Annotated in this window: 53 protein-coding genes and 1 tRNA gene (1 of these 54 cut by a window edge); 33 read left to right on the top strand and 21 right to left on the bottom strand. The window is 66.2% G+C overall.

Annotation, left to right across the window (positions count from 1 at the left end; translation table 11 throughout):
• Both Q8Q53_RS00385 and Q8Q53_RS00380 read right to left on the bottom strand, forming a co-directional pair.
• Window positions 1-1,737, bottom strand: the 5' portion of a protein-coding gene (locus Q8Q53_RS00385; protein WP_371136471.1) for a lytic transglycosylase domain-containing protein. The gene continues 78 nt to the left of window position 1, outside the view; only the first 1,737 of its 1,815 coding nucleotides appear in the window; it begins with the start codon at window positions 1,735-1,737; its stop codon lies off the left edge, out of view.
• Window positions 1,716-2,477 (bottom strand): hypothetical protein, encoded by a 762-nt coding sequence (locus Q8Q53_RS00380; protein WP_305699760.1) that lies wholly within the window; start codon window positions 2,475-2,477, stop codon window positions 1,716-1,718. Before Q8Q53_RS00380 ends, Q8Q53_RS00385 begins: the two co-directional genes overlap by 22 nt.
• Before the next feature lie 82 nt (window positions 2,478-2,559).
• On the opposite strand from Q8Q53_RS00380, the gene Q8Q53_RS00375 reads away from it, so the two are divergent.
• From Q8Q53_RS00375 to Q8Q53_RS00340, 8 genes are all read left to right on the top strand, one after another.
• Entirely contained in the window at window positions 2,560-4,209 is a 1,650-nt protein-coding gene (locus tag Q8Q53_RS00375) for an electron transfer flavoprotein-ubiquinone oxidoreductase (protein WP_305699759.1), read from the top strand.
• A gap of 36 nt (window positions 4,210-4,245) precedes the next feature.
• Window positions 4,246-4,770: a hypothetical protein gene (locus Q8Q53_RS00370; protein WP_305699758.1), complete on the top strand. Its 525-nt coding sequence runs from the start codon at window positions 4,246-4,248 to the stop codon at window positions 4,768-4,770.
• Window positions 4,771-4,838: 68 nt separating this feature from the next.
• The gene (locus tag Q8Q53_RS00365) at window positions 4,839-5,651 is read left to right on the top strand and encodes a 4-(cytidine 5'-diphospho)-2-C-methyl-D-erythritol kinase (RefSeq protein WP_305699757.1); all 813 of its coding nucleotides are present in this window, start codon (window positions 4,839-4,841) and stop codon (window positions 5,649-5,651) included.
• Between the two features lie 104 nt (window positions 5,652-5,755).
• Window positions 5,756-6,484 (top strand): N-formylglutamate amidohydrolase, encoded by a 729-nt coding sequence (locus tag Q8Q53_RS00360; RefSeq protein ID WP_305699756.1) that lies wholly within the window; start codon window positions 5,756-5,758, stop codon window positions 6,482-6,484.
• A 158-nt stretch (window positions 6,485-6,642) separates the two neighbouring features.
• A complete protein-coding gene (gene ilvD, locus Q8Q53_RS00355; protein WP_305699755.1) occupies window positions 6,643-8,490 on the top strand; it encodes a dihydroxy-acid dehydratase in 1,848 nt (615 codons plus the stop codon).
• A complete protein-coding gene (locus Q8Q53_RS00350) occupies window positions 8,490-8,837 on the top strand; it encodes a hypothetical protein (RefSeq protein WP_305699754.1) in 348 nt (115 codons plus the stop codon). Before ilvD ends, Q8Q53_RS00350 begins: the two co-directional genes overlap by 1 nt.
• The gene (locus Q8Q53_RS00345) at window positions 8,821-10,215 is read left to right on the top strand and encodes an NAD(P)H-hydrate dehydratase (protein ID WP_305699753.1); all 1,395 of its coding nucleotides are present in this window, start codon (window positions 8,821-8,823) and stop codon (window positions 10,213-10,215) included. The genes Q8Q53_RS00350 and Q8Q53_RS00345 overlap by 17 nt, the downstream gene beginning before the upstream one ends.
• A gap of 12 nt (window positions 10,216-10,227) precedes the next feature.
• Window positions 10,228-11,505, top strand: coding sequence for a class I SAM-dependent RNA methyltransferase (locus Q8Q53_RS00340; protein ID WP_371136470.1), 1,278 nt, complete (start codon window positions 10,228-10,230; stop codon window positions 11,503-11,505).
• A gap of 3 nt (window positions 11,506-11,508) precedes the next feature.
• On the opposite strand, the gene Q8Q53_RS00335 is transcribed toward Q8Q53_RS00340, so the two are convergent.
• Window positions 11,509-12,414, bottom strand: a complete 906-nt coding sequence (locus Q8Q53_RS00335) for an SDR family NAD(P)-dependent oxidoreductase (RefSeq protein ID WP_305699752.1) — start codon at window positions 12,412-12,414, stop codon at window positions 11,509-11,511.
• A 438-nt stretch (window positions 12,415-12,852) separates the two neighbouring features.
• Here Q8Q53_RS00335 and Q8Q53_RS00330 point away from each other — a divergent pair, with 438 nt between their 5' ends.
• Complete coding sequence (locus Q8Q53_RS00330; protein WP_305699751.1) at window positions 12,853-13,128, top strand: hypothetical protein; 276 nt, start codon at window positions 12,853-12,855, stop codon at window positions 13,126-13,128.
• Between the two features lie 137 nt (window positions 13,129-13,265).
• Here Q8Q53_RS00330 and Q8Q53_RS00325 read toward each other — a convergent pair whose 3' ends face one another.
• The 4 genes from Q8Q53_RS00325 to Q8Q53_RS00310 form a co-directional block, all read right to left on the bottom strand.
• Window positions 13,266-14,480 carry an argininosuccinate synthase gene (locus tag Q8Q53_RS00325; RefSeq protein ID WP_305699750.1) on the bottom strand — a complete coding sequence of 405 codons (1,215 nt, stop codon included), beginning with the start codon at window positions 14,478-14,480 and terminating at the stop codon, window positions 13,266-13,268.
• Between the two features lie 177 nt (window positions 14,481-14,657).
• On the bottom strand, window positions 14,658-15,926 hold the full coding sequence (locus tag Q8Q53_RS00320; protein ID WP_305699749.1) for a cyclopropane-fatty-acyl-phospholipid synthase family protein: 1,269 nt from the start codon (window positions 15,924-15,926) through the stop codon (window positions 14,658-14,660).
• Window positions 15,927-15,978: 52 nt separating this feature from the next.
• Window positions 15,979-16,566, bottom strand: a complete 588-nt coding sequence (locus Q8Q53_RS00315; RefSeq protein WP_305699748.1) for a TMEM165/GDT1 family protein — start codon at window positions 16,564-16,566, stop codon at window positions 15,979-15,981.
• On the bottom strand, window positions 16,563-17,315 hold the full coding sequence (locus Q8Q53_RS00310; RefSeq protein WP_305699747.1) for an SDR family oxidoreductase: 753 nt from the start codon (window positions 17,313-17,315) through the stop codon (window positions 16,563-16,565). The genes Q8Q53_RS00315 and Q8Q53_RS00310 overlap by 4 nt, the downstream gene beginning before the upstream one ends.
• Window positions 17,316-17,481: 166 nt before the next feature.
• On the opposite strand from Q8Q53_RS00310, the gene Q8Q53_RS00305 reads away from it, so the two are divergent.
• Window positions 17,482-18,315, top strand: a complete 834-nt coding sequence (locus tag Q8Q53_RS00305; protein WP_305699746.1) for a PhzF family phenazine biosynthesis protein — start codon at window positions 17,482-17,484, stop codon at window positions 18,313-18,315.
• On the opposite strand, the gene rlmN is transcribed toward Q8Q53_RS00305, so the two are convergent.
• The 8 genes from rlmN to Q8Q53_RS00265 all read right to left on the bottom strand — a co-directional run bounded on the left by rlmN (window position 18,312) and on the right by Q8Q53_RS00265 (window position 23,614).
• Window positions 18,312-19,565: a 23S rRNA (adenine(2503)-C(2))-methyltransferase RlmN gene (gene rlmN / locus Q8Q53_RS00300; protein ID WP_305699745.1), complete on the bottom strand. Its 1,254-nt coding sequence runs from the start codon at window positions 19,563-19,565 to the stop codon at window positions 18,312-18,314. The genes Q8Q53_RS00305 and rlmN overlap by 4 nt on opposite strands.
• 35 nt (window positions 19,566-19,600) lie before the next feature.
• Window positions 19,601-20,095, bottom strand: coding sequence for a hypothetical protein (locus Q8Q53_RS00295; RefSeq protein ID WP_305699744.1), 495 nt, complete (start codon window positions 20,093-20,095; stop codon window positions 19,601-19,603).
• Between the two features lie 8 nt (window positions 20,096-20,103).
• Window positions 20,104-20,307, bottom strand: a complete 204-nt coding sequence (locus Q8Q53_RS00290) for a hypothetical protein (protein ID WP_305699743.1) — start codon at window positions 20,305-20,307, stop codon at window positions 20,104-20,106.
• Window positions 20,307-20,486, bottom strand: coding sequence for a DUF4169 family protein (locus Q8Q53_RS00285; RefSeq protein WP_305699742.1), 180 nt, complete (start codon window positions 20,484-20,486; stop codon window positions 20,307-20,309). Before Q8Q53_RS00285 ends, Q8Q53_RS00290 begins: the two co-directional genes overlap by 1 nt.
• Before the next feature lie 42 nt (window positions 20,487-20,528).
• Window positions 20,529-20,753, bottom strand: coding sequence for a hypothetical protein (locus tag Q8Q53_RS00280; protein WP_305699741.1), 225 nt, complete (start codon window positions 20,751-20,753; stop codon window positions 20,529-20,531).
• A complete protein-coding gene (locus Q8Q53_RS00275; RefSeq protein WP_305699740.1) occupies window positions 20,750-20,956 on the bottom strand; it encodes a hypothetical protein in 207 nt (68 codons plus the stop codon). Before Q8Q53_RS00275 ends, Q8Q53_RS00280 begins: the two co-directional genes overlap by 4 nt.
• 168 nt (window positions 20,957-21,124) lie before the next feature.
• The gene (locus Q8Q53_RS00270; RefSeq protein ID WP_305699739.1) at window positions 21,125-21,610 is read right to left on the bottom strand and encodes a GreA/GreB family elongation factor; all 486 of its coding nucleotides are present in this window, start codon (window positions 21,608-21,610) and stop codon (window positions 21,125-21,127) included.
• 24 nt (window positions 21,611-21,634) lie between these two features.
• Window positions 21,635-23,614 (bottom strand): lytic transglycosylase domain-containing protein, encoded by a 1,980-nt coding sequence (locus Q8Q53_RS00265; protein WP_305699738.1) that lies wholly within the window; start codon window positions 23,612-23,614, stop codon window positions 21,635-21,637.
• A gap of 99 nt (window positions 23,615-23,713) precedes the next feature.
• Here Q8Q53_RS00265 and dapA point away from each other — a divergent pair, with 99 nt between their 5' ends.
• From dapA to Q8Q53_RS00240, 5 genes are all read left to right on the top strand, one after another.
• Window positions 23,714-24,595, top strand: a complete 882-nt coding sequence (gene dapA / locus Q8Q53_RS00260) for a 4-hydroxy-tetrahydrodipicolinate synthase (RefSeq protein ID WP_305699737.1) — start codon at window positions 23,714-23,716, stop codon at window positions 24,593-24,595.
• 85 nt (window positions 24,596-24,680) lie between these two features.
• On the top strand, window positions 24,681-25,163 hold the full coding sequence (smpB, locus tag Q8Q53_RS00255; RefSeq protein ID WP_305699736.1) for an SsrA-binding protein SmpB: 483 nt from the start codon (window positions 24,681-24,683) through the stop codon (window positions 25,161-25,163).
• On the top strand, window positions 25,160-25,726 hold the full coding sequence (locus Q8Q53_RS00250; protein ID WP_305699735.1) for a DUF2062 domain-containing protein: 567 nt from the start codon (window positions 25,160-25,162) through the stop codon (window positions 25,724-25,726). The genes smpB and Q8Q53_RS00250 overlap by 4 nt, the downstream gene beginning before the upstream one ends.
• Window positions 25,723-28,146, top strand: coding sequence for a response regulator (locus Q8Q53_RS00245; protein ID WP_305699734.1), 2,424 nt, complete (start codon window positions 25,723-25,725; stop codon window positions 28,144-28,146). The genes Q8Q53_RS00250 and Q8Q53_RS00245 overlap by 4 nt, the downstream gene beginning before the upstream one ends.
• A gap of 59 nt (window positions 28,147-28,205) precedes the next feature.
• Window positions 28,206-28,982 (top strand): thioesterase family protein, encoded by a 777-nt coding sequence (locus Q8Q53_RS00240; protein WP_305699733.1) that lies wholly within the window; start codon window positions 28,206-28,208, stop codon window positions 28,980-28,982.
• Between the two features lies 1 nt (window position 28,983).
• Here Q8Q53_RS00240 and aroB read toward each other — a convergent pair whose 3' ends face one another.
• Together aroB and Q8Q53_RS00230 are read right to left on the bottom strand one after the other, a co-directional pair.
• Window positions 28,984-30,090, bottom strand: coding sequence for a 3-dehydroquinate synthase (aroB, locus tag Q8Q53_RS00235; RefSeq protein WP_305699732.1), 1,107 nt, complete (start codon window positions 30,088-30,090; stop codon window positions 28,984-28,986).
• A complete protein-coding gene (locus tag Q8Q53_RS00230) occupies window positions 30,081-30,650 on the bottom strand; it encodes a shikimate kinase (protein WP_305699731.1) in 570 nt (189 codons plus the stop codon). Before Q8Q53_RS00230 ends, aroB begins: the two co-directional genes overlap by 10 nt.
• A gap of 229 nt (window positions 30,651-30,879) precedes the next feature.
• Here Q8Q53_RS00230 and Q8Q53_RS00225 point away from each other — a divergent pair, with 229 nt between their 5' ends.
• From Q8Q53_RS00225 to Q8Q53_RS00210, 4 genes are all read left to right on the top strand, one after another.
• Window positions 30,880-32,745 (top strand): hypothetical protein, encoded by a 1,866-nt coding sequence (locus tag Q8Q53_RS00225; RefSeq protein ID WP_305699730.1) that lies wholly within the window; start codon window positions 30,880-30,882, stop codon window positions 32,743-32,745.
• A gap of 4 nt (window positions 32,746-32,749) precedes the next feature.
• Window positions 32,750-33,628 carry a tyrosine recombinase gene (locus tag Q8Q53_RS00220; protein WP_305699761.1) on the top strand — a complete coding sequence of 293 codons (879 nt, stop codon included), beginning with the start codon at window positions 32,750-32,752 and terminating at the stop codon, window positions 33,626-33,628.
• A gap of 16 nt (window positions 33,629-33,644) precedes the next feature.
• Window positions 33,645-34,589: an acetyl-CoA carboxylase carboxyltransferase subunit alpha gene (locus Q8Q53_RS00215; protein ID WP_305699729.1), complete on the top strand. Its 945-nt coding sequence runs from the start codon at window positions 33,645-33,647 to the stop codon at window positions 34,587-34,589.
• A gap of 112 nt (window positions 34,590-34,701) precedes the next feature.
• Complete coding sequence (locus tag Q8Q53_RS00210) at window positions 34,702-36,177, top strand: M48 family metalloprotease (protein ID WP_305699728.1); 1,476 nt, start codon at window positions 34,702-34,704, stop codon at window positions 36,175-36,177.
• A gap of 74 nt (window positions 36,178-36,251) precedes the next feature.
• On the opposite strand, the gene Q8Q53_RS00205 is transcribed toward Q8Q53_RS00210, so the two are convergent.
• Both Q8Q53_RS00205 and Q8Q53_RS00200 read right to left on the bottom strand, forming a co-directional pair.
• Window positions 36,252-36,443, bottom strand: a complete 192-nt coding sequence (locus Q8Q53_RS00205) for a Flp family type IVb pilin (protein WP_305699727.1) — start codon at window positions 36,441-36,443, stop codon at window positions 36,252-36,254.
• 93 nt (window positions 36,444-36,536) lie between these two features.
• Window positions 36,537-36,728, bottom strand: a complete 192-nt coding sequence (locus tag Q8Q53_RS00200; RefSeq protein WP_305699726.1) for a Flp family type IVb pilin — start codon at window positions 36,726-36,728, stop codon at window positions 36,537-36,539.
• A gap of 80 nt (window positions 36,729-36,808) precedes the next feature.
• On the opposite strand from Q8Q53_RS00200, the gene Q8Q53_RS00195 reads away from it, so the two are divergent.
• Both Q8Q53_RS00195 and Q8Q53_RS00190 read left to right on the top strand, forming a co-directional pair.
• On the top strand, window positions 36,809-37,225 hold the full coding sequence (locus Q8Q53_RS00195; protein WP_305699725.1) for a (deoxy)nucleoside triphosphate pyrophosphohydrolase: 417 nt from the start codon (window positions 36,809-36,811) through the stop codon (window positions 37,223-37,225).
• Window positions 37,226-37,270: 45 nt separating this feature from the next.
• A tRNA-Arg gene (locus Q8Q53_RS00190) sits at window positions 37,271-37,347 on the top strand.
• 63 nt (window positions 37,348-37,410) lie between these two features.
• On the opposite strand, the gene Q8Q53_RS00185 is transcribed toward Q8Q53_RS00190, so the two are convergent.
• The gene (locus tag Q8Q53_RS00185) at window positions 37,411-38,169 is read right to left on the bottom strand and encodes a trans-aconitate 2-methyltransferase (RefSeq protein ID WP_305699724.1); all 759 of its coding nucleotides are present in this window, start codon (window positions 38,167-38,169) and stop codon (window positions 37,411-37,413) included.
• A 55-nt stretch (window positions 38,170-38,224) separates the two neighbouring features.
• Here Q8Q53_RS00185 and Q8Q53_RS00180 point away from each other — a divergent pair, with 55 nt between their 5' ends.
• From Q8Q53_RS00180 to Q8Q53_RS00170, 3 genes are read left to right on the top strand one after another with little or no spacing between them, the layout of a single operon-like run.
• Window positions 38,225-39,772 carry a phospholipase D-like domain-containing protein gene (locus Q8Q53_RS00180; protein ID WP_305699723.1) on the top strand — a complete coding sequence of 516 codons (1,548 nt, stop codon included), beginning with the start codon at window positions 38,225-38,227 and terminating at the stop codon, window positions 39,770-39,772.
• A 53-nt stretch (window positions 39,773-39,825) separates the two neighbouring features.
• A complete protein-coding gene (gene folE / locus Q8Q53_RS00175) occupies window positions 39,826-40,398 on the top strand; it encodes a GTP cyclohydrolase I FolE (RefSeq protein WP_371136468.1) in 573 nt (190 codons plus the stop codon).
• Window positions 40,399-40,401: 3 nt separating this feature from the next.
• On the top strand, window positions 40,402-40,875 hold the full coding sequence (locus Q8Q53_RS00170) for a hypothetical protein (RefSeq protein WP_305699721.1): 474 nt from the start codon (window positions 40,402-40,404) through the stop codon (window positions 40,873-40,875).
• 67 nt (window positions 40,876-40,942) lie between these two features.
• Here Q8Q53_RS00170 and Q8Q53_RS00165 read toward each other — a convergent pair whose 3' ends face one another.
• Complete coding sequence (locus Q8Q53_RS00165) at window positions 40,943-41,422, bottom strand: peroxiredoxin (RefSeq protein ID WP_305699720.1); 480 nt, start codon at window positions 41,420-41,422, stop codon at window positions 40,943-40,945.
• Between the two features lie 176 nt (window positions 41,423-41,598).
• On the opposite strand from Q8Q53_RS00165, the gene Q8Q53_RS00160 reads away from it, so the two are divergent.
• The 9 genes from Q8Q53_RS00160 (at window position 41,599) to trxA (ending at window position 55,205) form a co-directional block, all read left to right on the top strand.
• Complete coding sequence (locus Q8Q53_RS00160) at window positions 41,599-42,060, top strand: S-adenosyl-L-homocysteine hydrolase (protein WP_305699719.1); 462 nt, start codon at window positions 41,599-41,601, stop codon at window positions 42,058-42,060.
• 126 nt (window positions 42,061-42,186) lie between these two features.
• A complete protein-coding gene (gene ahcY, locus Q8Q53_RS00155) occupies window positions 42,187-43,602 on the top strand; it encodes an adenosylhomocysteinase (protein ID WP_305699718.1) in 1,416 nt (471 codons plus the stop codon).
• A gap of 100 nt (window positions 43,603-43,702) precedes the next feature.
• Window positions 43,703-46,060 carry a PAS domain-containing sensor histidine kinase gene (locus Q8Q53_RS00150; RefSeq protein WP_305699717.1) on the top strand — a complete coding sequence of 786 codons (2,358 nt, stop codon included), beginning with the start codon at window positions 43,703-43,705 and terminating at the stop codon, window positions 46,058-46,060.
• A gap of 144 nt (window positions 46,061-46,204) precedes the next feature.
• Window positions 46,205-46,654, top strand: a complete 450-nt coding sequence (gene tsaE, locus Q8Q53_RS00145) for a tRNA (adenosine(37)-N6)-threonylcarbamoyltransferase complex ATPase subunit type 1 TsaE (RefSeq protein WP_305699716.1) — start codon at window positions 46,205-46,207, stop codon at window positions 46,652-46,654.
• Window positions 46,645-47,628 carry an aminoglycoside phosphotransferase family protein gene (locus Q8Q53_RS00140; RefSeq protein WP_305699715.1) on the top strand — a complete coding sequence of 328 codons (984 nt, stop codon included), beginning with the start codon at window positions 46,645-46,647 and terminating at the stop codon, window positions 47,626-47,628. Before tsaE ends, Q8Q53_RS00140 begins: the two co-directional genes overlap by 10 nt.
• The gene (locus Q8Q53_RS00135) at window positions 47,625-48,347 is read left to right on the top strand and encodes a nucleotidyltransferase family protein (RefSeq protein WP_305699714.1); all 723 of its coding nucleotides are present in this window, start codon (window positions 47,625-47,627) and stop codon (window positions 48,345-48,347) included. The genes Q8Q53_RS00140 and Q8Q53_RS00135 overlap by 4 nt, the downstream gene beginning before the upstream one ends.
• Window positions 48,340-51,360 (top strand): double-strand break repair protein AddB, encoded by a 3,021-nt coding sequence (gene addB / locus Q8Q53_RS00130; RefSeq protein WP_305699713.1) that lies wholly within the window; start codon window positions 48,340-48,342, stop codon window positions 51,358-51,360. Before Q8Q53_RS00135 ends, addB begins: the two co-directional genes overlap by 8 nt.
• A complete protein-coding gene (gene addA, locus Q8Q53_RS00125; protein WP_305699712.1) occupies window positions 51,357-54,821 on the top strand; it encodes a double-strand break repair helicase AddA in 3,465 nt (1,154 codons plus the stop codon). Before addB ends, addA begins: the two co-directional genes overlap by 4 nt.
• Before the next feature lie 63 nt (window positions 54,822-54,884).
• Window positions 54,885-55,205, top strand: coding sequence for a thioredoxin (trxA, locus tag Q8Q53_RS00120; RefSeq protein ID WP_305699711.1), 321 nt, complete (start codon window positions 54,885-54,887; stop codon window positions 55,203-55,205).
• The last annotated feature ends 230 nt before the right edge of the window (window positions 55,206-55,435 follow it).

Here is a 55,435-nt window from a genome sequence, read left to right as displayed (position 1 = left end):
CAGCCCTTGCGCCAGCGCCATCCGGCTTTCCGATGGGCCGCCGGCCTGGCGTTCATACATCCAGTAATTGCGCATCACGATGTTCACATACCCGCGCGTCTCCCAATAAGGGACGCTTTCGATCCACAGCAGCGGGTCGCCAGAATCGCGGATTTCGCTCTGCCAGCGGCTGACCGGCACCAGCCCGGCGTTATAGGCCGCCATCACCTTGGGCAGCAGCCCCTGGGTGGCGGGGCTGTCCTTCAGGCGTTGCAGGTGTCGCTGGCCGAACGCCAGGTTGACTTCGGGCTTGGCCAGATCGCCGGGCGATCCCGACACCCCCAATGCGGCGGCATGGTCGCGGGCGGCGGCGGGCATGATCTGCATCAGGCCCTTGGCCCCGGCCGGACTGGTCACAGCGGTGCGAAAGACGGATTCCTGCAAGGCGTGGGCATAGACCAGCGCCGGATCGACGTTCCAGCCGGTGGTTGGCGTCCACTTTGGTGTGGGGAAGCGCGCGGCAGGTTCCGCTTTGCCCCCGGCTGGCGCGTTATAGGCCATCCACAACTGGGTGGAGGGCAGCCCCAGATCGCGTGCGAGGCGGGACATCGGCTGGTAATGCTGGGACGAACCGATCCGCGCCTGATGGCGCAGCACTTCATCGGCCAGCCCGTCCTTGCCCACTTCGGCCAGCCCCACGGCGACGCGGATATTGGGCACATCGCGCAGCTTCTGCCAGTCGTTCTGGGTGAAATCGGGGGCAGTGTGGGTTTCGGGCAGCTTCGTGCCCAGCTGTTCGGCGGCAAGCATGCCATAAAGCGTCTCGTCCATCCGAGCGGCGCTTTTCAGCGGCGCGGCGGCGCGTTCGGGCTGGCGGCAGCGCACCAGCGCGCGCGACTGCCAGAAGTGCGCAGCGGCGGTCAGTTCGGCGTTCTCGGAAGCCTGCGCGGTGCGTTCGAAGGCGTCGGCGGCCCCGGCGCAATCATTCAGCCGCCACGCGGCCAGACCTGCCGTCCACAGCCCTTCGGCCACCCACGGCCCCGCGCCCTGCACAGATGACTGCGCCAGCGCATAGGCATTGGCGTCGTCATTCTCGATGTAAAAGCTCCACGCTACCTTGGCGCGCCATTCGGCCCGCGCTTCGGCGGAAAGCTGCGTGTCGATCCCGTCGAGCAGCGCTTTGGCTCCGGCGGGATCGTCGGCCTTGATCCGGGCCTGAATGCCAGTCGACACGGCGGCGGGCATCGTGCCGTCGTTCACTTCACGCGGGCGGATGCGTTTTGCGCGGCTAGGCATCGACACCAGCCGGTTGGCAGCGGGCAGCGCGGGCAGTTCGGCCACGCCGCGCTTGGTGGCCAGGGCGGCGATCTGTGTGGCCTGGGGCAAGTCCGTGCCGCGCGCCAGCCATTCGCCGAGCGGTCCGGCCTCAATCCTGGGCGAGGTCGGCGCGAGGAAGTATTCGGCGCGGGCGACCTGATGCAGCGGGCCATCGGTCTTTTGTGCAAACAGGGATTGCACTTTGGTCCAGTCGGCCTTGTCGATCGCGGCGAACAGTTCCTGATAATAGGCCCGTTCGTCCTGCGTCAGCAGGCTGGGCACGGCGGTGCGGCTGGCGCGGTTGCGAAAGTAATCGACTGCCGCGCTGTTAGCCTGCGCGGCGACCGGCAGCAGGACGGCCGCGCCGGTCATCGCAAGTCCCACAAGCCGTGTTGTCAGCCGCAATGTCACGTCCAGAATTATCCCGTCCAGTTCAGCCATGCGTCCCATAACGCGGCCTTGTCGCGCGGTCTGCCGCCAAGGCGGACCAACCCTTGCGCGACCAATACCGGAACATTCGCCCCCTCATGGTTAAATCGCGGTAAAGGATTAGCGCTTTTCGCCGGGTCGTGGCCCAGCAGCGACGAGATGTGCGGTCCCAGCACAATCAGCCGCTGCGGCGCGGCCAATTTGACGTGGGTTGTCACGATCCGGCCCAAACCAGCCTCGGCCAGCGCGGCCCAATCTGGCATTGGCGTATGGCGCGGCAGGCAGCTGGCGACATAGGCGGCATCCGGCGCAATGCCGAAGCTGGTCAGGATCGCATCCAGCAGCTGCCCTTGCGGTCCATCCAGCAGGCGCTGCGAATCGCCCGGCTCGGGATGATCGACCAGCACCATCAGTTCCGCCCCGGCCGGCCCGCGCGGGGCCACGCGATCAAACACCTGTCCGCCGTCGAGTGAGGGATCGGTCAGCCACCATTGCGTAAATTCGGCCAGTGTGGCCGGCAGGTCGGCCCCGTCGCCGCCGATTTTTGGCGCGGGCGCTGGCGCGGGTGGCTCCGGCACTGTGAACTGCGGCGCAGTGCCTGCCGGTACGGCATCGTCAGGGCGGGTCAGCCAATCGCGCGCGGCGTCGACGAAATCGAGATCCACTCCGGCATCGCGCCACCAGTCCACCGCAGCGGCGAACTGGGCCGGGGACAGGCCATCGGGGGCATCAGAATGTGTTATCGCATCCACATTGTGGTCTTGACCCGGCGCATCGCAGCAATCAAGGCTTTCCCGCAGAAACAGGCCGACAATGCAGGGAATGGAATCCGCCATGAGCGAACGCGAATCGATGCCTTATGACGTTGTCATCGTTGGGGGCGGTCCGGCCGGCCTTGGTGCGGCGATCCGGTTGAAGGAGCTGAACGCCGATCTTTCGGTGTGCATCCTGGAAAAAGGCTCCGAAGTGGGCGCGCACATCCTGTCGGGTGCGGTGGTCGATCCCAAGGCGCTGGATGAACTGCTGCCCGACTGGCGCACCGATGGCTGTCCGATGGCGGAAACCCCGGTAACCGACAACTGGCACTGGGTGCTGACCAAGGGCAAGCATATCCCGATTCCGCACTGGCCGATGCCTCCGTTCATGTCGAACGACGGCAACTATACCGGCAGTCTGGGCAGCCTGTGCCGCTGGCTGGCGGGCAAGGCTGAGGAACTGGGCGTCGAAATCTTCCCCGGCTTCCCGGCATCCGAAGTGCTCTATAACGAGGACGGCTCGGTCAAGGGCGTCGCCACGCAGGACATGGGCGTGGCCAAGGATGGCAGCCACAAGGGCGAATACCAGCCCGGCATGGAACTCCACGCCAAGTACACCCTGTTCGCCGAAGGCGCGCGCGGGCACCTGACCAAGCAGCTCAAGGCACTCTATGACCTTGAAGCGAACTGCGAACCGCAGGTTTACGGCCTCGGCATCAAGGAACTGTGGGATATCGATCCGGACAAGCACGTGCCGGGCCGTGTCATCCACACTCAGGGCTGGCCGCTGACCGAAAGCGAAAGCTGGGGCGGTGGGTTCCTGTATCATCAGGCGAACAACCAGGTCGCGCTCGGCTTCGTCACCGCGCTCGATTACAAGAATCCCTACGTCTTCCCGTTCGAGGAATTCCAGCGCTGGAAGCAGCACCCGGAAATCCGCGCCATTCTGGAAGGTGGTCGCCGCGTGTCGTATGGCGCGCGGGCGATCAACGAAGGCGGCTGGCAATCGGTGCCCAAGCTGGACTTCCCCGGCGGCGCGCTGATCGGGTGCTCGGCCGGGTTCGTCAACGTGCCGCGCATCAAGGGCAGCCACACCGCAATGAAAAGCGGGATGCTGGCGGCTGAATCCATCGCCGCCGCCATCGCCGCGGGCCGTGCGAACGATTCGATGGGCGAATACGACGCCGCCGTGCGCGACAGCTGGATCGCCAAGGAACTGAAGCTGGTCCAGAACGCAGAGCCGCTGGTGGCGAAGTGGGGCGGGGATATCGGCACGATCCTGGCGGGCGCGGACATGTGGCTGCGCACGCTGTTCGGGTTCGGCGTGTGGAAGCCGATGAAGCACCACCGCGACTGCGAAGCGATTGGCCGGGCGGACCTCTATCAGCCGATCAACTATCCCAAGCCCGACGGCGTGGTCAGCTTTGACCGCCTGTCCTCGGTCGCGCTGTCGTTCACCAACCACGAGGAAGACCAGCCGTGCCACCTTCAGCTGAAGGACCCGGCAATCCCGGTCGAGCTCAATCTGGCGCGGTATGCGGGGCCGGAAGCGCGCTATTGCCCGGCGGGGGTCTATGAATTCCTCGGCGTCGAGGAAGGCAATCCGCGCCTCCAGATCAACGCCCAGAACTGCGTCCACTGCAAGACCTGCGACATCAAGGACATGACCCAGAACATCAACTGGGTGACGCCCGAAGGCGGCGGCGGGCCGAACTATCCGAATATGTGATATGGGACCGGCATTGTCCAAACAGCGGGGAGTCTTATGGTGATTGATTTCTTGATACTCACTGCAGGACTTGCCGCTGTTCCGCCTGAACTGGATGTTTTGGCAAATTTTAAAGCTGGCAGGATGATTTGCTCGAACCCTGACGATGCCGCGAAGACATGTACTGCGATTGCAAGCTATGAAATTGTATCTGACGGCACTTTGACTGAGACCACAGAAATGCTGCTGTCGCCGCAGCAACCGATTACTCTGACGCTAACCGTGCGTGGCCGTGTCGAGAATGGCGCGATCTGCGGATCGCTGCAGAACGAAAGTTTCGAGACCGGGCAGATCAAGCGCAATGCTGCTCCGCTGACTGCTGAACAGAATGCTGCGGCCATGGCGAACATCAAAGAGAAACTATCATCGATGGTGGGCCAGACAGCCTGTGATGCATTGCGGATCGAGAACGGCAAGCTTGTGAAGGCAGGTGTCGTCGATGGCGTCGGTATTGCACTCCCCGCAAAACCTGTTCGCTGGATATCCTCTCTGGACGGCTACCGGGTCGCGCCAGCCAGTTAAGCCTGTCTGGATCGCAAGTTTGCTCAGTTGAGCTCGGTGCCTACATCACAAAAGCTGACGCGCTGAAGGTGCATTTGAACGAAACCGCCTACGCCAAGATCAACCTCGCGCTGCACGTTAGACGGCGGCGCGAGGATGGCTATCATGAGCTGGAAACGCTGTTTGCCTTCGTCGATGCGGGGGACGCGCTGAGCGCAGTTCCAGCTGCGCGCGATAGCTTGCGCGTGGTGGGCGAGTTTGGCGGGGCGCTGGACGATCCGTTTGGCAATATCGTCGCCAAGGCGCTCTCGGCCTTGCCCCACGGCGAGGGCTGGGCGGTGACGCTGGAAAAGCGCCTGCCGGTCGCGGCGGGGCTGGGCGGCGGGTCGGCCGATGCGGGCGCGGTGTTCCGCATCGTGGAGCGCAGCCACGGCCTGCCGGCTGACTGGCCCGCGCGCGCCGCCGCGCTGGGGGCCGATGTGCCCGCCTGCGTGCTGTCGCGCGCCTGCATCGGGCTTGGCACCGGGACGCAGCTGGAGCCGGTCGACAACGATCTGGCGGGCATGGCCTGCCTGCTGGTCAATCCGCGCGTCCCGCTGAGCACCGGGCCGGTGTTCAAGGCGTGGGACGGGCAGGATCGTGGACCTTTGCCGGTGGGCGACGTCCGGACCATCACCCTGACTGGCCGCAACGATCTGGAGCCGCCCGCGCTGGCGCTGTGTCCCGTGATCGGCGATGTGCTGGCGGCGTTGCGCGCAACTGAACCGCTGATCGCGCGGATGTCGGGTTCGGGCGCGACCTGCTTTGCGCTGTACGAGGATTTTGCGGCGGCAGAGGCGGCGGCGGTGCAGATCGGGCGGGATCAGCCCGGCTGGTGGCAGTTGCTGGGGCGGCTGCGGTGATCTTCGGCCCCATCAACCAACCTCCGTTCGTGTCGAGCGAAGTCGAGACACGTTGCGCGCAGTGTCTCAACTTCGCTCGACACGAACGGGTGAGGGGGCGGACCATGACTGAAGCGTTCCACCTGATCGGCGCGCCTCGCTTTGGCGGCATTCTGGTGGTGTCGGACCATGCCAGCAACCACGTTCCCGCCGATATCGACCTGGGGATCGATCCCGCGCTGCTGGACCAGCACATCGCCATCGACATCGGCGTGGCGGGGGTGGCGCAGCACATGGCCGAGCGCCCCGGCATTGCGGCGTTTCTGGGGGGCGTCAGCCGGCTGGTGTGCGATTTCAACCGCGAGGAACATGCCCCCACTGTCGTGCCGATCGCCAGCGATGGTCACGCCATGCCCGGCAATGCGCTGGATCACGCAGGCCATGAGGCGCGGCTCGCGCGGTTCTTTCGTCCCTATCATGCGGCACTGGCCGCGCTGCTGGATGACAAGCCGCCGGCGCTGATCCTGTCGCTGCACAGCTTTACGCCGCGGCTGGCCAGCCATCCGGAGCAACTGCGCCCATGGCAAGTGGGCGTGCTCTATAACCACGACGACCGCGCGGCGCGCATCGCGATCCCCTTGCTGGAAGCCGCAGGGCTGATGGTGGGTGATCAGGAACCGTATTCGGGCCGACTGCTCAACGCGACGATGAACCGCCATGCCGAGGGCGAAGGGCGGCCCTATCTGGGCATCGAAATCCGGCAGGATCAGATCGCCGATGCCGCAGGCCAGCAATTTTGGGCGAGCCTGCTGGGCCGAATTTGTAATGAAGTGGCGTTGAAGCTGGGCGACTAGCGGTGTAGGGGCCACGAATTCCAAGCCCGTCCGTCCTGAGCTTGTCGAAGGACCGTCCTGTTCTTCCCTGGCCTGCGCGGGAGCGCAAAAGGGAAAAACGGACCTTCGACAAGCTCAGGGCGGACGGCTAAGGATGGCTGACCAGTTCGGAGTTTCCCATGCCCGCTTACCGTTCACGCACTTCCACCCATGGCCGCAATATGGCGGGCGCACGCGGGCTGTGGCGCGCCACAGGGATGAAGGACGGCGATTTCGGCAAGCCGATCATCGCGGTGGTCAACAGCTTTACCCAGTTCGTGCCAGGCCACGTCCACCTGAAGGACCTGGGCCAGATGGTCGCGCGCGAGATTGAAGCGGCGGGCGGCGTGGCCAAGGAATTCAACACCATCGCCGTCGATGACGGGATCGCGATGGGCCATGACGGAATGCTCTATTCGCTGCCCAGCCGCGATCTGATCGCCGACAGCGTGGAATACATGGTCAACGCGCACTGCGCCGATGCGATGGTCTGTATTTCCAATTGCGACAAGATCACGCCGGGAATGCTGATGGCCGCGATGCGGATCAACATTCCGGTGGTGTTCGTGTCCGGCGGGCCGATGGAAGCGGGCAAGGTCATTCTGGACGGCAAGGAAGTCGCGCTCGACCTGATCGACGCGATGATCGCCGCCGGGGACGACAAGGTCAGCGATGAGGATGTCGCCAAGATCGAACGCGCCGCCTGCCCCACCTGCGGGTCGTGCAGCGGCATGTTTACCGCCAATTCGATGAACTGCCTGACCGAGGCGCTGGGCCTGTCGCTGCCGGGCAATGGCTCGCAGCTGGCCACCCATTCGGACCGCAAGGAACTGTTCCTGCAAGCGGGCCGCGTGGTGGTTGATCTGTGCCGCCGTTACTACGAACAGGACGATGCCAGTGTGTTGCCGCGCGCCATCGCCAACTTCAAGGCGTTTGAAAACGCGATGAGTCTGGATATCGCGATGGGCGGGTCGACCAACACGGTGCTGCACTTGCTCGCCGCTGCGCAGGAAGCGGGCATCGATTTCACCATGGCCGATATCGACCGGCTGAGCCGCAAGGTGCCGTGCCTGTCGAAGGTCGCGCCAGCCAAAAGCGACGTCCACATGGAAGACGTCCACCGCGCGGGCGGGATCCCGGCGATCCTGGGCGAACTGGACCGGGCCGGGCTGCTCCACACCGATCTGCCGACCGTCCATTCGCCGACCATGGCCGATGCGCTGAACCGCTGGGATATCAAGCGCACCAACGATCCCAAGGTGCAGGAATTCTTCAAGGCCGCGCCGGGCGGTGTGCCGACGCAGACCGCGTTCAGCCAGTCGCGCCGCTGGGCCGAATTGGATGCCGACCGCGAAAACGGCGTGATCCGCAGCGCCGAACACGCCTTTTCGAAGGACGGCGGGCTGGCCGTGCTGTTCGGCAACATCGCGCTGGAAGGCTGCATCGTGAAGACGGCGGGCGTGGATGAAAAGATCCTGAAGTTCACCGGCCCGGTGAAAGTCTATGAAAGCCAGGACGCTGCCGTCACCGCGATCCTGACCGGGCAGGTCGTGGCGGGCGACGTCGTCGTGATCCGCTACGAAGGGCCAAAGGGCGGCCCCGGCATGCAGGAAATGCTCTATCCCACCAGCTACCTGAAATCGAAGGGGCTGGGCAAGGATTGCGCGCTGCTGACTGACGGGCGCTTTTCGGGCGGCACTTCGGGTCTGTCGATTGGCCATGCCTCGCCCGAAGCGGCAGAGGGCGGTACGATCGGGCTGGCCCAGAACGGCGACGTGATCGAGATCGACATCCCCAATCGCACGATCAATCTGGCGGTGCCCAATGCGGAACTGGACCGCCGCCGCGCGGTGCAGGATGCCAAGGGCTGGCACCCGGAAAAGGACCGCCCGCGCAAGGTTTCGGTCGCGCTGCAAGCCTATGCCGCGATGACCACCAGCGCCGCGCGCGGGGCTGTGCGTGACCTGTCGCAACTGAAGGGTAAGTGATGCGCGGCGCGCCGCTCGTCCTTGCGGCCCTGCTGGCGGCCTGCGGGCAGGGCGATCAGGCCGCAGCGCCAGCGGGTGAAGCGATCCAGTGTTCGCTGGGCGGGGCGAAGGATTTCACGCCGCACTGCCAGCTGGAACGCAGCGTGATCGAGGGCGCGCAAGTGTTCATCGTGCGCCATCCGGATGGCGCGTTCCGGCGGATGCAGGTCAGCCCCGATGGCCAGAACCTGCTTGCTGCTGACGGCGCGGACGAAACCCAGTCCGCGCTGAAGGGGGATCGCTATGAAGTGATCCTGGGGCTGGATCGCTATGTCATTCCGGCCGGGACCAATGCAGCCACCCGATAACCAGATCCTCACCGCTGCGCAGATGCGCCGGGCGGAAGAGGAGCTGATCGCGGGCGGGACCGGCGTGGATCAGTTGATGCAGACCGCCGGGCGCGGGGCGGCGGACTGGGTCTGGCGGGTGAGCGGCGGGCGGCCCGTGACCGTGCTGTGCGGCCCGGGCAACAACGGCGGCGATGGCTATGTGATCGCGCAGGCGCTGCACGAGCGCGGCGGCCCGGTGCAGGTGATCGCGGCGAGTGAACCCAAAACCGATGCGGCGCGCACCGCCCGCGCGCTCTATCACCGCGAAGTTTGCGGGACTGATGTGTCTGCCATCGGCGAAGTGCTGGTCGATTGCCTGTTCGGCACGGGGCTGACCCGCGCGCTCTCCAGCGAACACACCGCTTTGCTGACCCGCCTTGCAGCCAGCCACGCCTTGCGCGTTGCGGTTGATCTGCCCAGCGGGGTGGACAGCGATACCGGCCAGCCGCTGGGGCCGGGGCTGCCGGATTATGACCTGACGCTGGCGCTGGGCGCGTGGAAGCCTGCGCATTTCCTGATGCCGGCCTGCGCCCAGATGGGCGCGCTGCGGCTGGTGCCAATCGGGGTTGGTGCGGTGCCGGATGCGGCGGCGCTGATCGCGCGGCCCCGGCTGCACGCTCCGGTGGCGGATGCGCACAAATACACGCGCGGGCTGCTGGTGGTGATCGGCGGGGCGATGCCGGGCGCGGCGCGGCTCGCGGCAACCGCCGCGCAAGGGTCCGGTGCGGGGTATGTGAAGCTGCTGGGTGAAGCGCCCGCGCCCGATGACATCGTTGCTGATCCGCAGCCGCTGGCCAATGCCCTGACCGATACCCGGATCAACGCCCTGCTGATCGGCCCCGGCCTTGGCCGCGATGCCGCCGCGCGCGAACGGCTGACGCTGGCGATGGCCGAGAATATCCCGGCCGTGCTCGATGCCGATGCGCTGGTGCTGCTCACAGGGCGCTTGCAGGCACAGCGCACCGCGCCGCTGATCGCCACCCCGCATGAGGGCGAACTGGCCGCGCTGGAACGCGCGTTTGGCTGCGCGGGGGAGGGTGGCAAGGTCGAGCGGGCAAGAGCGCTGGCACAGGTGACCGGGATGGTGATCGTTGCCAAGGGCGCCGACACCGTAATCGCCGCGCCCGACGGCCGTACCGCGCTGGCCGCGCGCGCATCGAGCTGGCTGTCGACTGCGGGAACCGGCGATGTGCTGGCTGGCACCATCGCCAGCCGTCTGGCCAGCGGCGCTGATCCGTTCGCCGCTGCCTGCGACGGCGTGTGGCTCCACGGCGAGGCGGCGCGGCGCTGTCCGCCCGCGTTCACGGCGGGAATGCTTGCCGCTGCGGTTCGCAGCGCCTACGCGGCCTGCTTGTGAGAGTATCTGGCTGTGACTGACCCATCTGAAGACATTATCCTCTCGGAGGAAATCATCCGGATCGCCGCGAAGGGCGACGGCGTAACCGCATCGGGCCGGTTTGCCTGGGGCGCTGCGCCGGGGGATCTGCTGCTGCCCGATGGCACGCTTGAGCCCGGCCCGCACCACGTGGCGCCGGTGTGCAAGCATTTTGGCCGCTGCGGCGGGTGCCAGTTGCAGCAGCTGGACGAAGCATCGCTGGCCGACTTTGTCGAGGCGCGGGTGGCCAATGCCTCAACCTCGCAAGGGCTGGGGGCGGAACGGATCGCGCCGCCGCACCTCTCCCCGCCCCGCAGCCGCCGCCGCGCGTCGTTGCGGGCGGAAAGCTCGCAGGGGCGGGTGGTGATCGGTTACCGCGAGGCGAAATCACACCGGCTGGTCGAACTCACCGAATGCCCGGTGCTGGTGCCCGAATTCGTCGCGATCCTGCCGCACTGGCGCAAGCTGCTGATCAAGCTGGGGCAGGGTTCGGCCCCGACCAAGGGCGCGAAACGCGGTCCCGGCGGCAAGCACGTTCATGCCAAGCTGGCCGCCGACATCGAACTTGCGCTGACCGAGCAGGGGCTGGATATCGCCATCAAGGGCCTGAAAGTCGAAGGGCTGGCCGGGACCGAGGCGATGCTCGATTTCGCGCGGGATCATAAACTGGCGCGGTTGGTGCTGGACGCGGGCTATGGCCCCGAAGCGGTGTGGGAACCGGAACCGGTGACCGTGTCGCTCGGCGGGGTCAGCGTGCCGCTGCCGCCGGGCTCTTTCCTGCAAGCGACGGTCGACGGTGAAGCCGCGCTGGTCGCGGCGGCGTGCGAATGGCTGGAAGGCTGCGGCGCGGTCGCGGACTTGTTCTCCGGCCTCGGCACGTTCGCCTTTGCGCTGGCCGGACAGGGATCGAAAGTGCTGGCGGTTGAGGCGGCGCGCGATGCGCATCAGGCTTGCAAGTCGGCGGCTGGACGGCTGCAACTGCCAGTCCACGCGCTGCACCGCGACCTGTTTCGCAACCCGCTGCTGGCGGATGAGCTGAACCGGTTCAACGCCGTCATCCTCGACCCGCCCCGCGCTGGAGCGCGCGAGCAGATCGAGCGGCTCGCGGGCAGCACGGTTGAGCGGATCGTCTATATCAGCTGCAACCCATCGAGCTGGGCGCGCGATGGGGCGCTGCTGATCGAGAACGGCTACCGGCTCGCGGAATTGCGCCCGGTGGGGCAGTTCCGCTGGTCGACCCACGTCGAACTGGCGAGCCTGTTCGTGAGGTAGATCCTACTTCGGCTGGACGAATACTTTTGCCCCGCCAGCAGCCCATTCCATCAGCGCGGCGATCCGCTGCTGCGCGCCTTCGGGATCGGTCTCCATCGCCGGGATCGATTCGATGATCGCGCGGAAGTGCTGGTCCAGCATGTCCTTCGTTTCGGGGTAGGGGATGATGTAGAGCGCGTTGTCGCGGATGCCCTGCATCACGTGCTGCGCGAGCACCGTGGGTTCCATCCCGTGCTGATAGATCGACTGGAGCGAGGCAATCGCTTCGGCCCCCTCTACATAGCCGCTGGTCCCGAACGCGGCGGGGCGGGTGAGGGTGGCTTCGGCAATGTTCGACTTGATGTTCGCCGGGCAGACCACCGAAACGCCGATGCCGTATTTTTCGAGGCCTTGGGCATAGCCTTCCATCAGGTTGATCACCGCCGCCTTGGCCGCCGAATACGGCCCCGCCAGCGATGAACCCGTGAACCCGCCGAGCGAGGCGACCGTGACCACGTGGCCCGGCTTGCCGCTGGCGATCATGCGCGGCACGAAGGTGACCATCCCGTTGACCACGCCGCCCAGATTGACCCCGATCAGCCAGTCGAAATCGCCATAGGTGGTGTTCTCGATCGGCCCGAAATTGTTCACGCCGGCCGTGTTGAACAGCAGCGTCGGGGCCTGTCCGAACAGGCGCTCCACTTCATCGGCGGCAGCGGCATAAGCGGCGCGGTCGGTGATATCGAGCGCGATGCCGTGAACTTCGATTCCCTCGGCGGTGAGCGCGGCGCGCGCGGTTTCAACCGCTTCGGCGCGGATATCGGCAATCACGATCCGGCAGCCCGCGCGGCCAAACACTTGCGCCTGGCCAAAGCCCGCGCCTGAGGCACCGCCGGTAATGAAGGCCAACTGGCCGGTGAAATCCTGCATCCTTGTTCTCCCGCGTGCGCTGGGCGGCACCTTGGCGCGCAATATCGCGGCGGCGGGGAGGTGTGGCAAGCGGTATGTGTAACAAATGGTAGGGTTGCAGGCCGCGACCGGGATCACCGTGGGCGTGTGCAATCGCCCGGCCCATACGCAAATGGGGCCGACATCGCTGCCAGCCCCACACGCGCCTGCTTTGGTTCCGGTCGAGTTGGGCGACCGCCTGTCCCGAAGGTGTTCGCAGCAGAGTGGCCGTTGTGATCCCTTGCGGCATCCGGCCCGGCTGGTTCCGGCATTGCTGCCATTCCCTGCCGTTTCTGTCGCTCACGCTCCGGTGGTTCAGAAGAACCGGCGCTCCTCGCCCGGCGTCTCGCTGCCGGCGTGGTGGTCCCGTCAGGCAGAGGTTGGTGGCCCGAAAGCCGTTCCCCTCCACCTGGCGGTTCCGTGACTTCTTCCAGCCTTGCCAGTCCGAATTTTCGTTCCGCTGCGCCGAAGCGCCGCTTTCCTTTCATCCATTCCGGCCGCCCTGAAGCGGTCAACCAGCCTTGCGCCTATCGCTGCATCTGCGGTTCGCTGGGCGGCTCCGAAGAGCGTGCCAAGCGCGTTTTCCGATACTGCTGCGGGCATCGCCGCCGGTATCTTGAAGTTTCTGTTTTCCCTTTCAATCCAGTAGTTTCCTGCCGGATTTTCAAGTTCGCTTTCAGCCTCTCGATGACTTGAAGCTGCGCCTCATCGCTGAGTCGCACAAGCGGGCAAGGGCCGAGTTATCCACAGGTCGCCGTTTTGGCGGTGGATAACTCGGTCCTTGCTGTGGACAGAATCAGGATACGCCGTCAAACGACGCGGTTTTCTCGCGCTTAGCGGTCCCGCTGCGCCAAGAGGCGCAACCGGAGTGCGTTAAGCTTGATGAAGCCGGCCGCGTCCTTCTGGTCATAAGCCCCGGCATCGTCCTCGAACGTCACGTGGCGTTCCGAGTACAGCGAATTGGGCGACTTGCGGCCCACGACCGAGGCCTGACCCTTGTACAGTTTCAGCCGGACGGTGCCGGAGACCTTTTCCTGGCTGTGGTCGATTGCGGCCTGGAGCATTTCGCGTTCCGGCGCGAACCAGAAGCCGTTGTAGATCAGCTCGGCATACTTGGGCATCAGCTCATCCTTCAGATGCGCCGCGCCGCGATCGAGCGTGATCTGTTCGATGCCGCGGTGCGCGCGGGCATAGATTTCGCCGCCGGGGGTTTCGTACATCCCGCGGCTCTTCATACCGACGAAGCGGTTTTCGACCAGATCGAGGCGGCCGATGCCGTGCTTGCGGCCCAGCTCGTTCAGTTCCGTGAGCAGTGTGGCCGGGCTCATGGCCGTGCCGTTCAGTGCCACGCCGTCACCGCGTTCGAAATCGATCGTGATATATTCCGGCGCGTCGGGCGCGTCTTCCGGGTTGACCGTGCGCGAATAGACATAGTCCGGGGTTTCTTCCCACGGATCTTCCAGCACTTTGCCCTCGCTACTGGTGTGGAGCAGGTTCGCGTCGGTCGAAAACGGGCTTTCGCCGCGCTTGTCCTTGGGCACCGGGATCTGGTGCTGTTCGGCCCACTCGATCAGCGCGGTGCGGCTGGTCAGATCCCATTCGCGCCAGGGGGCGATGACCTTGATGTTCGGGTCCAGCGCATAGGCCGACAACTCGAACCGCACCTGATCGTTGCCCTTGCCGGTCGCGCCGTGGGCGATGGCATCCGCGCCGGTTTCATGCGCGATCTCGATCAGGCGCTTGGAAATCAGCGGGCGGGCGATGGAGGTGCCGAGCAGGTAATCGCCCTCGTAACGGGCGTTGGCGCGCATCATCGGGAAAACGAAATCGCGCACGAATTCCTCGCGCAGGTCGTCGATATAGATGTTCGCATCGGGCAGGCCCATCAGCTTGGCCTTGGCGCGCGCCGGTTCCAGTTCCTCACCCTGCCCAAGATCGGCGGTGAAGGTGATCACTTCGCAGTTGTAGGTGACTTGCAGCCACTTGAGGATGACCGAGGTGTCGAGGCCGCCGGAATAAGCGAGGACGACTTTCTTGATATCCGACATGGCTGGAGTTCCACTGCGTTGACGTTAGGATTGCAGCGCGCCCCTAAGCCATGGGGGCCGTGACGGCAAGGGGAGGAAGGCGATGGTCAAAGCGGAAATGAAAACCGCGGCGCCAGCTACCTGCGCGTGCCGCTCCACCACGCTGCGCATGGTCCCCCATCGCCGGAACGGGGAGGATCAATCGCGGGCCAGATGCCACTCCGGCGCTTCATCCAGCGCCGCCAGCCGCGCGGCTTCGGCGCCGATGTAATCGCGGGTCATCGGCACGGCATCGCGGCGCTTGACCGACTGGATGTGGAAATTGACCATTCCGCCTGAGCGAAAGCTTTGCTCTGCTCCGGCCAGATAGAACTGCCACATCCGGAACAGCCGCGCGTCATAGAGCGCCGTGATCTCTGCCTCATGCCGACTCGCGCGGGCATACCATTCGGCCAGGGTGTGGGCGTAGTGATAGCGCAAGACCTCGATATCCGCGATTTCCCACTTGGTGCGCTCCAGCGCGGCAACCAGTTCGCTCATCGCCGGGATGTAGCCGCCGGGGAAGATGTACTTGCGGGTCCACTTGTCGGTCGTGCCGGGCGGGCCGGTGCGGCCGATGGTGTGGGTAAGCATGATGCCGTCATCGGCCAGCAGCTCGTTTGTCTTGGCAAAGTATTCGCCAAAGTGCGGCGCGCCGACGTGTTCGATCATCCCGACGCTGGTGATCCGGTCGAACTGGCCGGTGACGTCGCGGTAATCGATCAGCTGGAACTTTACCCGGTCGGCGACGCCCGCTGCCTGTGCCCGTTCGTTGGCGAAGCGGACCTGATCGGGGGCGAGCGAAACGCCCAGCACCTCGATCCCGAAATGGCGGTTGAGATACAGTCCCAACCCGCCCCAGCCGCAGCCGATATCGAGCAGGCGCATCCCTTCGGCCCGGCCCGGTTCCAGCCGCAGTTTGGCCGCGATCAGCGCCTGCTTGTCGATCTGCGCGCGTTCGAGCGAATTGGCCGGATCGCGGAAATAGGCCATCGTGTATTGCCGGTCCTCATCGAGGAACAGCTCATAGAATTCACGCGTCAGGTCATAGTGGTGGGTGACATTGGTGCTGGCCTTGGCCCGCAGGTTGATCTGGTCGCCCTTGGCAGCGGCCCAATCGAGTGCGCGGCGCAGCTTGCCGGGCGGCTTGATATTGCCGCCGGACCGGTTGGCATTGCGCATGACCAGCAGCACCATGTCGCGGATGTCGTGCGGGGGTTCGACCACCAGCCGCCCGTCCATATAGGCCTCGCCCGCGCCGATGCGCGGATCGCGCGCGACGTGGAACGACGCGCCTTTATCGGTGAAGCGGATGCGCACCGGATCGGCAGCGGGATCGCCGTAGCTGTGAATCTTGCCGTCAAAATCGGTGACGACCAGCTGGCCGTCCCGGACCAGCGCGCGAAGCATCTTGTCGAGTAACCACATGGGGGCAAGACTATGCCTCCTGCGGTCGGAAACAAGCCCTATTGCGCCAGTGTCACAGCCAGCCGAGGATTACTGCAAGCTGCCACAGTCCCAGTGCCAGGAACAACAGCGCGGCGGCGATGCGGGTGGCGTTCAGCGACACGCGCTTGACCAGTTCCTCGCCCAGGAACACCGCCGGGGCGTTGGCCAGCATCATCCCCAGCGTGGTCCCGGCCGCGACGATGGCGACGCTCTGATACTGCGCGCCGAGCGCGATTGTGGCGATCTGGGTCTTGTCGCCCATTTCGACCAGGAAGAACGCGACCGCCGTGGTCAGGAACGCGCCGCCGCGCTGGCGGAAGCCTTCCTCGTCATCGTCCAGTTTGTCCGGCACCAGCGTCCACGCGGCCATGGCGATGAACCCCAGCGCAACCGTGATCCGGAACCACTGCGCATCGAGCAGCCCGGCCACTTCCTGTCCGATCAGTGCCGCCAGCCCATGGTTGGCAATGGTCGCAACGAATATGCCCGCCAGAATCTGCCAGGGCGCGCGCAGCCGCGCGGCCAGGACAATGGCGAGCAGCATCGTCTTGTCGCCGATTTCGGCGAGGGCGACGACAACCGTGGAGGCGGCGAAAATGCTGAGCGGTTCGGGAATCATGCCCGCGCGAGGTAGAGCACATCGCGCGGCTGCGCCAGCAGGTGCTGGCCCGAATCGATATAGAGCGTCTCGCCGCTGGCCAGCCAGCCTTGCGCCAGCCACAGCGCGGCGTCGGCCAGTTCCTGCGGATCGGTCAGCCGCCGCAGCAGGTTCATCCGCCCGCTGACTTCGTGCTCTTCCGGTGCCTGATCGAAACTGGCCATCATCGCGCCGGGAGCCAGACCATAGATGCGGTCCTCCGTGCGGTCCTGCGCCATCGCCAGCATTGTCGTCGCCGCCGCCAGCCCGTGCTTGGCCATCGTGTAGCTGAAGAAATCGGGGTTGGGGTTGCGCAGCTTCTGATCGAGGAAATTGATCACCCGGCGGCCACCATTCGTGCGGGCATGGGCCAGGAACGCCTGCGCCATCCGCGCCGGGCTTTCAGCGTTGACGGTCACCGCCTCGACATAGGTCGCGTGGTCGATTTCCCGCGCGGTATCGAGGTTGAACACGGCGGCGCAGTTCACCAGCACGCGCCAGTCATCCAGCCGCGCGGCGAGCTGCTTGATCATCGCGGCGGCGGCGGCGGGATCGGTCAGATCGCAGGTGACCACTTCGGCCGATGGCAGCGTGGCGGCCAGCCTTTCCGCATCGGGGCCGGAATCCTTGACGTGGATCACCACGTGCCAGCCCGCAGCGGCAAACGTGCGGGTCAGCACGGCGCCGATGCGCTTGGCGCCTCCGGTAATGAGAACGGCGGGACGGGTCATCGCGCCAATCTGTGCGGATTATGGTTGGTCCCGTCAATCGGGGCGGGACGAAAGGCCTATGGGTAGATGACGGCTTTTGTGGTCCGCAGCGCATCGAGGTTGCCTTCGCGCGATGAACGGTTAGCGCTGCTGGGCGGATAGTTGGACAAGTGACGGAGCGCGGCGAATGAAGCTTGATCTGGTCGATGTGTTCGGGGCGCGGGCGATGGCGGGCAATCCGCTGGGGGTGGTCCACGGCGCGGATGGCATGAGCGCGGAGGCGATGCTGCAACTGACCCGCTGGATCGGGTTTTCGGAATGCACCTTCCTGTTGCCGCCGACCGATCCCGTTGCCGATTACCGCGTGCGGATTTTCTATCCGGCGGGGGAACTGCCGTTCGCCGGGCATCCGACACTGGGCACCGCGCACGCGTGGCTGCGCGCCGGGGGCCAGCCGAAACGCGCGGGCGTGGTGGTGCAGGAATGCGGGGTCGGGCTGGTCGAAGTGCGGATCGAGGCTGACCGGCTGGCGTTCAAGGCCCCGCCGCTGCTGCGGGATGGACCGCTGGCGGCGGACGAACGCGCGGAAGTCGCACGGCTTACCGGAGTGGCTGAGGCCGCGATTGTCGATGCGGTCCACGCCAACAACGGGCCGGGGTGGAAGCTGCTGCGGCTGCGCTCAGCCGCCGATGTGCTCGCCGCCCAGCCGGTCGCCCGCGCGCCAACGGGGACCGACGTCGGGCTGGTCGGGCCGCACGCTGGCGCTGATCCGGCGTGGGAAGTGCGGGCGTTCTTCGCCAATGCCAATGGCGAACTGAAGGAAGATCCCGTCACTGGCAGCCTCAACGCCGCCACCGCGCAATACCTGTTCGGCAGCGGGCTGGCACAGAACGCTTACGTGGCGGGGCAAGGGCAGCAGATTGGCGCGGACGGGCGCGTGCATTGCCGGATCGAAGCGGACGGTGCGGTCTGGATTGGCGGGCGCGTGGATACGATCGCGGCGGGTGCCGCACTGGATTAGCCCAGCGCGGCCTGCTTTTCATCGGCCAGCCGGTCCAGTTCGGCGCGGCTCATTTTCTGGGCGGCGGTTTTCAGCTGGCCGCAGGCCGCGTCGATATCGCGGCCGCGCGGGGTGCGAACGGGCGCGCTGATCCCGGCTTCGAACACGATGTCGGAAAAGCGCCGGACCCGTTCGGGGGTGGAGCATTCATAGATCGCGCCGGGCCAGGGGTTGAACGGGATCAGGTTGACCTTCGCGGGCAGCCGGTATTGCTTGATCAGCCGCACCAGTTCGCGCGCGTCGGCATCGCTGTCGTTCTTGTCCTTCAACATCACGTATTCAAACGTGATGCGCCGCGCGTTCGACGCACCGGGGTAATCGGCGCAGGCTGCCAGCAGTTCTTCCAGCCCATACTTGCGGTTGATCGGCACGATTTCATCGCGCACGGCCTTGTTGGTGGCGTGGAGCGAAACGGCCAGATTGACGCCGATTTCGGCGCCGCAGCGGGCCATCATCGGCACGACGCCGCTGGTCGACAGGGTGATCCGGCGCTTTGACAGCGCCAGCCCATCGCCGTCCATCACCAGCTTCAGCGCATCGCGGACGTTGTCGAAGTTGTAGAGCGGCTCGCCCATGCCCATCATCACGATGTTGGTCAGCAGGCGGCCATCGGGGGTATATCCGCCGCCATCCTCGTCCTCGACCTCGTCCAGCCCGGCCATCGAACCCTTGGGCCATTCGCCCAGCGCATCGCGCGCCAGCATGACCTGGCCGACGATCTCGCCCGGCGTCAGGTTGCGCACCAGCCGCATCGTGCCGGTGTGGCAGAACCGGCAATTGAGCGTGCAGCCGACCTGACTGGACACGCACAGCGTGCCCCGGTCCGCATCGGGGATGAACACCATTTCGTATTCGTGGCCGTCATCGGTTTTGAGCAGCCACTTGCGGGTGCCGTCGGTCGAATGCTGGGCCAGCACGATTTCCGGCCGTCCGATCACGAAGCGTTCGGCCAGCCAAGGCCGCATCGTCTTGGCGATATCGGTCATCGCATCGAAATCGGTGACACCGCGGTGATAGAGCCAGTGGAACACCTGCTTGGCGCGCAGCTTCGCCGCCTTGGCATCCAGTCCGGCAGCGGCGAACAGTTCGGCGATGCGCAGGCGGGGCAGGCCGAGCAAGTCGACGCGGCCATCGGCGCGCGGGGTGATGTCGCGAGGGGTGGGCACCGGATCAATCTGTCCGGGGATGGGCATTAGTGCAGTATCGGCCATAAGCCGCGCGCTATAGGGCCATCGCCCCGCAAAAGCTAGCGAATGGCCGCGCATCCCACGGCGGCGGCATCCATGGCGGTGGCCGCCCCGGCCAAAGTCCACGTGTTGGAAAAGCCCCGGCCGCTCGCATCGCGCGCGCTGACGGTCATTTCGCGGGCGGAGCGCATCGCCGCGATGATCGCCGCATCGGCGCGCTTGTCCGGCGCCCAGGCATCACCGCCGCCGCCGGTCAGCGCGATCTTCTGGCCGCTGATGCTGAGCGTGATCGCGGAATTGCCCGCCAGTTTGCGCGACAGGCGAAAGTGAACTTGCCCGCGCACGCCCTGCTTCGGCCAGAACGCCACATCGGCATAAGGCTGGTAATCGCGCCGCAAGGTGGACGGGGCGGCTTTGGCAATCGCATAGCAGCGCGGCACGGCGGGATCGCGGAACGCGCCCCAATCGCCGAACATCCCCAGCGCGTCGCGGGCGCTGGCCGGGGCGGCCAACGCGGCCAGTGCAAGCATGGCAGCAGTGAAACGAAGCTTCATCGGCGGCGCTATTGCCCGATCAGGTCCAGATACGCCACCACATCGTTGTCGGTGGCGATGAACAGGCCGTCCTGCATCTCTTCGGGCTGGGCGGCGGCCATCGCCAGTGCCTCTGCCAGCGGGGCATAGCACAGCGTGGTCGCCGCGCCGCCTTCGCTGGCACTGTCGAGGTGGTACAGCCGGACGGTGGCGTTGTCATACGTGGTGCGCATCAATCGTCCTCGCGCCGCGCGCCGTCGATCAATCGTGCGGCGCGCGCAGTATCAAGCTGACGCTTGCTGCGGCTGGCCTTGTCCTGCCCGAACCGGGCGCGGTTTTCGGCTGCCACTGTCTGGGCTTCGCCGCGCGCGCGGGCCTTGCGGGCCATCCGAAGGTTGATGATGTCAGCCATGGTCCGCCAGCCTTGCCAGAAGCAAGGCCAGCGGAAAAGCCCCTACCAGGCGCCGGGAACGCGGTAGAACGGAAAGCGTTTCACGTTGCCGATGATCAGGTGCTTTTTCAGCCGGGCGCGGATTTCGTCCGCGCCTTCGATGGTCACGCACACCAGATGCGTCCCGACACCGGGCAGCGGTTCGATCGCGCTGACCTTGACGTTGCGGGTCTTGCATTCCGCCAGCACTTCGGCCTCGGTCAGCTTGATGTTCATCGCGCGGCTCATGCGGCGCACTCACAGCCTGCGGGCGCGGCAATCGCGGCCCAGCCGGTTGAGGCGGATGCACCCAGGCGGTCCTGGAAACAGGCGATCCGGGCGGCCAGCGCTTCGGCGGCGGCAAGGTGGACACCGCCCAAAGAGCGGCAGCCACTGGCGGCGGCGCGCATCAGCGCGACTTGGTGACTGGAATAAAGGGAGTTGAGATCCATGGGCAGGCTCCGGCTGGTAAGCGGGAGCGCGCAGGGTCTCTCAGCCGCGGTCGCTTACAGGCGAAAAACCACGATGACTGGCCCTTAGCACAAACTGGCCAAATAGAAAGGCCGGTCAAATTGCAGGGCCAGTCAGATTGCAGGGTCGGTCAAATGGAATGAACGACGTTACCCGGCGGGATAAGCGATCGCCAGAACTTCCCATTCCTTTTCCCCGCCGGGCAGGCTGACCCGCCGTAAATCGCCCAAGGCCGCGCCGCGCAGGGCGCGGGCCAGCGGTGCGCTCCACCCGATCAGGCCGGCGCTCGCGTCCTGTTCGTCATCGCCGATCAGCGTCAGGGTGCGCTGGGTGTCATCCTCATCCGCAATGGTGACGGTGGCCCCGAACCACGCGCGGCGCTGGTCTTCCTGCCGGGCCGGGTCGATCACGCGCAGGATTTTCATCCGCCGCGCCAGATGCGCCAGTTCGCGGTCAATCTCGCGCATCCGCTTGCGGCCATAGAGGTAATCGCCGTTCTCGCTGCGATCACCATTGCCCGCCGCCCAGCTGACCACTTCGACGATCGCCGGGCGTTCGGTGCCCAGCAAATAGTCATAACGAGCGCGCAGCGCGGCAAACCCGGCGGGCGTGATCGGCGGTCCTTCTGGTTTCATCTGGCAGGCTTCACGTGGCGGGCTTCATCCAGGCTGCCGCTTGCCGATGAACCGGCTGAGCGGATTGGGACCGGGCATCCGCGCGCGGGCGGGGTGCATGGCTTCATAGACCACCGCGTTTTCCAGCACGTATTTCACATAGCCGCGCGTTTCGGTCAGCGGGATTCGCTCCACCCAGTCGATCCAGTCGATTGAGCCATTGCGCGGATCGCCGTTCAGCCGCAGCCACTTGTTCACGTTGCCGGGACCGGCGTTATAAGCCGCCACCGCCAGCGGATAGCTGCCCCCGAAATAGTCCAGCACCCGCGCGAAGTAGGCATTGCCCAGCGTGATGTTGTAACCGGCATCGCGGGTCAGCGCCTGCTGGTCATAGGCCAGTTCCAGCTTGCCCGCCTGTTCGCGCGCGGTCCCCGGCATCAGCTGCATCAGCCCGCGCGCGCCGGCATGACTGACCGCGTTCATCGCAAACTGGCTTTCCTGCCGGGTGATCGCGTGGATCATCGTCCAGTTGCCGCCTTGCGGGATCGGAATCAGCGGAAAGCCGATCTTCTGGAAATCGCCAAACCCATCGGTATGCGCGGCCTGCGCCAGGATCACGCCCAGATCGCGCCGCCCCAGTTCGCGCGCCAGATCGGCCACCAGCACGTGCTCCGCCTCTGTTTCGGCCTGATTGGCGATTTCGCGGAAGAACCGTACGCCGGTCGGCCAGTCGCTTTCGCGCGCCACTTCGCGCACCGCCTGGGTCAGGGCGCGGGCGTTGAACGCCTCACGCTCGGCGCGGGTCGGGATCACGCCCGGCACATTGTTGAACGCGGGCAGCGCGCGGCCCAGCCGCTCCAGCGCCAGCATGCCATAGAACTGATCGGGGAAGGCCGCGGCCAGTTCGAAATAACGGTTGGCCTCGGCCGGATTTCCCGCTTTTGCCATGGCCCGTCCGGCCCAGTAGAAGCCCTTGGTCCGGGTCTGCGGCGTGCGCGCGGCCGCGCCATAGCGCCAGAACAGCGGGGCAGCCCTGGCCCCATCGTTCAGGCCGTCCAGCGCCATCGTCCCGCCCAGCCACATCAGCGAGGTGTAATCATCGCGAATCTGGAACGATTCGCGGCTGACATCGGCGCCAGGGGCAAAGGCATCGTCCACGCTCGCCGCGATTCGCGCTGCGCTGCCTGCATCTGCGCGCCGGGCGTTGGCCAGCAGTTCAGCAATCCACTTGCGCACGTCCTGCGGCGGCGCGGCCAGCGGCGCACGATAGGCCAGCAGGCTGACTGCATCGGCCTGACGCCCGGCCAGCCGCAACATCCGCGCACGGTTATACAGGTAGCCGGGGTCGCGCAGCGCGTCCGCGCCGGGTTGCAGCGCGGTGCCGTTCGGGTCGGTCCCGTTGGTCAGCCCCATCCGCGCCAGAAAGCGGGGGCGGGCGGCGGCGGAAACATACAGCAATTGCCGCTCTGCCTGCGCCGCAGCGCCGGCCCACAGCAGCGCGTCCATCCGCGTATCGTGGTCGTCCGGGGTCAGGGTATGGGCAATGCGGGCAGAAATCGTGGCTTCGGCCGCGTCGCTCATCGCGCCGCCGCGCCAGGCCGCGCGGGCGACGGTCAGCGCCTCTGGCCGGTTCAGGGCGAACAGGGCCAGCGCATGATGCGCGCGGGCCGCGTTGGTGACGGGCGGGAAGCGATCGAAATACCCGGCAGTCCGGGCCGGATCGATGCTTTCCCGGTCCAGCGCGCGCTCTGCCCAGTTGCGCAGCTTGGGTTCTTCGGGAAAGCCGGGATAGCTCAGCATGAAGCCCGAATAATCGGCGAACGTGAAGCGTTCGGAGGCTGACAGCAGTTTCCAGCGGGAAATCGCCTGCGCCATGGTGGTGGCGGGCGCGCCGACCAGCGCAGAGCGGGCGCGGTCCCAGTCGGCCCCGTCGCGGTCACCCCCGTCTTGTGCCCATGCACAGCCCGGAGCGATAGCCAGTGTTACCAGCAGCAAAGGAATTGTCTTGCGTTGCATACTGGACATTGTCGCCAAAGGCTCCTTATCAGACCATGAATGGTGGAAATCCCCGGATGCGAGGCGGCCTACGCCGTCTTCTATGGGGCAAGTGCAAAGGTAAAGTCCATGTTTTCCGGCTCGATTCCGGCTCTGGTCACCCCGTTTCGGGATGGCGCGTTTGATGAAAAGGCGTTTCGCCGCCTGGTTGACTGGCAGATCGAGAACGGCTCTGCCGCGCTGGTTCCCTGCGGCACCACGGGGGAAGCATCGACGCTTTCCAATGCCGAACACCACCGCGTGATCAAGGTGTGCATCGAGCAGGCCGCCGGCCGCGTGCCGATCATCGCGGGCTGCGGATCGAACGACACGATGAACGCCCGGCTGCACCTGAACTTTTCCAAGAAGAGCGGCGCGTCGGCGGGCCTGTGCGTTGCGCCTTATTACAACCGCCCCAGCCAGGAAGGGCTGATCGCGCATTTCAGCTTCCTGGCCGAAAACACGGACCTGCCGATCGTGCTTTACAACGTGCCGGGCCGCACGGTGACCGATCTGAAGCCGGAAACGGTGATCGAACTGGTCCGCCGCTATCCGCGCACGTTCGTGGCGATCAAGGATGCCAGCGGCGATCTGTCGCGCGTGACCGATCACCGCATGGGCATTTCGAAGGACTGGTGCCAGCTGTGCGGCGATGATGAACTGGCGCTGCCGTTCAATGCCGCGGGCGGGGTGGGTTGCATCTCGGTCACGGCCAACGTCGCACCCCGGCTCTGCGCCGATTTTCAGGCGGCCTGCGCCGATAACAACCTGGAGAAGGCGCGCGAGCTGAACGACAGGCTCTATCCGCTGCACTATGCGATGTTCGACGATGCCTCGCCGGGGCCGGTCAAGTATGCGCTGAGCCGGGTGCATGACTGGATTGGTGAAGACCTGCGGTTGCCGCTAGTGCCGTGCAGCGCAGCCGCCCGCAAGGCGGTCGATGCCGCGCTGGAGCACGCCGGGCTGGTTTAAGCGGGAACGTTTCCGGGGGGATCGGTAAAAAGGGGGCGGATGATACGTTTCTTTTTTACCAAACCGTCCCTACATGCGCCTTACCATGGCCCGTCCCAACCACGCTCAGTTCGACAAGAAGAAAGTCGTCGCCGAAAACCGGCGCGCGCGGTATGACTATTTCATCGATGAGACGCTGGAAGCGGGCATCATGCTGACCGGGACGGAAGTGAAAAGCCTGCGCTTTGGCGAAGGCTCGATCGCGGAATCCTATGCCGAAGTGAAAAATGGCGAAGTATTCCTGGTCAATTCCAACGTCCCCGAATTCAGCCACGGCAACCGCTACAACCACGAACCCAAGCGCCCGCGCAAGCTGCTGCTGCACCGCCGCGAAGTTGATCGCCTGCAAGGGGCGGTTGAACGCAAGGGCATGACGCTGGTCCCGCTGTCGGTCTATTTCAACGGACGCGGCCGGGCCAAAGTGGAACTGGCGCTGGCCAAGGGCAAGAACGTGGCGGACAAGCGCGCAACGATCAAGGAACGCGACTGGAAGCGCGAACAGTCCCGGATCATGCGGGATTATAAATGAGCGCGTTTGCCGCCCGCATCGCGGCCTGGGCCAACCGCAACATGCCCCGCCGCGAAGACCTCGAACACACCCGCTTCATCGGGCCGTTCGCGCGTCGGCCAGAGCTGTGGCGCTTTACGCGCCGCTCGGTGCCGCGCGGTGCCGCGGTGGGCCTGCTGGTGGGCATCTTTGCGCTGATTCCGGGCATTCAGATACTGGGTGCGGCGCTGATGTGCGTGCCCAGCCGGGGTAACATCCCGATCGCGACGCTGATGACGTTCCTGTCCAATCCGGCGACCACTCCGTTCATCCTCGCAGCATCGATCTATCTTGGGAACAAGCTGGGCTTTCATGCTGATATATCAACGTTTAATTCATTGATGGACAACGGGGCGGGACTGCGTGAGTGGGCCTACTGGATGCTCTCCGATGCCGCTCCCGCGCTGCTGGTCGGGCTGTTCATCATCTCCACCGTGACGGCGGCGATCGGCTATCTGGTCGCGTCGGTCACCTGGAACTGGTGGGTCCGGCACAAGCGCCGGGTCAAGCTTGAACAATTGCTGTCAGGACGCGAACCGTCATGACGGCACGCCGCGAGGCGGCTGGCAGACCGCACCCGCGTGGCGCATTGCTGATTGCTGCCGCGCTGGTGCTGACGATCGCGGCGGTCTGGTTCATCACCCGTCAACCGCTGCTGATCGGCGTCTTCGTGGCCGGGATCGCGGCATTCGGCGCGATTGCCTGGGCGCTGACCCGGCCTGCACCGCTCACGTCCGAGCCGGAACAGACGCTCCCGGACTGGTCGGTTACAGTCGCGGCGATTGACCGGCCGGATTGCGCGGTTGCGATTGTTGACCGCGCCGGGCGGCTGGTCTGCGCCAATTCCCGGTATGAGGAATGGTTCGGGGCCGGGCACGCCCCGCCGCGTCTGCCGGTTGACAATCCCTCGCTCGAACGGCTCGCCAAGGCCGGCCGCGCCAGCTGGCGCGATGGCAGCGGGCTGGCCGATCCGGTTGAGGGGCCGACCGGCCGCCGGCGGGCTGAAGCGCTGCGGGCCGGGCGCGGGGACGATTATCTGGTCTGGACGCTCAAGCCGCTGCTCGCGGCTGACCCGGTGGCTGAACTGGTTCCGCACCTGACCGGCAAGCTCGGCCACGCGCTGGCGCAGGCGGGGATTTCCGCCGCGATTGTCGATCCCGATGGCAAGATCCGGATCGCCAGCCCCGGCTTTGCCCTGCGCGCCGTCGGCGATGCCGCCGCGCTGCTGAGCGGCGAGGATTTTGTTGCACTGCTGCGGCAGGACGACCGTGACCGGATCAGCTGGGCGCGCGAGGGCAAACGCGGCGGGCCGCTGACGATGTATTACCTGCCCGTGGCCGATCCCGATGCGGCCGGCGGCCCTGATTACGAGCAGGCGCCATCGCTGATGCTGCTGGTCGATCAGGGCGTGGGCATCGGTGGGGGCAGTGCGGAAGGCACGGCGGCTGCGCCGCATCTGGAAGCCCTGCTGGGCCAGTTGCCGCTGGGTCTGGCCATGGCCGACCGCGACGGGCGGCTGCTGTTTGCCAATCCCGCGTTCATGCGTGCCGCCGGGCGCGAAACCGAGCCGCCGCCGATCTATCCGACCGACCTGGTGGTGCAGGAAGACAAGGGGCCGCTATCGGATGCGATCCGCCGCTTTGCCCAGGGCGGGGTCAGCAGCGGCGACATTGCGGTGCGGCTGAAGCATCAGCCAGAGGACCCCGTTTCGCTCAGCCTTGCCGGTGTGCGGGGGCTGGGGGATGCGGCGGTGCTGCTGGGGCTGACCGACAGCACCGAGGAGACCCGGCTCAAGCGGCAGGTGGCGCAGGCGACCAAGATGCAGGCCGTGGGGCAGCTGGCGGGCGGGGTCGCGCATGATTTCAACAATGTGCTGACCGCCATTCTGGGCACTTGCGACCTGATGCTGCTGCGCCACACGCCGGGTGACAGCGATTACGACGACATCCAGCAGATCCGCGCCAATTCCAACCGCGCGGCCAGCCTGACCCGGCAATTGCTGGCATTTTCCCGGCAGCAGACCTTGCGTCCGGAAGTGCTGCAACTGCCCGATGTCGTGTCGGATGTGTCGCACCTGCTCAAGCGGCTGATCGGCGAGAAGATCCAGCTGATTGTCACGCATGATCGCGGGCTGGGGCCAGTCCGGGCCGATCCGACCCAGCTGGAACAGGTGATCGTCAACCTGGCGGTCAATGCCCGCGATGCCATGCAGGCGCGCAGCGAAAGCGGCGGCAAGCTGACCCTGGCGACCAAGCGCGTCACAGCCGCCGAAGTGCGCGCCATGCGCAATGCAATCATGCCGCAGGCGGACTATACCGCACTGATCGTTGAGGATACCGGCACCGGCATTCCGCCCGATCATCTGGGCAAGATTTTCGAGCCGTTCTTCACCACCAAGGAGCTGGGCAAGGGCACCGGGCTGGGGCTTTCGACGGTCTACGGGATCGTCAAGCAATCCGGCGGGTTCATCTTTGCCGACAGCGAAGTCGGGCGCGGCACCCGGTTCAGCGTCTATCTGCCGGTCTATCACGCCTTGCCGGAAGAACTGGCCGCCAAGGTCTCGAAGCCCGAAGTGGTGACCCAGTGGGCCGGGGGCGGGCGCATCCTGCTGGTCGAGGATGAGGACATGGTCCGCGCCGTGGCCGAACGCGCGCTGACCCGCGCGGGCTATACCGTCACCACTGCCGCCGACGGCGACGAGGGGCTGGAAATCGTGCAGGGCGGCGCGCAGTTCGATCTGATCGTGTCGGACGTGGTCATGCCGGTGATGGACGGCCCGACGATGGTGCGCGAAATCCGCAAGGCTACGGCTGATCTGCCGGTGCTGTTCATGTCCGGCTATGCCGAGGAACAGCTGCGCAAGGAAATCGACATTGCCAATGTCCACTTCCTGCCCAAGCCGTTTTCGGTCCAGCAGATCAGCGACAAGGTGGGCGGCGTGCTGTCTGCGAGTACGCGGCCGTGAAGACCGATCCGCTCCGGTGAGGAGTTGACCCGCTTTCCGTTTACGTCAATGGAAAGCGGATGAGCCTGCCTGACACCCTTTCGAACCTGCGCCGTATCGACGGCGGCTTTGCCACGACCATTCCGGACGACTGGATGCAGGGCCGCACCAGCTATGGCGGGTTTTCCGCCGCGCTTGCGCTGGAAGCGGCGCGGGGGCTGGTCGATGATCTGCCGCCGCTGCGGTCTGCGCAGGTCAGCTTTGTCGGTCCGCTGTCGGGCGAAGTGGATGTGCGCGCGCGGATCCTGCGGCGCGGGCGCAATGCCAGCTGGATCAGCGTGGAAGTCACCAGCGCGGCCGGGGTCGGGCTCACCGCGACGTTCGTGTTCATGGGGGCGGTGGAAAGCGCGCTGCACCTGCATCAGGTCCCGCCGCCGGCGGGCGTGATCCCGGTGGACCAGGCCAGGGCAATTCCGGACGGGCGCGGGCCGGGCTTTGCCGGCCACTTCAATCGCCGTTTCGGCCTGCCGCGTACGGCCCAGCCAGAACCGGAAATCGGCTGGTGGGTGCAACTGAAAGACCGCGCCGGACTGGATCCGATGGTGGAACTGATGCTGTGTGCCGATGCCTTGCCGCCCGGCGTGCTGCTGCTGATGACCGGCGCCGGGCCGATCAGTTCGATGACCTGGCTGGTCAACCTGCTGACCCCGCTGCCCGAAACGAACGACGGCTGGTGGCTGCTGCGCTCGGCCGGGAATTATGCGGAAAAAGGGTGTTCCAGCCAGGACATGGCGATCTGGAACGCCGATGGCACCGCGGTAGCGGTGGGGATGCAGTCCATCGCCCTGTTTAGGTGAGTCAGCGGGTCAATTCCGCATCGAGGAAGGCGGCCACATCCGCCAAGCTGACGTCCTTCGCCAGGAACGCCTCGCCAATCGCGTTCAAAAGCAGGAACGGCAGGGTGCCCGCGTCCATCTTCTTGTCGTGCAGCATGTGCGCGGTCAGCGCCGCGCCATCGCAGTTCAGGCCCAGCGCGCTGATTTCGGCCATCATCCCAGCGTCCGTAAAGTGGCGCGCGATCCGCTCCGCATTGGCCGGCGAAAAGTGGCCGCGCCGGGCCGAATAGCGCGCCGCCAGCACCATCCCCAGCGCAACGCCTTCGCCGTGCAGCAGCCGGTCGGAAAAGCCGGTCTGCGCCTCCAGCGCGTGGCCGAACGTGTGGCCCAGATTGAGCAGCGCGCGCAGACCCAGCGTTTCACGCTCGTCCGCTTGCACGATCCGGGCCTTGGCCGCGACCGAATGGCCCACGGCATATTCGCGCAGGGCCGGATCGCCTGCCAGCATCGCCGCGCCGTTTGCCTCGCACCAGTCGAAGAACGCCGCGTCGCCCAGCAGGCCATACTTGACCACTTCGGCATAGCCCGCCTGCAATTCGCGCTGCGGCAGCGTGTCCAGCACGGCCAAATCGGCCAGCACCAGCGCAGGCTGATGGAACGCGCCGACCAGATTCTTGCCGGCGGGGGTATTGATCGCGGTCTTGCCGCCGACGCTGGAATCGACTTGCGCCAGCAACGTGGTGGGCAACTGGATGAAATGGCAGCCGCGCTTCAGGATCGAAGCGGCAAACCCGGTCAGATCACCGATCACCCCGCCGCCCAGCGCCAGAATGTGATCGCCGCGCTCTACTTCTTCGGCCAGCAGCCAGTCGACCAGCGCGGACAGCTGGTCCCAGCTTTTGGTTGCTTCCCCCGGCGGCAGGATGCGCCAGGCGGCTTCGTGTCCGGCAGCGACCAGCGAGGCCTCCACCACCGCACCCCATGCCGCATGAACGCGTTCATCGGTGACAATCGGCACGCGGCGCTTGCGCAGGCGGCCCGCGCATTGCTGGGCCAGCGTTTCGAGCAGGCCTGCGGCGACCCGCACTTCATAGGGGCGGCCTGCGATATCGACCGGGATCACAGCCATGCTTCAATTCCTTTCAGCACTTTGCCGATGGTCCGCCCGTGTGGGCCGCGCGTGCTGAACACGTGGATCGGGGCCTGTTCATAGGCCACTTTGCGCTCATCGCGCAGCCGGGTGAGGATTTCGCGCGGGTCGCCCTGTTTCAACAGTGGGCGGTTGTCCTTGCGCCCGACCCGTTCCAGCAAGGTGTCGACATCGCTGTCCAGCCAGACCGCAATCGCGCGGTCCACGATCATGGCGCGGGTTTCGGGATTGACGAATGCGCCCCCGCCGGTGGCGATGATCTTGCGCTCACCATCGACCAGCCGGGCGATCACGCGGCGTTCGCCGTCGCGGAAATGGGCTTCGCCAAAGCGTTCGAATATTTCGGGAATCGACATCTGCGCGGCGCGCTCAATCTCGTCATCGGCGTCGACGAACGGCATGTGCAGCAGGTTCGCCAGCTTGCGCCCGACACTTGATTTGCCCACGCCCATCATCCCGACGAGCACCACTGGCCGGTCGATCCGCCGGGCCAGCGCCTCGATTTCGGTCGCAGACAGCGAGGTTTCGTCAAGTTCCATTGCGGCCACGCCTATAGTTGCGCTAGTCCGCAGCGCAAGCATTGCGCAAGGTGAGGTCGCGGGTGGCGTTGAGAATCGGGAAATACGGGTGGTTGGTGATTGGCGCGGCAGCGCTGGCTGCGTTGTTGGCGTATGCCTGGGTTGATGGCGGGTTGCGCCCGGTTCGCCCGCTGGCTGAACCGGTCACGCTTCCCGCAATCGCGCCCGCTCCCGCACCGGGAGCCGCCCAGTGAAGCGCCTGTCCCTGCTGCTGGCCGGCGGTGCGCTGGCACTGACGTCGGCCTTCGCGATTGCGCAGGATGCCCCCGAATCCCTGCTTCCCCCCGGTTTTGACAAGCCGCGCCCCAGCCGCACGCCTGCGGCCGCCACGCCTGCACCTGTGGCAGTCCCGGCGGCAAAGTCGGGCGGGACCGGTTCGTCCGGCCAGGGGTCGGTTTCTGTTCCGGTGGTGCAGGCTATTCCCGGCGGACCAGCCAGCGCCGCGTCGGTCTTGCCCAGCGGGGTCAAAGTGCCCTCACTGAAAGAGCTTGAGGCGATGACGCCGGATGAGCTTGACGCGCTGCTGGGACTTAAACCGAAATCGGACATGCCCGCAGCCGCCCGCCGCTCGATGAAGCAGGTCGGGGTGCTGGCCGCAGGTGAGGGCGGTTTGCCGGTCGGATCGCTCGCCCGGCAGAATGCCCGGCTGGTCGAAGCTGCGCTGGACAAGAACAACGGGCGGATGGTGTCGCGCTGGGGGCACATCCTGCTGCGCCGTGCGCTGGCTTCGCGGCTGGATGCGCCCGCAGGCATGAACCCGGCGGATTTCACGGCCAAGCGCGCGGCGTTGTTGCTGCGGATGGGCGAAGGCGATGTCGCCCGCGCGGTCGTGCAGGATGTCGATGCCGGCAACTATTCGCCCGCCTTGATCCAGACGGCGTTGGATACTTATGCCTTCACCGCCGACATCACCGGGATCTGTCCGGTGGTTTCGGTGCATGGCGGCGTGCGCAAGGACCCCGACTGGCAGGTGCTGCGCGCGATTTGCCAGTCGTTTCAGGGTGACAGCACGGCCGGGATGGCCCAGCTGGACCGGCTGGAAGGCGGCAAAGTCTGGCCCCGGATCGATATCCTGCTGGCGCAGAAATATGCCGGGGCGGCGGGTAAAGCGCGCCGCGCGGTGACGATCGAGTGGGACGGGGTGAAGGAAATCACGCCGTGGCGCTATGCGCTGACCATCGCCACCGGGCTTGAGCCGCCAGCCGCACTGATGCGGGATGCTCCGCGCCGCTATTCCTACAGCGCGGTGCTGGCGCCGATGGTGCCGCTGCCAGCGCGCGCAGCCGGTGCTGATCAGGCGGCGGCGGCAGGGATTCTGTCCAGCGCGGCGATGGTTGACCTTTACAGCCAGATCTATGCCCAGGACGATATTGGCGGCGACTGGTCGGCAGCGGCGGAAACCCTGCGAAACGCTTATACCGCGCCCGCTGCCAGTGACCGGATGGCTGCCATTCGGCAGTTGTGGGATGGCGGTTCCGTTCCGGCGGCGCGGTATTCGCGGCAAGTGCTGACCGCCTATGCTGCGGCGCGGATGCCGGTCGCGGCAGAGTTCAAGGGTGACGCAGCTGAGCTGATCGCGTCGATGCTGGCGGCGGGACTCGACCAGAACGCGCTGCGCTGGGCGCCGCAAGCCGACGTCGGATCGCCGGCCTGGGCGATGCTGGCGCTGGCCGCACCGGCGCGCGGCACCCCGGTCGATGCGGCGTCGCTGAACAGCTTTCTGGGCAACGATGACAGCGATGGCACGCGCAAATCCCAGTTCCTGCTGGCTGGTCTGATGGGTTTGCGCCGGATTGATGACACGGCTGCGCGTGAGTTCGGGGCCGAACTGGGGCTGGATCTGGCCCGGCAGACCCGCTGGACCCGCGTGATCGAGCAGGCGGCGGATGCCAACAACCAGGCGCTGGTCGTGCTGCTCGCCGGGCTGGGGATGCAGGGCGATGGCTGGAACCGGATGACCGGGCTGCATCTTTATCATATCGTGTCGGCGCTGAACCGGACCGGGCTGAGCGCGGAAGCGCGGATGATCGCGGCCGAAGCGGTCGCGCGGGGATAGGGCGATTTCCGCCGCCGTTCAGGCGTTTCTGGCCATGCTTGCGGCGGAACGCGGCGCGGCGGCGAACACGCTGGCAGCCTATGCCCGCGATCTGGCCGGGGCAGAAGACGCGATCGGCGATCTGGTGACGGCGGACGGTGCCGCGCTGGCCTCGCTTGGCGGAGTGTGGGCCGATCTGGCACCGTCCAGCTTGGCCCGCAAATGCTCAGCCTTGCGGCAGTTCTATGGCTTTTTGCTGGATGAAGGGCTGCGCCGCGATGATCCGACGCCCGCGTTGCCGCGCCCGCGCACGCGTCGCCCGCTGCCACGCCTGCTGAGCCATGCGGAAGTTGAGCGGATGCTGGTTCGCGCGGAAGAAGAGGCCGCAACCGGTCAGCCTGCGATGGTGCGGATGCTGGCGCTGCTGGAACTGCTCTATGGCTCCGGCCTGCGCGCGACTGAACTGGTGTCCCTGCCGCTGAACGCGGTGCCGCGCGATGCACCGCTGCTGACGGTAACCGGCAAGGGCGGGCAGCAACGGATGGTCCCGGTCAGCACCCGCGCGCGCCACGTCCTGTCGCGCTGGCTGGCGGTTCGCCCCCAGGGGGGCAAGCTGCTGTTCCCGTCCCGCGCCGGCACCGGTCACATCACGCGAATCAGGCTGTTCCAGCTGCTGCGCGATCTGGCGGTGCGCGCGGGAATTGACCCGCACAAGGTCAGTCCGCACGTGCTGCGGCATGCCTTTGCCACGCACCTGCTGGAAGGCGGGGCGGACTTGCGCGTGCTGCAAACGCTGCTGGGCCACGCCGATATCGCGACTACCCAGATCTATACCCATGTTGACAGCGCGCGGCTGGTTGCACTGGTCAATGCGCGGCATCCCCTTGCCGTGCGCGGCGCTTGACGCTAGCGCAGCGGCCATGGTGTCCTATCTTGAATTCGAAAAGCCCGTCGCGGCGCTCGAAGCCCGCATTGCCGAACTGCGCGTCGCTGCGGGCGGTGATGTCGATATCAGCGGGGAAATCCGCCGGCTGGAAAAGAAAAGCGCTGACCTGCTGGCCAGCACTTACGCGGCGCTGACCCCATGGCAGAAGACGCAAGTCGCACGCCACCCGATGCGGCCGCATTTCAAGGACTTCGTGGAACTGGCTTTCACCGATTTCGTGCCGCTGGGCGGGGATCGGTATTACGGCGACGATCAGGCGATCATCGGCGGCTTTGCGCGGCTGAACGGTCGGCGCGTGATGCTGATCGGGCATGAAAAGGGCAACGACACCCAAAGCCGGATCAAGCACAACTTTGGCATGGGCAAGCCGGAAGGCTATCGCAAGGCGATCCGCCTGATGGAAATGGCCAGCCGGTTCGGCCTGCCCGTGGTGACGCTGGTCGATACCTCCGGCGCGTTTCCGGGGGTCGAGGCTGAAGAGCGCGGCCAGGCCGAAGCGATTGCGCGTTCAACCGAAGCGTGCCTGGCGCTGGGCGTGCCGATGGTGGCGGTGATCGTGGGTGAGGGCGGTTCGGGCGGCGCCGTCGCGCTGGCCAGCGCCGAGCGCGTGCTGATGCTGGAACACGCGGTCTATTCCGTGATCTCGCCGGAAGGCTGCGCTTCGATCCTGTGGCGGACCAATGAAAAAGCCGCCGATGCTGCCGAGGCGATGAAAATCACCGCGCAGGACCTGCTGGGACTGAGCGTGATCGACCGGATCGTGAAAGAACCCGCTGGCGGTGCGCACCGCGATCCTGCCGGAGCCGCGCTGGCGCTGGCCAAGGTGATTGGCGAGGAGCTGGACGTCCTGACCAGGCTGTCCGCCGCCCAGATCCGTGCCATGCGCGAAGAACGCTTCCTGCGCATCGGCGAAAGCTGATCCTGCGGCCGTTCAGGCGGCACTCATCCGGCGCAATGCTATCTGGGCTTTTCAACCGCTTGGCGAGGGCTTAGCCCTGCCGCGGTTAATTTGGTCCTGAGGAGAGCCCGCCATGTCGCGCCCATTCCGTCATACTCTGATCGCTGGTGCAGCTGTTGCCGCGTTTGCCGTGCCGCAGGCCAGCACTGTGGCCCAGTCCGGCACCGGCGTTGTCCAGTCGATCAGCGCCAAGGATCGACAGCAAGGGGCCGAAGCGCATCCGCAGCTGGTCGCTGAATTCGGCGGGGCGATGACCGGCGCGCAGGCGCAGTATGTCGAATCGGTCGGCAAGAAGATCGCGGTGCAATCGGGCCTCAGCAATGCGCAGGGCGATTTCACGGTCACGCTGCTCAATTCGCCGGTGAACAATGCTTTCGCGATTCCCGGCGGCTATGTCTACACCACGCGCCAACTGGTGGCGCTGATGAACAACGAGGCGGAACTGGCTGGTGTGCTGGGCCATGAGGTCGGCCACGTTGCCGCCCGCCACGCCGCCAAGCGGCAAAGCGCAGCCACCAAGAACGCAATCTTCGGCTTGCTGGGCACGGTGCTGAGCGGCGTGCTGCTGAAAAACAGCCAGGTCGGCCAGGTCCTGCAACAGGGCTTCATGCAGGGATCGCAACTGCTTACCCTGAAGTACTCGCGCGGCCAGGAGACCGAAGCGGACAACCTTGGCATCGCCTATCTCAACAAGGCGGGATACGATCCGCGCGCCATGTCGACGGTGCTGGGCAGCCTTGCCGGGCAGAACGCGCTGGATTCGCGGTTGATGGGTTCGGCCAACAAGGTGCCGGAATGGGCCTCGACTCACCCGGACCCGGCCTCGCGAGTGCGCACCGCGCTGTCGCGGGCGGGCAGCAATGCCAAGGGCGTGACGAATCGCGACCTGTTCCTCAGCCGGATTGCCGGGCTGACGTATGGTGACGATCCCAAGCAGGGGATTGTCGAGGGCGCGAAGTTCACGCACCCGGACCTGAGACTGTTCTTCGCCGCGCCGACCGGCTTCTACCTGATGAACGGCACCCGCGCGGTCGCGATTACCGGGCAGGCCGGGAAAGCGCAGTTCACGACGGCGGCTTATACCGGCGATATGGATACCTATGTCCGGGCCGCCTTTGCGACGCTGACCGAATCGGGCGAGGCCCAGATCAACCCGGGCACGATCAACCGGACGACGGTGAACAGCATTCCCGCCGCCTATGCCACCGCGCGGGTCGCGTCGGGCAACAGCCAGGTCGATGTGACGGTGTTCGCGTATGAATGGGCCAAGGATTCGGCGTTCCACTTCATCACCATCGTGCCCGCGGGCAGCGGCGCGGTGTTTGACGGCATGTACCAGTCGATGCGGCGGATCAGCGTGGCCGAGGCAAGTGCGGTCAAGCCGCGCAAGCTGGTGGTTGAAACTGTCAAGAAAGGCGACACCGTGCAAACGCTCGCCAGGCGGATGGCCTATACCGATGCCCCCGTAGACCGGTTCCGGGTGCTGAACGGCCTCGCCGCGAATGCCACGGTTGTGGTAGGACAGAAGGTCAAGCTGGTTACGTATTGAGCGTGCGGCGCAGGCAAACGAAAAGGGCGGCAGGTTTCCCTGCCGCCCCGAACGTTTGCTAGTTGGCCTAGCGCTTAGGCGCCCGAACCCTGAGCGTTGGCACCCTGCATCGCCGACGAAGTCGTGTTGAAGGTGGTGCCCAGTTCGTTACCCAGGCCCTGCATCGCGGTGATCGCGGCAACGGCGATGAGGGCAGCGATCAGACCGTATTCAATTGCGGTCGCGCCGTCTTCGTTCTTGAAAAACTTGTTGATGAGCTTCTTCATGGTCAGTCTCCTATAGGCAGTCTTGTTAACCCGGCTCGCAGTGGTTTCCCGTTTGAGCATTTTTCGAAGTAAGTGTTATTCCTTGAAAAATGCTTAATTCGCAGAAGCTTTTTGCGAGGCAGCTTTTTGCTTCGATGCAACCTCTGCCCACATGGATTGGGTTTCGTTGCTGAAGCCGTTGAAAGCACCAACCATGGCAATCACGATCAGCGCGCAAATCAGCCCGTACTCCAGAGCGGAAGTCCCGGCCTTGTCAGCAAACAGTCGTTTGATAATGGCCAGCATGGGTCCCCTCTCCGCAGAATTGGGCGGATGGCCCGGTTTCGCAGCAGTTCCCTAAAAAATAGTTTACGACTGGACCGGCATTGCCAAATTTTCCGACAATCATTCCCGTGGTCGCGCTGGCGCTGATCGACCAGACCGGACGCGTGCTGATGCAGCAGCGCCGGTTGGGCAAGCAGCATGGAGGCTTGTGGGAGTTTCCCGGCGGCAAGGTAGAGCCCGGGGAATCGCTGGTTTGCGCCCTCGTGCGCGAAATTGCCGAGGAACTGGGGATCGGCATCGAACCTGCCGCGCTGATCCCGGTGAGTTTCGCCGCAAACCCGGCTGAACCGTATGTCGTGCTGCTTTACACTGCCTGTGAATGGACTGGTACGCCACAATGTCTGGAGGGTGAGGCAATCGGCTGGTTCGCCGCCGATGTGCTGCCAACCCTGGCAATGCCGCCGCTTGATGTGCCGCTGGCGCGGGCGGTCGGAGAACTTGTCGGTGCGAAAAAATAGGGCCTTGCCAAGCCATAATCCGCCCCGTAATAGCGCCCTTCCAACGCGCCCGTAGCTCAGCTGGATAGAGCATCAGACTACGAATCTGAGGGTCGGACGTTCGAATCGTTCCGGGCGCACCAAAACCCCCGCCGGTCAGCTGACCTGGCGGGGGTTTTTGCTTTCAGGCCCGCAAGGCCGTGTTTTCAATCGCTCGCGGCGCTGCCCTGCTTGTGAAAGAGCACGGCGGGTTCGGCCATGCCGGTGAGCAACCGGTCATCCGGGCCATAGAGCAGCGTTTGCGGCGGGCAGTCGCTCATCCGCAGCGGGTCAGCCTGATACCGGGCGGCGGTGGCTGTATCGCGGAAGCGGAAATGGGCGTGGTAAAGCGCCAGCCAGCCCCCCGGAACGATATGCCGGTCCAGCCGGGCAATTGTGTCTGCAAAGCGCGCAAAGGGGAGCACGGCGGCGCAGCTGTCCGGGCGTTCGGCCTCCAGCACGCCGTGCCGCAGCACGGCCATTGCCAGCACGGCATCGAACTGTTCATCGGGATTGGGTGCATCCGCCAGCCGGTAATCGCTGAGCGGACTGGTATCGGCGATGCGCGCATCGGCGATCATCCGGCGGTTGAGGTCCAGCCCCACGATCCGTGCGCTCGGTAAACGCCGGCGCAGGGCTCGGACTTCCGCCCCGCTGGAGCAGCCGAACGACAGGATGCGCGGCGCTGGCAAATGCGCCAGCCGCTGGGCCAGCGCATCGAACAGCTGGGGATAGCGCTCCTCGAACGTATCGGGGAACGGCTGCAACAGGCGCGCGGCGTCCTGGTGTTGCAGGCGGTGAATTTCCCGCAGCTGCGGATCCAGCGTGCGGCGGACCAGCCGCCCCAGCGCCAGCGCGCCCGGCACCTGTTGCGCGGCGCGGCGCAGGATGCGGACCAGGGGGGAGCGCTGGGGATCAAGAACCATGCTGCCTTCGTGTCACACCGGCTGCCGCAGGGGAAGGGGAAGGGGCGCGCTGCCGATGGTGATTGTGATGGGTGACGCGCAGGCCAGACCCGGCTACGATCCAGATATGATGCAGGAAACCGGCACGGCAGGGGAACAGGGTGCACCGTCCGTCTGGCGTTTTGCGTGGGCCAGCCGGGCGCATGTGGTGGTCGACGCGGCGGATTATTTCGCACTGATGCAGACCGCCATGTTGCGCGCGCGGCAGCGGATCATGCTGATCGGCTGGGATTTCGATACCCGGATTCACCTCGGCACCGGGCGGCGCATGTGGCACCGGCCCAGCAAGACGCAGATGCCCGCGCGCCTCGGCCGCTTCATCGTCTGGCTGTGCCGCCGCACGCGTGCGCTGGAAGTCCGGGTGCTGAAATGGAACTTCGGCGCGCTCAAGTTCATCTTTCGCGGGTCGATGGTGATCGACCTGCTGCGCTGGTGGCTGCACCCCCGGATCGACTTCAAGTTTGATTCCGCCCACCCGCTGGGGTGCAGCCATCACCAGAAAATCGTGGTGATCGATGATACGTTTGCCGTCTGCGGCGGGATCGACATGACGTCAGACCGTTGGGACACGCCGGAACACCGCGAGGGCGATGAACGGCGCAGGATGCCATGGGGGCGGCGGGTCTTCGCGCCATGGCACGATCTGTCCATGCTGGTGGAGGGTGAAGCCGCCGGCGCGCTGGCGCAGCTGGGGCGGGACCGCTGGGAGGAGGCTGGGGCCCGGCCGATGCAGCCCTGTGCGCCCAGCCGCGCGACCGCCTGGCCCGCGACGATCAAGGCCGAATTCGAGAACGTTGAAATCGGGATCGCCCGCACCCGCGCGGCCTGGGACGGTCTGGGCGAACTGCGCGAGGTGGAAAACCTGTTCATCGAGCATATCCGCCGCGCCCGGCGCTTTATCTATGCCGAAAGCCAGTACTTCGCCGCGCGCACCATTGCCGAGGCGATTGCGGAAAAGCTGTCGGAGCCGGACCCGCCCGAAATCGTCCTGATCAACCCGCTGTCCGCATCAGGCTGGCTGGAACAGAAAGCGATGGACGGCGCACGGGCGCGATTGTGCCATGCGATCGAGGAACGGGATCATTGCAGCCGGTTTCGCATCTTCGTGCCGCGCAACGCAGCGGGGACGCCGATCTATGTTCATTCCAAGATGATGATCGTGGATGACGAAATTGTCCGGATCGGTTCCGCCAACATGAACAACCGGTCGCTGGGGCTGGACAGCGAATGCGATGTCTTCATCGACGCAGCGCGTCCCGGCAATGCGCACGCCATGCCCGCGATCAGTCGGCTGCGGCAACAGCTGCTGGCCGAGCATCTGGGCCTTTCGGTAGAAGAGGTGCGCGGCGCGCTGGCCGCTGATCCATCGATGATCCGGTTGATCGAACACAGCACAAAGACCGGGAAACGCCTTGACGCTTTGGTCTTGCCACCGCTTAGTGAAGGAGAGAAAGCGGTCGCCGACAAGGCGCTGCTCGATCCGGAGCGGCCGGAAGAACTGTTCGAACCGTTCAGCAAACGGCGCGGATTGTTTCGCGGGGGGCTGCTGCGCCGTCCGCGTTGATGGGAAAGGTTTTTGAGATGAGCTGCGATTCTGACGCCGGAGATGCTGGTCCGATGACCAAGCTGCCGGTTCCGGACCATGTGCAGGATGCCATCCGCACGCTGATCAGCTGGGCCGGAGACGACCCGGCACGCGAAGGGTTGATCGATACGCCGGCCCGCGTCGCCCGCGCGTGGAAGGAATATTGCCAGGGTTATCAGGATGATCCTGCGATTCATCTGGCCCGCCAGTTCGAAGAAGTGGGCGGCTATGACGAAGTGGTGCTGCTGAAAGACATCCCGTTCCAGTCGCATTGCGAACACCACATGGCCCCGATCACGGGCAAGGCGGCGATCGCCTATATGCCGCGCGACAAGGTGGTGGGGATTTCCAAGCTGGCCCGGGTGCTGCACGGCTTTGCCCAGCGGCTCCAGATTCAGGAACGCCTGACCGCCGAAGTGGCGCAGTGCATCTGGGACAACCTGCAACCCCACGGCGTGGCCGTGGTGATCGAGGCGCAGCACGGCTGCATGACCGGGCGCGGGGTCAAGACACCGGGCGTGGGCATGGTCACCAGCCGCCTGATCGGTTGTTTCCTGGATGACCACCGCAGCCGCAAGGAAGTGCTCAGCCTGATGGGATACTGACCGATGCGCCGGGTTATGATCGCGGCGGCGGTACTGCTGGCGCTGGCGGGAACGGCGGTGGTGCAGGCGGGCAAAGCCGATCCGCTGGCCGAACTGGCCGGGTATTACCCGCGCACCTGGGAAAGCGGGGATGTCAGCGGGGCGAAGTTCAGCGTCACGGACGAGGTGGTTATCACGCCCATCGACGGTCAAAGCGCCGACGTCAGCTTCGCGCTGAACTTCTTCAATGGCCATACCTGCGATTTGCAGGGGCGGGCGGCGGTGCAGGGGCGCAAGCTGGTGTTTGCCGATCCCGACGGCTGGCAGGGCAAGGCGTGCCGGCTGGAAATCTGGCGGCAGGGCAAGGACCTGCGCTGGACCGACCGCGACAATGGCTGTCACAGTTATTGCGGGATGCGCGGCAGTTTCACGAACGGCAAAGTGGCCCTGAAACTGCGTGAGCCGCTGGCGAACGCGCCCAAGCGGCACATCGACTGACCCGGCGGACACAAAAATGGGCGGAACGGCACATGCCATTCCACCCTTTTTTCGAACTATCAGATACTTAGAGCTGATCGACCAGATAATCGGCGGCGCTGACCTTGAAGTCACCCGGCGCTTCGACGTGAAGCTGTTCGACCACGCCATCGTTGACCACCATCGAAAAGCGCTGGCCGCGCTTGCCCAGGCCAAATCCGCTGCCGTCCATCGTCAGGCCCAGCGCTTCGGCGAAATCGCCATTGCCGTCAGCCAGCATGGTGACGTCGGCGGAACCGGCGGCCTTGCCCCATGCGCCCATCACGAATGGATCGTTGACCGCGGTGCAGGCGATTTCATCGATGCCCTTGGCTTTCAGGTCTTCGGCCTTTTCGACATAGCCCGGCAAGTGCTTGGCCGAGCAGGTCGGCGTGAACGCGCCGGGGACCGAAAACAGCGCGACGCGCTTGCCCTTGAAGTAATCGGCTGATTGCACGGCTTCGGGTCCGGCTTCACCGGCTTTCACCAGCTTGATGTCGGGCAGCTTGTCGCCAACTGAAATGGTCATGGGTCGATCTCCTGTCTGTGTCGGGGAATTGCGAGTCTCTCGCAGAATATAGGGTGCTGTGGCCGCGCCGCAACGTCCGGAGATGCTTAATTTCGCTTTACCGGCCCGGTTTAAGAAACGGTAAACCGGCTGCGCAAAGTTGATCGTGCGGGATGGGTCCCGCCGGGAGACCGCAGATGAAGATCGTTTCAGGAGTCGCGGCCGGGGTCGCCGCAGCAATCATGGCCTGTTCCGTGCCCGCCAGCGCGGCCCCGATGAGCCAGGCCGAAAAGCTGCGCAGGCTGGATATCATGCTGATGGTCACCGGGCTGCGATGCCGCACCACGGCCGACAATTTCCAGGGTGATTACGGCCGCTTTACCACCCGGCACATCACGGCGCTCAATCAGGCCAGCGATGCGATGAAAGTCGATCTGGCCAAGCGATATGGCGCGGCCGAGGCCAGCCGTGCGCTCGACAAGCTGAGCGTGACGATGGCCAATTCCTATGGTCAGGGGCATCCGTGGCTTAACTGCGCGCAGTTGAAGCAAGTGGCGCGCGGGCTGGCCGATGCCAGCGGACCAGAGCCGCTGGTGGCCGCTGCCGACCAGCTGCTGGCCCCCAGCGGGTCACTGCAATTCGCCTGGGCGCGGCGCTGATTGGCATCATATAAAGACTTCTTTATATTTGCTTCGAACGGGGTGAACGGTTAAGGGCGGGGCCATGCTGGCGCCGTCCGTTTCCGTGGACGCGATGCTGGTTCGACGTTCACAGGAGTTACAATCGTGGCCACATCCGCCCAAACCCAGCATGATTACGTTATTGCCGATATCGGCCTGGCCGAATTCGGCCGCGCCGAAATCCGGATTGCTGAAACCGAAATGCCGGGCCTGATGGCGCTGCGCGAGGAATTCGGTGCTTCCCAGCCGCTCAAGGGCGCGCGCATCACCGGTTCGCTGCACATGACGATCCAGACCGCCGTGCTGATCGAAACGCTGGTCGCACTCGGCGCGGATGTGCGCTGGGCCACTTGCAATATCTATTCCACCCAGGACCACGCCGCTGCCGCGATTGCCGCTGCGGGCATTCCGGTGTTCGCGATCAAGGGCGAAAGCCTGGCCGAATACTGGGACTATGTTGGTTCGATCTTCGATTGGGACGATGGCACCGGCCGCACCGCCAACATGATCCTGGACGATGGCGGCGACGCCACGATGTTCGCGCTGTGGGGCGCGCGGGTCGAAGCGGGTGAAGACCTGTTCGAACCCAGCAACGCCGAAGAAATCGAATTCGTCCGCGCGCTGAAGGTGTTCCTGAAGAAGAAGCCGGGCTACCTCACCATGTCGGTCGCGCACATCAAGGGCGTGTCGGAAGAAACCACCACCGGCGTCCACCGCCTGTATCAGATTGCCAAGGACGGCAAACTGCCGTTCCCCGCGATCAACGTGAACGACAGCGTCACCAAGTCGAAGTTCGACAACCTCTATGGCTGCAAGGAAAGCCTCGTTGACGCGATCCGCCGCGCCACCGACGTCATGCTGGCCGGCAAGGTCGCCTGCGTCGCGGGCTTTGGCGACGTGGGCAAGGGCAGCGCCGCGTCGCTCCGTCAGGGCGGCGCGCGTGTGATGGTCACCGAAATCGATCCGATCTGCGCGCTGCAGGCGGCGATGGAAGGCTATGAAGTCGTGACGATGGAAGAAGCGGTGAAGCGCTGCGATATCTTCGTCACCGCCACCGGCAACGAAGACGTCATCACGGCTGAGCATATGAAGGCGATGAAGCCGATGACCATCGTCTGCAACATCGGCCACTTCGACAGCGAAATCCAGATCGCCGCGCTCGACAACTACAAGTGGACCGAAGTGAAGCCGGGCACCGACCTGGTGGAATTTCCTGACGGCAAGCAGATCATCATCCTGGCCAAGGGCCGTCTGGTGAACCTGGGCTGCGCCACCGGCCACCCCAGCTTCGTGATGTCGGCATCGTTCACCAACCAGACGCTGGCGCAGATCGAACTGTTCACCAAGAACAGCGAATACAAGAACGAAGTCTATGTCCTGCCCAAGCACCTCGACGAAAAGGTCGCGGCGCTGCATCTGGAAAAGCTGGGCGTGAAGCTGACCACGCTGAGCAAAAAGCAGGCCGATTACATCGGCGTGCCCGCGCATGGCCCGTTCAAGCCGGACCATTATCGCTACTGATTGCGCCAGCCAGTCGGAAACCAAGCCCCGATCCGAACTAAGCAGGGGCGGCCATAGTGCCGCCCTTGCCATTGGCGCCGTGCGCGCATAGCTGGGTGCGATGACCTTGTCCCCCCTGGCATTGACCGCGATCGGGCTGCTGCTGGCCGCCTGGACGCTGGCGGCTGTCTGGGCGCTGCTGTCCGCGCGCCAGCGCGAACGCCGCGCCGAAGCCAGCCAGCGCCAGGCCAAGCGATTGGCGCGGATGGTCGATGAAAGCCCTGCGCTGCCGCTGCTGGTGCGCGCCGATGGCAAGATCGACGCGCCGCAGCGGCTGGCCAACTGGCTGGGGCTGGATGCCGTTCCCCGGTTTCTGACTGAGCTGGACGGCGGGCGGATCGATGGCGGCGGCGGAGGGCTGACCACGCCGCAACTGGCGCAGCTGACCGAAGCGGTACGCCGCACCCAGAAAACCGCCGCCCCGTTCCGGATGGTGGTAACCCCGCGCGGGTCGAAGCGCAGCCTGGCGCTGCGCGGACATCTGGCCGATCCGGCAGTGTCCCCCGGCGGTGCGGCGCTGGTCTGGGTGTTCGACTTTTCCGACAGCGAAAGCGAACTGGTGCAACTGCGCGCCGAAGCCGCCGGTGCCCGCGCCGATTTCTCCGCGCTGGTCGGGCTGATCGAGGCCGCGCCGATGCCGATGTGGTTTCGCGGGCCGGACGGCGCGCTGCGGCTGGTCAACGATGCCTATGTCCGCGCCGTTGGCGGCAAGGATGCCCGCGCGGTTGTGGCGGACAGCGCCGAACTGATCGAAAGCGTCGATGGCCTGACCGCGCGGCAGGTGGCCGTGCAAGCCGCCGCCAAACGGATGCCGATCGAACGGATCGTGGCCGCGACGATTGATGGCGCGCGCCGCGCGCTGCGTGTCTCTGACCTGCCGCTGGGCGATGATGGCATTGCCGGATACGCGGTCGATATCGAGGATATGGAGGAACAGGGGCGGGCCTTCCGCGCGTTCCGTGAGGCGCAGCGGGCGATGCTCGATCAACTCTCCGCCGGGGTCGCGCAGTTCGACGCCAAGCGCCAGTTGACGTTCGCGAACCAGCCGTTCCAGCGCATTTTCGCGCTGAAACCTGCCGTTATGCTCGATCCTCCGCAGTTCGAACGGTTCCTCGACAAGGCGCGCGATGCGGGCCGCGTGCCCGAAGCGCGTGATTTTCCGGCCTGGCGGCGGGAACGCGCGGGCTGGTTCCTGGCCAGCGACGCGCAGGAAGAAGCCTGGGCGCTGGGCGATGGCATGCACTTGCGCATGGTCGCGCAGCCGCTGCCCGATGGCGGGCTGATTCTGATTGCCGAGGATCGGACTGAACAGCTGCGCCTGTCCGCCGTGCGCGACACGCTGCTGCGCACCCGCACCGCCACGTTTGACAGCCTGTTCGAATCGATCGCGGTGTTCGCGCCTGATGGCCGGATGCAGCTGTGGAACCGCCGCTTTGCCGCCGACTGGGGGCTGGAGGATACGTTCCTTGATACCCACCCCCGGATCGAGGCGCTGCTGGAACGGATCGCGCGCCGCCTGCTGAAACCGGTCAAGGCCAAGGGCGTGGGCGATGCCGTGCGCGGCGCGACGCTGGACCGCAAGCAGACAACGGGCCGCGCGGTGCTGGCCGATGGCCGCACGCTGGAGTTCGCAGGTGTGCCGCTGCCCGATGGCAACGGCTTGCTGACGGTGCTGGACATCACCGATTCGCAAAAGGCCGAGGAAGCCCTGCGCGAACGCAATGTCGCGCTGGAAGAAGCCGACTCGATGAAGACGCGGTTCCTGGCCAACATGAGCTATGAATTCCGCACGCCGCTGACCTCCATCGGCGGGTTTGCAGAACTGCTCGAAGCCGGGCTGGGCGGGGATCTGTCCGAACAGGGCCGCGAATATGTCGCCGCGATCCTGACGTCGGTCGAGCGGCTGGGCGAACAGATCGAATCGGTGCTCGACCTGTCGCAAAGCGAGGCCGGGATGCTGCCGCTGGCGCGCGAGGAAGTGGACCTGTTCCCGCTGCTGACCAAACTGGTCGAAGACCGCGCCAGCCGATTGAAAGAGGACGGGCTGACGCTCGACCTGCGCGGGGCGAAGGGCGTGGGCCGGATCACCGGCGATCGCCGCCGGCTGGCCCGCGCGATCGGCCACGTGCTGGACAATGCCATGGCCGCGACCCCGCCGGGCGGACGCATTCTGGCCGAACTGGCCAGCCGCAAGGGCAAGGCGCGGGTGGTCATTTCGGACAACGGCCCCGGCATGGACGGCCCGACGCTGGCGCGCGCGCTGGAAGGATTGAAACTGTCGGCCGATGGCAAGGCGATCGAGCGCCGCCAGGGCCTTGGCCTGCCGCTCGCGCGCCAGCTGATCGAGGCGCATGGCGGGACGCTGGAACTGCTGTCCGAGCCGGGGCAGGGCACCGCCGCGATCATTGATCTGCCGTGATGCCGGCTGCGCTTTCTTGCCCCCCTCCTCTTCAGAGGAGGGGATTGGGGGTGGTGGCGATCCGCAGGATCGCGCGCGCGGCGTTCATGCCGGGTGTGGCCGCGCACCACCCCCGGCCCCCTCCTCTGTAGAGGAGGGGGAGACATGGTGATCCCGCTGCCCGATCTCGCCGCGACCGAGGCGCTGGGCCAGCGCATTGCCGCCGGGCTGCGCGCGGGCGATGTCGTGGCGCTGTCGGGCGGGCTGGGCGCGGGCAAGACCACGCTGGCCCGCGCGATTATCGCGGCGCTGGGGCATCAGGGCGAAGTGCCATCGCCCAGCTTTGCGATTATCGAAACGTATGATCCGCCTTCGGTCCGGCTGCCGCTGGTCCATGCCGATTTCTACCGGCTGGAGCGCCCGGAGGAGGCCGAGGAGCTGGGACTGGACGATTACCGCTTCGGCGCCGCGTTGCTGGCGGAATGGCCGGAGCATGCGGGCGGTTTCGGGCATGAGCCGGGGTGCCTGTCGCTTGCCCTCGAAACTGCGGACAGCGGGCGGATTGCCATTGCGGCAGCCGGTCCCGATTGGCTAGGGCGGGAGCCATGGGACTGAACTTGCCTGACGGCGTCGACGCCTTTCTTGCCAGCGCTGGATGGGGCGACGGCGTGGTCGAACCGCTGGCCGGGGACGCCTCGTTCCGCCGCTATTTCCGCGTCCGGCGCGGTGAAAAATCGGCGATGCTGATGGACGCACCCCCGCCGCAGGAAGACCCACAGCCGTTCCTGCGCGCGGCCAAGTGGCTGGACGCTAACGGCTTGCGCGCACCGCACATCCTGGCCGAAGACGCCGCGCGCGGGCTGGTCCTGCTGGAAGACTTCGGCGAAGTGCGGATGCGCGAGTATCTGGACCAGTGGCCGGACGATGAGCGCGCGGTCTATACCGCCGCGATCGACACGCTGGTCGAACTCCACCGCCTGCCGCCCGGCCCGTTCCGCGATTACAGTCTGGCCGAATACCAGCGCGAGGCGAAGCTGCTGGTCGATTGGTATTGCCCGGCCCGGAACCTTTATGTCGACGGCCCCGGCTATGCCGCTGCGTGGGAAGCCGCGCTGGGTCCGATGCTGCCGCGCCAGCGCCCCGGCGTGGTGGTGATGCGCGATTATCACGCCGAAAACGTGATGCTGCTGGGTTCGCTGGAGAAGCAGGGTCTGCTGGACTTTCAGGACGCGCTGGTTGGCCACGCGGCCTATGATCTGGTGTCATTGCTGCAAGACGCACGGCGCGATGTCTCGCCTGCGCTTGAGACGGAGATGTTCGACTATTACGTCCGGCAGACTGGCGCGGGCGATGATTTCCTGGCCGATTACGCGCGGCTGGGCGCACAGCGCAACGCCAAGATCGTCGGCATTTTCGTGCGGCTTTGGAAGCGCGATGGCAAGCCGCGCTACCTTGATTACATCCCGCGCGTCTGGGCCTTGCTGGAACGCGATCTGGCCCATCCCGCGCTGGCGCCGGTGGCGCGCTGGTTCGATGCCAATATCCCCGTGGAATTGCGCGCGGCGGGCGGCGGCACGTTTACGGTATGAGCGATCCGCATCCCGGCACGGCGATGGTGATGGCCGCAGGGCTGGGCACGCGGATGCTGCCGCTGACCAAAGACCGGCCCAAGCCGCTGGTAGAAGTGGCGGGGCAGACCTTGCTCGATCACGTGCTCGATCAGCTGCGCGCCGCCGGGGTGGGGCGGATCGTGGTCAACGTCCACTACCTTGCGGATCAGGTCGAAGCGCATCTGGCCACGCACGCCGCTGATTTTGATGTTCGCATTTCCGATGAACGCGCGCTGCTGCGCGATACCGGGGGCGGGCTGGTGCAGGCGAAAGACCTGATCGCGGACGATCCGTTCTATTGCATCAACGCCGACAACCGGTGGACGGACGCGGGCGAAAACGGCCTGCTGCGGCTGGCGGACGCGTGGGACGCTGCGCGGATGGACGTGCTGATGCTGCTGGTGCCGACAAGCCGCGCGGGCAACACGCAAGGGACCGGGGATTTCGACCTGGACGATCAGGGCCGCATTTCGCGCGAGGGGCCAAAACGGCCGCGCCCGTATGTGTGGACGGGCATTCAGCTGCTGGCGAAGCGGGTGATCGTCGATCCCCCGGCAGCGGTATTTTCCACCAACGTCTTCTGGGACCGCGCGATCATGCAGGGGCGCTGTTTCGGGCTGGTCCATCACGGCGACTGGTTCGATGTCGGCTATCCGGCTGCGATCGCGCTGACCGAGGCGGCGCTCGCCCGTGGCTGAGCGGGACGGCCCACAACTCTACTCCATCGCCGCGCATCGCGGGTTCGCCGATGCACTCGTTGCCGGGCTGATCCCGCGTTATGCGCAGGATGACGTCGGGCTGGCGCGGCTGACGCTGCTGCTGCCCAGCCGACGCGCCGAACGGATCGTGACCGAGGCGTTCGTGCGGCTGTCGGGTGGGGGGATGCTGCTGCCGCGCATGGCGGTGGTGGGCGATCTTGACCTTGATGAAACGCTGGGACCGCTGCTCGATCCGCTGGGGGCGGGCAGTGCCATTCCCCCCGCCGCCGATCCGACCCGGCGCTGGCTGCGGCTGGCCGAGCTGCTCAAAGCGCAGCTGGGCGAGGATGCGCCCAAGGCGCCGGGGCTGCTCCGGCTGGCGCATGAAACCGGACGGACGATGGACCGGCTGACGGTTGAAGGAATTGAACTGGGCGATCTGCTCCAGGACCGCGTTGCCGGGATCGTCGGCGATCTGGCCGATCACTGGCGGCAGGCGACCCGGCTGTTCGCGACCGTGCAGGCGCGCTGGCTGGCCGAACTGGCGGAGCGCGGCGAGGTTGACCCGCCGGAGCGGCGCAACCGGCTGTTCCAGCACGCCGCGCGCCGCTGGCGCGAAACGCCGCCCGCGCATCCGGTGGTGGCTGCCGGGGTGACCAGCGCCTCGCCCGCACTGGCCGAGCTGCTGCGCACGATAGCGCAGTTACCGCGCGGCGCAGTGATCCTGCCCGATCTGGACTTGGCGCTGGAGCGGGACGTCTGGACCGCGCTGGGCACCGCTGGCGCGCCCGAAGGCCCGGACGATCCCCCGTTCGGGGAACGCGATGCGGTGACCCATCCTCAGTATCACCTGAAGCTGCTGCTCAACCGGATGGGCATTAACCGCGATGAAGTGCAGCCCTGGCACCGCGCGGGCCTGTCGGCCGCGCCGCCGGAGCGCAGCCGCGCGATTTCCAACCTGTTCCTGCCGCCCGCCGCCAGCGCGGGCTGGGTCGATCTGCCTGCCGCGCAGCGCCGCCTGTCGGGCGTGCGGCTGATGCAGAGCGCGCATCCGGGCGAGGAAGCACAGGCCATCGCGATCCTGATCCGGCAGGCGCTGGAAATGCCGGAACGCCGCGTCGCGCTGATCACGCCGGATCGCGGTCTGGCGGGCCGCGTGATCGCGCAGCTGAAGCGCTGGGACGTTGCCGCTGATGATACGGCGGGTCGCCCGCTGCCGCTGACCACGGCGGGCCGTGCGCTGCTGCTGCTGGCGGAAGTTGCGGCAGAGGCCGCCGCGCCGGTGCCGCTGCTGGCGCTGCTGCAACACCCGCTGGTCCGCGCGGGCGAGGGGCGGCGTGACTGGCTGGAACGCGTGCGCGGGCTGGACCTCGCCTTGCGCGGTCCGCGTCCAGCGCCGGGCCTGCCGCCGCTTCACGCGGCCATTGAAAAACTGGCCAAAGGCGCGGACGGCGAGGACATCCGTGCGTGGTGGTCCGAAGTCGAGGCCGTGCTGACCCCGCTGCTCGGCTGGTCGGTTGACCTGCCGCTGGCCGACGCGCTCGACCTGCTCTGCGCAGGCGGCGAAGCCTTGTGCGGCGAGGCGTTGTGGAGCGGCGCCGATGGCCGCGCGCTGGCCGCCTTCATCGAGGACTTGCGCGAAGGCGCGCGCGCCATCGGCACTGTGATCGGCCCGCGCGATCTGCCCGCCGTGCTGCGCGATGCGATGGACCGCGTGGCGGTGCGCCCACCGTGGGGCGGCCATCCGCGCGTCGCGATCTATGGCTTGCTGGAAGCGCGGATGAGCCGCGCCGATCTGGTGATCTGTGCCGGCCTGACCGAAGGCAGCTGGCCCGCCAGCCCATCGCCCGAAGCACTGCTGCCGCCTGCCGTCTTGCGCGCGCTGGGCGTGCCGGGGGCGGAATTCCGCATCGGCTTGTCCGCACACGATCTGGCCGGGGCGCTCGGCGCGCCCGAAGTGGTGCTGAGCCACGCCTTGCGCGATGAAGGCGGGCCGGTGATCCCCAGCCGGTTCGTGATGCGGGTGGAGGCCATGCTGGGTGAACTGGCCCCGCACCACCGCGAGGAGGAGGCGCTGGAGCTGGCCCGCCGGATCGACCATGCGGTGGCCGCGCCGCCCTATCCCCAGCCCAGACCGATGCCATCGGCGGAGCAGCGCGCCGTGTCGCTGGCCGTCACCGCGATCGACCGGCTGCGCGGCGATCCCTATCAGTTCTATGCTCAGGCGATCCTGGGGCTGCGTTCGCTCGACGCACTGGATGCGGAACCGACCGCCGCGTGGAAAGGGACCGTGGTTCACGCCGTGCTGGAACGCTGGCACAAGGCCAATGACGGGGCCGGGGGCGGGGCGGGCGAACTGCTGGTGCTGGCGGCGGAGGAACTGGCCGCGATGCAGGCGCATCCGCTGGTCCGCCACTTGTGGTGGCCGCGCCTGTCAAAAGCGCTGGAATGGATCGACGCCGAAGTGCGCACCGCCGCCGCACAGGGACGCACCGTGCTGGTCAGCGAGCAAAAGGGCGAGATGACGGTGATGGGCGTCAAGGTCCACGGCCGCGCTGACCGGATTGATCAGCTGGACGGCGGCGCGCTGGCGGTGGTCGATTACAAGACGGGCGGGTTGCCCAGCGCCAAGATGGTTCAGGATGGCTTTGCCCTGCAACTGGGCGTGATCGGCCTGATCGCGCGCGCCGGTGGCTTTGCGGGCGTGGCGGGCGAGCCGGAGAAGTTCGAATACTGGTCGCTCGGCAAGGCCAAGGAAAGCGACACCGGGTTCGGTTACGTCAACGAGCCGATCCTGGAGGGCCGCAAAAAATCCGGCATCCCGCGCGAGGAGTTCCTTGCGACAATCGAGGACTATCTGGCCGACGCGATCCGGCGCTGGATCAAGGGCGATGAGCCCTTCACCGCGCGGCTTAATCCCGATCTGGGCGGCTACAACGATTACGATCAGTTGATGCGGCTGGACGAATGGCAGGCGCGCGGCGAGGCCGTGCAATTGGCGGCGGGCGAATGAGCGGACCGGCAAAGCTCTGGCCGCTCGTCGGCAACCAGCGTCCGGCGGTCAATCCGGCGGACACGGTCTGGCTGTCCGCTTCGGCGGGGACGGGCAAGACCCAGGTGCTGTCCGCGCGGGTGCTGCGGCTGCTCTTGGAGGATGGGGTCAGTCCGGGACAAGTGCTGTGCCTGACGTTCACCAAGGCCGGGGCGACCGAAATGGCCGCGCGGATCAACGAGGTGCTGGCCCGCTGGGTGCGCGCCAAACCCGAAGCGCTGGCGCTCGACCTGAAGGCCATCGGGGCAGACTTTGGCGAGGCTGCGCTGGCGCGGGCGCGCACCCTGTTTGCCGAAGTGCTCGATTGCCCCGGTGGCGGCCTGCGGATCGATACGATCCACGCCTTCGCGCAGTGGTTGCTCGCCGCGTTCCCGCATGAGGCCGGGCTGACCCCCGGCACCCGCGCGATGGAAGACCGCGACCGCGATCTGCTGCGCCGCGAAGTGCTGGCCGATCTGCTCGCCGATGCCGAGGCGCAGAACGATGCGGGCACGCTGGAGGCGCTGGCGAATCTCTCGGTCAGGCTGGGGCCGGACAAGGTGGAAACATGGCTGCTGCGCTGCGCGCAGGCGCATGAGCTGTGGACCGGGAGCGGGGCCTGGCAGCCACCGATGCGGCCGCGCGTGCGGCAACTGATCGGCCTGCCCAGCGATGCCGGGCCGGATGACCTGATCGCGCTGTGCAGCGATGAGGCGTTCGCGGTGGATGCGCTGCGCTGCTGCCTGTCGGCCTATAACCAGTGGAATGGCAAGAAGGGGCAGGCGGGGCGCGTCACGATTGCGGATTGGCTGTCGCGCTCCCCCGCAGAGCGGCTGGCGCTGTTGCCGGACCTGCATACGGTGCTGTTCACCCAGAAGGACACCGTGCGCGATGTCCCCTCGCTCGAAAAGCTGGAGGAGCATTTCGGCGCGGCGGCAGAGGAAGTGCTGGCCTGTTCGCTGGCCGTGCGGGACCGCAAGGCGCTGCTCGAACTCGCCGAATGGCTCGCCCCCGCGCTGGAACTGGGCCGCAAGTTCGCGCTGGCGTGGGATGAGGCGAAGGCGCGCGCCGGGTTCATCGATTTCGATGACCAGATCCGTCAGGCCGCCGCGCTGCTGCACCAGTCGGACCTGGCCGAATGGATCCGCTACAAGCTGGACCGGCGGTTCGATCACGTGCTGGTCGATGAAGCGCAGGATACCAACGCCGCGCAGTGGAGCATCATCAACGCGCTGACCGGTGATTTCTTTGCGGGTCTGGGCGCGCACGGCGACAAGCTGCGCACGCTGTTCGTGGTCGGCGATTACAAGCAGGCGATCTTCCGGTTTCAGGGCACCAGCCCGGAAAACTTCGAAGCGGCGCGCGAACGCGTGCGGGCGGAGATGGACGGGCTGGCCCACAACGTCGATGCGCTGCGCAGCAATATCGCGGCGCGCGAATTGCAGGACCTCGATCTGGGGCAAAGCTTCCGCACTGCGCAGGCCGTGCTCGATTTCGTCAACATGGCGATTGCCCGGATCGGCCACACCGCTTTCGGCCTCCCGCGCGAGCCGGCACAGCACGTGGGCGAGGACCGGCCGGGCCATGTCGCGCTGTGGCGCGTGGTTGGCGATACCAGCGAGCAGACCGGCGGTGAGGATGACGACGAGGGGCAGGAAGGCTGGTTCGCCCGGTCCGACCGGCGGCTGGCCGACCGGATCGCGCGGCAGGTGCGCGGCTGGATGGACGATGGCTTCCCGCTGATGAAGGGCAAAACCCGCCGCGCCGGGCCGGGCGATGTCATGGTGCTGGTGCGCAAGCGCAAGGAACTGGCCGGGCTGATCGTCGCGCGGCTCCATGCTGCCGGGGTGCCGGTGGCGGGGGTGGACCGGCTGCGGCTGGCCGCGCCGCTGGCGGTGCGCGATCTGATGGCGGCGGTGCGGTTCGCGGTCCAGCCGCTCGATGACCTCAATCTGGCCAGCCTGCTCGTCTCGCCGCTGCTGGGCTGGACGCAGGAACAATTGCTGGAGCACGGCTATCGCGGCGAGCGGGTCAGGCTGTGGAGCCACCTCAGCCGGTCGCGCGATCCGTTCGTCGCGGCCACGGTGGACCGGCTGGTCGACCTGCTCAATCAGGCCGACCGAGACACCCCGCAGGCGCTGCTGCACTGGCTGCTGACCGGGCCGTGGCAGGGCCGCCGCCAGCTGGTGGCGCGGCTGGGCGGTGAAGCGAACGACCCGATTGACGAACTGCTCAACGCCGCCAGCGCCTATGCCGCCGGGTCGGTGCCCAGCCTGCTGGGCTTTATCCGCTGGTTCGACGCGGGCGAGGGCGAACTGAAGCGCGAGGCGGGCCAGCGCGGCGCAGAAGTGCGGGTGATGACGGTCCACGGCTCGAAAGGCTTGCAGGCCCCCATCGTGATCCTGGCCGATGCGGCGGACAATCCGGACCGCTCGCTGGGCAGCGCGCTGACCCTGCCCGATCTGGCGGGACGCGCGGTGCCGCTGCCCAGCCTGCGGACCGAGGAGAAAGTCGGGCCGATCAAAGCCGCCGAGGCGCAGGCCAAGGCCGAAGAGCGGCAGGAGCACTGGCGGCTGCTCTACGTCGCGATGACCCGCGCCGAAGAGGCGCTGTTCGTCGCTGGCGCACTGGGGCCAAAGGACAAGGCGCCCGCGCCGGACAGCTGGTATGCGCGGCTGGCGGGGCTGTTCCTCGACGAGGAGTGGGTTGAAGACCCGATCTGGGGGGCGCGGCTGGAACATGGCGATGCCTTGCCGCCCGCGCCGCCGCGCGCATCGGGCGAAGTCGGGCAACTGCCGCTGCTGCCGCCCTGGCTGGACCGTAGCGCCCCTGCCGAACCGCGCCCGCCGCGCCCGCTTGCCCCGTCGGCGCTGGGCGAGGAACTCGCCGCCGATCCGCCGTTCCCGCCGGGGGCAGGGATGGCTGCCGCGCGCCGGGGTGTGCTGCTGCACAAGCTGCTGGAGCGCTTGCCCGATGTGGCCCCGGCAGAGCGCAAGGCCGCCGCGCAAGGCTGGCTGGCGCGCTCCGCCAGCGATCTCGATGCCCATGCCCGCACCGAACTGGCCGCATCCGCGCTTGCTGTGGTGGAACACAAGGACTGGGCCGACTTGTTCTCCCCCGCCGCGCTGGCCGAAGTGCCGATTGCGGCAACGGTCGGCGGGCAGGTCGTGGCCGGGACCATCGACCGTCTGCTGATCGAACCGGCGCGCATCCGGCTGGTCGATTTCAAGACCGCGCGGCGCCCGCCCGCCAGTCTGGATGAAGTGCCGGTGGCGATCCTGCGGCAGATGGCGGCTTATGCCGCCGCGCTGGAAGCGGCCTATCCGGGGCGCGCGGTCGATGCCGCGCTGCTGTACACGCAAGTGCCCAGGCTGCTGGCGATTCCGGCGGACTTGCTGGCTGTCCACAAGCAGGCATTGACCGCGCCGCAGGAATCCTTTTGACCGGCTGCAATTGCCAAGCGGCAAACGCTGCCTAGATTGGCATTCAACAGACAGGAGAATCCCATGGCCACTATCGCCGTTACCGACGCCAGCTTCGCTGCCGATGTGCTCAATTCCGACAAGCCGGTGCTGGTCGACTTCTGGGCCGACTGGTGCGGCCCGTGCAAGATGATCGCCCCCGCGCTGGAGGAAATCAGCGAGGAACTGGCCGATCAGATCACCATCGCCAAAGTCGACATCATGGACAACACCGACACCGCCGCGAAGTTCGGCGTGCAGTCGATCCCGCTGATGATCCTGTTCAAGAACGGCGAGCCGGTTGCGCAAAAGCTGGGCGCTGCACCGAAAAGCCAGCTCAAGGGCTGGCTGGAAAGCGTCCTGTAAGCACGCAGCGCCGCAAAAGCGGTGCGTCCCTGAACTCCACTCCCGCAGGCGGGAGGGGCTGGGGGAGGCCGTGTTAGCTTCCTTTCCCACTATCCTGACCGTTCGCGTCACTATCCCTGACCGTTCGTGTCGAGCGAAGTCGAGACAACACGCACAGCGCCAGCGTGTCTCGACGTCGCTCGACACGAACGGTCAGGGTTTGTGACGCGAACGGGAAGGATAGTGGGTAA

Source organism: Novosphingobium sp. (assembly GCF_030699305.1).
Classification (GTDB): domain Bacteria; phylum Pseudomonadota; class Alphaproteobacteria; order Sphingomonadales; family Sphingomonadaceae; genus Novosphingobium.
This window is presented reverse-complemented; position numbering and strand designations above follow the sequence as displayed.

Excerpts from the sequence above, each read along its gene's own strand:
- dapA (WP_305699737.1), top strand. The coding sequence starts at position 23,714 with ATGTTTTCCGGCTCGATTCCGGCTCTGGTCACCCCGTTTCGGGATGGC.
- Q8Q53_RS00270 (WP_305699739.1), bottom strand. The coding sequence starts at position 21,610 with ATGAAACCAGAAGGACCGCCGATCACGCCCGCCGGGTTTGCCGCGCTG.
- aroB (WP_305699732.1), bottom strand. The coding sequence starts at position 30,090 with ATGGCTGTGATCCCGGTCGATATCGCAGGCCGCCCCTATGAAGTGCGG.
- Q8Q53_RS00205 (WP_305699727.1), bottom strand. The coding sequence starts at position 36,443 with ATGAAGAAGCTCATCAACAAGTTTTTCAAGAACGAAGACGGCGCGACC.
- Q8Q53_RS00350 (WP_305699754.1), top strand. The coding sequence starts at position 8,490 with ATGCGCGGCGCGCCGCTCGTCCTTGCGGCCCTGCTGGCGGCCTGCGGG.
- rlmN (WP_305699745.1), bottom strand. The coding sequence starts at position 19,565 with ATGGCCGATACTGCACTAATGCCCATCCCCGGACAGATTGATCCGGTG.
- Q8Q53_RS00165 (WP_305699720.1), bottom strand. The coding sequence starts at position 41,422 with ATGACCATTTCAGTTGGCGACAAGCTGCCCGACATCAAGCTGGTGAAA.
- Q8Q53_RS00345 (WP_305699753.1), top strand. The coding sequence starts at position 8,821 with ATGCAGCCACCCGATAACCAGATCCTCACCGCTGCGCAGATGCGCCGG.
- smpB (WP_305699736.1), top strand. The coding sequence starts at position 24,681 with ATGGCCCGTCCCAACCACGCTCAGTTCGACAAGAAGAAAGTCGTCGCC.
- Q8Q53_RS00150 (WP_305699717.1), top strand. The coding sequence starts at position 43,703 with ATGACCTTGTCCCCCCTGGCATTGACCGCGATCGGGCTGCTGCTGGCC.
- tsaE (WP_305699716.1), top strand. The coding sequence starts at position 46,205 with ATGGTGATCCCGCTGCCCGATCTCGCCGCGACCGAGGCGCTGGGCCAG.
- Q8Q53_RS00310 (WP_305699747.1), bottom strand. The coding sequence starts at position 17,315 with ATGACCCGTCCCGCCGTTCTCATTACCGGAGGCGCCAAGCGCATCGGC.
- Q8Q53_RS00200 (WP_305699726.1), bottom strand. The coding sequence starts at position 36,728 with ATGCTGGCCATTATCAAACGACTGTTTGCTGACAAGGCCGGGACTTCC.
- Q8Q53_RS00215 (WP_305699729.1), top strand. The coding sequence starts at position 33,645 with ATGGTGTCCTATCTTGAATTCGAAAAGCCCGTCGCGGCGCTCGAAGCC.
- Q8Q53_RS00140 (WP_305699715.1), top strand. The coding sequence starts at position 46,645 with ATGGGACTGAACTTGCCTGACGGCGTCGACGCCTTTCTTGCCAGCGCT.
- Q8Q53_RS00375 (WP_305699759.1), top strand. The coding sequence starts at position 2,560 with ATGAGCGAACGCGAATCGATGCCTTATGACGTTGTCATCGTTGGGGGC.
- Q8Q53_RS00265 (WP_305699738.1), bottom strand. The coding sequence starts at position 23,614 with ATGTCCAGTATGCAACGCAAGACAATTCCTTTGCTGCTGGTAACACTG.
- Q8Q53_RS00230 (WP_305699731.1), bottom strand. The coding sequence starts at position 30,650 with ATGGAACTTGACGAAACCTCGCTGTCTGCGACCGAAATCGAGGCGCTG.
- Q8Q53_RS00315 (WP_305699748.1), bottom strand. The coding sequence starts at position 16,566 with ATGATTCCCGAACCGCTCAGCATTTTCGCCGCCTCCACGGTTGTCGTC.
- addA (WP_305699712.1), top strand. The coding sequence starts at position 51,357 with ATGAGCGGACCGGCAAAGCTCTGGCCGCTCGTCGGCAACCAGCGTCCG.
- Q8Q53_RS00170 (WP_305699721.1), top strand. The coding sequence starts at position 40,402 with ATGCGCCGGGTTATGATCGCGGCGGCGGTACTGCTGGCGCTGGCGGGA.
- Q8Q53_RS00135 (WP_305699714.1), top strand. The coding sequence starts at position 47,625 with ATGAGCGATCCGCATCCCGGCACGGCGATGGTGATGGCCGCAGGGCTG.
- Q8Q53_RS00185 (WP_305699724.1), bottom strand. The coding sequence starts at position 38,169 with ATGGTTCTTGATCCCCAGCGCTCCCCCCTGGTCCGCATCCTGCGCCGC.
- Q8Q53_RS00290 (WP_305699743.1), bottom strand. The coding sequence starts at position 20,307 with ATGCGCACCACGTATGACAACGCCACCGTCCGGCTGTACCACCTCGAC.
- Q8Q53_RS00160 (WP_305699719.1), top strand. The coding sequence starts at position 41,599 with ATGAAGATCGTTTCAGGAGTCGCGGCCGGGGTCGCCGCAGCAATCATG.
- Q8Q53_RS00360 (WP_305699756.1), top strand. The coding sequence starts at position 5,756 with ATGACTGAAGCGTTCCACCTGATCGGCGCGCCTCGCTTTGGCGGCATT.
- Q8Q53_RS00295 (WP_305699744.1), bottom strand. The coding sequence starts at position 20,095 with ATGAAGCTTCGTTTCACTGCTGCCATGCTTGCACTGGCCGCGTTGGCC.
- Q8Q53_RS00280 (WP_305699741.1), bottom strand. The coding sequence starts at position 20,753 with ATGAGCCGCGCGATGAACATCAAGCTGACCGAGGCCGAAGTGCTGGCG.
- Q8Q53_RS00240 (WP_305699733.1), top strand. The coding sequence starts at position 28,206 with ATGAGCCTGCCTGACACCCTTTCGAACCTGCGCCGTATCGACGGCGGC.
- Q8Q53_RS00245 (WP_305699734.1), top strand. The coding sequence starts at position 25,723 with ATGACGGCACGCCGCGAGGCGGCTGGCAGACCGCACCCGCGTGGCGCA.
- Q8Q53_RS00305 (WP_305699746.1), top strand. The coding sequence starts at position 17,482 with ATGAAGCTTGATCTGGTCGATGTGTTCGGGGCGCGGGCGATGGCGGGC.
- Q8Q53_RS00335 (WP_305699752.1), bottom strand. The coding sequence starts at position 12,414 with ATGCAGGATTTCACCGGCCAGTTGGCCTTCATTACCGGCGGTGCCTCA.
- Q8Q53_RS00275 (WP_305699740.1), bottom strand. The coding sequence starts at position 20,956 with ATGGATCTCAACTCCCTTTATTCCAGTCACCAAGTCGCGCTGATGCGC.
- Q8Q53_RS00325 (WP_305699750.1), bottom strand. The coding sequence starts at position 14,480 with ATGTCGGATATCAAGAAAGTCGTCCTCGCTTATTCCGGCGGCCTCGAC.
- folE (WP_371136468.1), top strand. The coding sequence starts at position 39,826 with ATGACCAAGCTGCCGGTTCCGGACCATGTGCAGGATGCCATCCGCACG.
- Q8Q53_RS00320 (WP_305699749.1), bottom strand. The coding sequence starts at position 15,926 with ATGTGGTTACTCGACAAGATGCTTCGCGCGCTGGTCCGGGACGGCCAG.
- ilvD (WP_305699755.1), top strand. The coding sequence starts at position 6,643 with ATGCCCGCTTACCGTTCACGCACTTCCACCCATGGCCGCAATATGGCG.
- Q8Q53_RS00180 (WP_305699723.1), top strand. The coding sequence starts at position 38,225 with ATGGTGATTGTGATGGGTGACGCGCAGGCCAGACCCGGCTACGATCCA.
- Q8Q53_RS00210 (WP_305699728.1), top strand. The coding sequence starts at position 34,702 with ATGTCGCGCCCATTCCGTCATACTCTGATCGCTGGTGCAGCTGTTGCC.
- Q8Q53_RS00370 (WP_305699758.1), top strand. The coding sequence starts at position 4,246 with ATGGTGATTGATTTCTTGATACTCACTGCAGGACTTGCCGCTGTTCCG.
- Q8Q53_RS00285 (WP_305699742.1), bottom strand. The coding sequence starts at position 20,486 with ATGGCTGACATCATCAACCTTCGGATGGCCCGCAAGGCCCGCGCGCGC.
- Q8Q53_RS00250 (WP_305699735.1), top strand. The coding sequence starts at position 25,160 with ATGAGCGCGTTTGCCGCCCGCATCGCGGCCTGGGCCAACCGCAACATG.
- trxA (WP_305699711.1), top strand. The coding sequence starts at position 54,885 with ATGGCCACTATCGCCGTTACCGACGCCAGCTTCGCTGCCGATGTGCTC.